41 protein-coding genes, 1 tRNA gene, 2 rRNA genes and 1 riboswitch (2 of these 45 cut by a window edge) are annotated in these 44,186 nt (G+C 56.2%); of the genes, 32 read left to right on the top strand and 12 right to left on the bottom strand.

Going from position 1 to position 44,186, the window contains the following annotated elements; genetic code table 11:
- The 4 genes from ACXAET_RS11650 to ACXAET_RS11635 all read left to right on the top strand — a co-directional run.
- Positions 1-2,209: ribosomal RNA gene (locus ACXAET_RS11650) — 23S ribosomal RNA — on the top strand; it begins 681 nt to the left of the window's first position.
- A 184-nt stretch (positions 2,210-2,393) separates the two neighbouring features.
- Positions 2,394-2,508 (top strand): 5S ribosomal RNA (rrf, locus tag ACXAET_RS11645).
- 88 nt (positions 2,509-2,596) lie between these two features.
- Positions 2,597-2,673 (top strand) — tRNA-Met (locus tag ACXAET_RS11640).
- 1,082 nt (positions 2,674-3,755) lie between these two features.
- Positions 3,756-5,429, top strand: a complete 1,674-nt coding sequence (locus ACXAET_RS11635; RefSeq protein WP_475184966.1) for a GNAT family N-acetyltransferase — start codon at positions 3,756-3,758, stop codon at positions 5,427-5,429.
- Positions 5,430-5,635: 206 nt separating this feature from the next.
- On the opposite strand, the gene ACXAET_RS11630 is transcribed toward ACXAET_RS11635, so the two are convergent.
- Positions 5,636-6,703 carry a GlxA family transcriptional regulator gene (locus ACXAET_RS11630; RefSeq protein ID WP_475184964.1) on the bottom strand — a complete coding sequence of 356 codons (1,068 nt, stop codon included), beginning with the start codon at positions 6,701-6,703 and terminating at the stop codon, positions 5,636-5,638.
- A 243-nt stretch (positions 6,704-6,946) separates the two neighbouring features.
- On the opposite strand from ACXAET_RS11630, the gene ACXAET_RS11625 reads away from it, so the two are divergent.
- The 10 genes from ACXAET_RS11625 to ACXAET_RS11580 all read left to right on the top strand — a co-directional run bounded on the left by ACXAET_RS11625 (position 6,947) and on the right by ACXAET_RS11580 (position 15,695).
- Positions 6,947-7,984: a DoxX family membrane protein gene (locus tag ACXAET_RS11625; protein WP_475184961.1), complete on the top strand. Its 1,038-nt coding sequence runs from the start codon at positions 6,947-6,949 to the stop codon at positions 7,982-7,984.
- Positions 7,981-8,472 carry a hypothetical protein gene (locus ACXAET_RS11620; protein WP_475184959.1) on the top strand — a complete coding sequence of 164 codons (492 nt, stop codon included), beginning with the start codon at positions 7,981-7,983 and terminating at the stop codon, positions 8,470-8,472. The genes ACXAET_RS11625 and ACXAET_RS11620 overlap by 4 nt, the downstream gene beginning before the upstream one ends.
- A gap of 188 nt (positions 8,473-8,660) precedes the next feature.
- The gene (hisI, locus tag ACXAET_RS11615; protein ID WP_475184958.1) at positions 8,661-9,134 is read left to right on the top strand and encodes a phosphoribosyl-AMP cyclohydrolase; all 474 of its coding nucleotides are present in this window, start codon (positions 8,661-8,663) and stop codon (positions 9,132-9,134) included.
- Positions 9,135-9,140: 6 nt separating this feature from the next.
- On the top strand, positions 9,141-9,458 hold the full coding sequence (locus ACXAET_RS11610; protein WP_475187197.1) for a bifunctional diaminohydroxyphosphoribosylaminopyrimidine deaminase/5-amino-6-(5-phosphoribosylamino)uracil reductase RibD: 318 nt from the start codon (positions 9,141-9,143) through the stop codon (positions 9,456-9,458).
- Positions 9,459-9,767: 309 nt separating this feature from the next.
- Positions 9,768-10,421 (top strand): GntR family transcriptional regulator, encoded by a 654-nt coding sequence (locus ACXAET_RS11605; protein ID WP_475184956.1) that lies wholly within the window; start codon positions 9,768-9,770, stop codon positions 10,419-10,421.
- 185 nt (positions 10,422-10,606) lie between these two features.
- A complete protein-coding gene (locus ACXAET_RS11600; protein WP_475184953.1) occupies positions 10,607-11,620 on the top strand; it encodes an amino acid ABC transporter substrate-binding protein in 1,014 nt (337 codons plus the stop codon).
- A gap of 57 nt (positions 11,621-11,677) precedes the next feature.
- Positions 11,678-12,817 carry an amino acid ABC transporter permease gene (locus ACXAET_RS11595; RefSeq protein WP_475184950.1) on the top strand — a complete coding sequence of 380 codons (1,140 nt, stop codon included), beginning with the start codon at positions 11,678-11,680 and terminating at the stop codon, positions 12,815-12,817.
- 3 nt (positions 12,818-12,820) lie between these two features.
- Positions 12,821-13,927 carry an amino acid ABC transporter permease gene (locus tag ACXAET_RS11590; protein WP_475184948.1) on the top strand — a complete coding sequence of 369 codons (1,107 nt, stop codon included), beginning with the start codon at positions 12,821-12,823 and terminating at the stop codon, positions 13,925-13,927.
- Positions 13,928-13,948: 21 nt separating this feature from the next.
- Positions 13,949-14,695, top strand: coding sequence for an amino acid ABC transporter ATP-binding protein (locus ACXAET_RS11585; RefSeq protein ID WP_475184947.1), 747 nt, complete (start codon positions 13,949-13,951; stop codon positions 14,693-14,695).
- A gap of 82 nt (positions 14,696-14,777) precedes the next feature.
- Positions 14,778-15,695: an isoaspartyl peptidase/L-asparaginase family protein gene (locus tag ACXAET_RS11580; RefSeq protein WP_475184945.1), complete on the top strand. Its 918-nt coding sequence runs from the start codon at positions 14,778-14,780 to the stop codon at positions 15,693-15,695.
- Positions 15,696-15,842: 147 nt separating this feature from the next.
- Here ACXAET_RS11580 and ACXAET_RS11575 read toward each other — a convergent pair whose 3' ends face one another.
- Positions 15,843-16,277: a hypothetical protein gene (locus ACXAET_RS11575; RefSeq protein ID WP_475184943.1), complete on the bottom strand. Its 435-nt coding sequence runs from the start codon at positions 16,275-16,277 to the stop codon at positions 15,843-15,845.
- Positions 16,278-16,503: 226 nt separating this feature from the next.
- On the opposite strand from ACXAET_RS11575, the gene ACXAET_RS11570 reads away from it, so the two are divergent.
- Positions 16,504-16,887, top strand: coding sequence for a carboxymuconolactone decarboxylase family protein (locus ACXAET_RS11570; RefSeq protein WP_475184941.1), 384 nt, complete (start codon positions 16,504-16,506; stop codon positions 16,885-16,887).
- Between the two features lie 52 nt (positions 16,888-16,939).
- Here the strand turns inward: ACXAET_RS11570 and ACXAET_RS11565 are convergent, their stop codons facing one another.
- The 6 genes from ACXAET_RS11565 to ACXAET_RS11540 all read right to left on the bottom strand — a co-directional run bounded on the left by ACXAET_RS11565 (position 16,940) and on the right by ACXAET_RS11540 (position 22,527).
- Entirely contained in the window at positions 16,940-17,956 is a 1,017-nt protein-coding gene (locus ACXAET_RS11565) for a FecCD family ABC transporter permease (protein ID WP_475184939.1), read from the bottom strand.
- 1 nt (position 17,957) lies between these two features.
- Positions 17,958-18,905, bottom strand: coding sequence for an ABC transporter substrate-binding protein (locus tag ACXAET_RS11560; RefSeq protein ID WP_475184937.1), 948 nt, complete (start codon positions 18,903-18,905; stop codon positions 17,958-17,960).
- Positions 18,906-18,922: 17 nt separating this feature from the next.
- Positions 18,923-19,708, bottom strand: coding sequence for an ABC transporter ATP-binding protein (locus ACXAET_RS11555; protein WP_475184935.1), 786 nt, complete (start codon positions 19,706-19,708; stop codon positions 18,923-18,925).
- Positions 19,705-20,061, bottom strand: coding sequence for a DUF1636 family protein (locus ACXAET_RS11550; protein WP_475187196.1), 357 nt, complete (start codon positions 20,059-20,061; stop codon positions 19,705-19,707). Before ACXAET_RS11550 ends, ACXAET_RS11555 begins: the two co-directional genes overlap by 4 nt.
- Positions 20,062-20,162: 101 nt before the next feature.
- A riboswitch (cobalamin riboswitch) is annotated at positions 20,163-20,370 on the bottom strand.
- A 184-nt stretch (positions 20,371-20,554) separates the two neighbouring features.
- Positions 20,555-21,643, bottom strand: a complete 1,089-nt coding sequence (locus tag ACXAET_RS11545; RefSeq protein WP_475184933.1) for an aromatic ring-hydroxylating oxygenase subunit alpha — start codon at positions 21,641-21,643, stop codon at positions 20,555-20,557.
- Positions 21,640-22,527 carry a MurR/RpiR family transcriptional regulator gene (locus tag ACXAET_RS11540; protein WP_475184930.1) on the bottom strand — a complete coding sequence of 296 codons (888 nt, stop codon included), beginning with the start codon at positions 22,525-22,527 and terminating at the stop codon, positions 21,640-21,642. The genes ACXAET_RS11545 and ACXAET_RS11540 overlap by 4 nt, the downstream gene beginning before the upstream one ends.
- Positions 22,528-22,595: 68 nt before the next feature.
- Between ACXAET_RS11540 and ACXAET_RS11535 the strand changes: the two genes are divergently transcribed.
- Genes ACXAET_RS11535 through ACXAET_RS11505 form a run of 7 tightly spaced genes read left to right on the top strand, consistent with a single transcriptional unit; the run spans position 22,596 to position 31,291 of the window.
- Positions 22,596-25,049, top strand: coding sequence for an FAD-dependent oxidoreductase (locus tag ACXAET_RS11535; protein WP_475184928.1), 2,454 nt, complete (start codon positions 22,596-22,598; stop codon positions 25,047-25,049).
- Entirely contained in the window at positions 25,049-26,131 is a 1,083-nt protein-coding gene (locus ACXAET_RS11530; protein ID WP_475184926.1) for an alcohol dehydrogenase family protein, read from the top strand. The genes ACXAET_RS11535 and ACXAET_RS11530 overlap by 1 nt, the downstream gene beginning before the upstream one ends.
- Complete coding sequence (locus tag ACXAET_RS11525) at positions 26,128-26,706, top strand: dimethylsulfonioproprionate lyase family protein (protein WP_475184924.1); 579 nt, start codon at positions 26,128-26,130, stop codon at positions 26,704-26,706. The genes ACXAET_RS11530 and ACXAET_RS11525 overlap by 4 nt, the downstream gene beginning before the upstream one ends.
- Positions 26,703-27,809, top strand: a complete 1,107-nt coding sequence (locus ACXAET_RS11520) for a mandelate racemase/muconate lactonizing enzyme family protein (RefSeq protein WP_475184922.1) — start codon at positions 26,703-26,705, stop codon at positions 27,807-27,809. The genes ACXAET_RS11525 and ACXAET_RS11520 overlap by 4 nt, the downstream gene beginning before the upstream one ends.
- Positions 27,806-28,912: a mandelate racemase/muconate lactonizing enzyme family protein gene (locus tag ACXAET_RS11515; protein WP_475184921.1), complete on the top strand. Its 1,107-nt coding sequence runs from the start codon at positions 27,806-27,808 to the stop codon at positions 28,910-28,912. Before ACXAET_RS11520 ends, ACXAET_RS11515 begins: the two co-directional genes overlap by 4 nt.
- A complete protein-coding gene (locus ACXAET_RS11510) occupies positions 28,909-30,012 on the top strand; it encodes a mandelate racemase/muconate lactonizing enzyme family protein (protein WP_475184919.1) in 1,104 nt (367 codons plus the stop codon). The genes ACXAET_RS11515 and ACXAET_RS11510 overlap by 4 nt, the downstream gene beginning before the upstream one ends.
- Before the next feature lies 1 nt (position 30,013).
- On the top strand, positions 30,014-31,291 hold the full coding sequence (locus ACXAET_RS11505) for an aspartate aminotransferase family protein (protein WP_475184917.1): 1,278 nt from the start codon (positions 30,014-30,016) through the stop codon (positions 31,289-31,291).
- Positions 31,292-31,513: 222 nt separating this feature from the next.
- On the opposite strand, the gene hemC is transcribed toward ACXAET_RS11505, so the two are convergent.
- Positions 31,514-32,473 (bottom strand): hydroxymethylbilane synthase, encoded by a 960-nt coding sequence (hemC, locus tag ACXAET_RS11500; protein ID WP_475184915.1) that lies wholly within the window; start codon positions 32,471-32,473, stop codon positions 31,514-31,516.
- A gap of 107 nt (positions 32,474-32,580) precedes the next feature.
- On the opposite strand from hemC, the gene hemE reads away from it, so the two are divergent.
- Positions 32,581-33,615, top strand: a complete 1,035-nt coding sequence (gene hemE, locus ACXAET_RS11495; protein WP_475184912.1) for a uroporphyrinogen decarboxylase — start codon at positions 32,581-32,583, stop codon at positions 33,613-33,615.
- Positions 33,616-33,676: 61 nt separating this feature from the next.
- Here the strand turns inward: hemE and ACXAET_RS11490 are convergent, their stop codons facing one another.
- Positions 33,677-34,786 (bottom strand): CaiB/BaiF CoA transferase family protein, encoded by a 1,110-nt coding sequence (locus tag ACXAET_RS11490; protein ID WP_475184911.1) that lies wholly within the window; start codon positions 34,784-34,786, stop codon positions 33,677-33,679.
- Positions 34,787-34,957: 171 nt separating this feature from the next.
- Between ACXAET_RS11490 and ACXAET_RS11485 the strand changes: the two genes are divergently transcribed.
- The 6 genes from ACXAET_RS11485 (at position 34,958) to uvrC (ending at position 41,652) form a co-directional block, all read left to right on the top strand.
- On the top strand, positions 34,958-35,887 hold the full coding sequence (locus ACXAET_RS11485) for an ABC transporter ATP-binding protein (protein WP_068337933.1): 930 nt from the start codon (positions 34,958-34,960) through the stop codon (positions 35,885-35,887).
- Entirely contained in the window at positions 35,884-36,645 is a 762-nt protein-coding gene (locus ACXAET_RS11480) for an ABC transporter permease (protein WP_224891430.1), read from the top strand. The genes ACXAET_RS11485 and ACXAET_RS11480 overlap by 4 nt, the downstream gene beginning before the upstream one ends.
- Before the next feature lie 114 nt (positions 36,646-36,759).
- Positions 36,760-37,557 carry a S49 family peptidase gene (locus ACXAET_RS11475; protein ID WP_475184905.1) on the top strand — a complete coding sequence of 266 codons (798 nt, stop codon included), beginning with the start codon at positions 36,760-36,762 and terminating at the stop codon, positions 37,555-37,557.
- Between the two features lie 168 nt (positions 37,558-37,725).
- Positions 37,726-38,688 carry a calcium/sodium antiporter gene (locus ACXAET_RS11470; RefSeq protein WP_475184901.1) on the top strand — a complete coding sequence of 321 codons (963 nt, stop codon included), beginning with the start codon at positions 37,726-37,728 and terminating at the stop codon, positions 38,686-38,688.
- 19 nt (positions 38,689-38,707) lie between these two features.
- Positions 38,708-39,487 carry an SDR family oxidoreductase gene (locus tag ACXAET_RS11465; protein WP_475184897.1) on the top strand — a complete coding sequence of 260 codons (780 nt, stop codon included), beginning with the start codon at positions 38,708-38,710 and terminating at the stop codon, positions 39,485-39,487.
- A gap of 290 nt (positions 39,488-39,777) precedes the next feature.
- A complete protein-coding gene (gene uvrC / locus ACXAET_RS11460) occupies positions 39,778-41,652 on the top strand; it encodes an excinuclease ABC subunit UvrC (RefSeq protein ID WP_475184892.1) in 1,875 nt (624 codons plus the stop codon).
- Here the strand turns inward: uvrC and ACXAET_RS11455 are convergent.
- On the bottom strand, positions 41,649-42,533 hold the full coding sequence (locus ACXAET_RS11455; RefSeq protein ID WP_475184889.1) for a DMT family transporter: 885 nt from the start codon (positions 42,531-42,533) through the stop codon (positions 41,649-41,651). The genes uvrC and ACXAET_RS11455 overlap by 4 nt on opposite strands.
- 181 nt (positions 42,534-42,714) lie before the next feature.
- Between ACXAET_RS11455 and pgsA the strand changes: the two genes are divergently transcribed.
- From pgsA to ACXAET_RS11440, 3 genes are read left to right on the top strand one after another with little or no spacing between them, the layout of a single operon-like run.
- A complete protein-coding gene (pgsA, locus tag ACXAET_RS11450) occupies positions 42,715-43,383 on the top strand; it encodes a CDP-diacylglycerol--glycerol-3-phosphate 3-phosphatidyltransferase (protein ID WP_475184887.1) in 669 nt (222 codons plus the stop codon).
- A gap of 3 nt (positions 43,384-43,386) precedes the next feature.
- Entirely contained in the window at positions 43,387-43,632 is a 246-nt protein-coding gene (moaD, locus tag ACXAET_RS11445) for a molybdopterin converting factor subunit 1 (protein ID WP_058278869.1), read from the top strand.
- Between the two features lies 1 nt (position 43,633).
- On the top strand, positions 43,634-44,077 hold the full coding sequence (locus ACXAET_RS11440; protein ID WP_475184881.1) for a molybdenum cofactor biosynthesis protein MoaE: 444 nt from the start codon (positions 43,634-43,636) through the stop codon (positions 44,075-44,077).
- 3 nt (positions 44,078-44,080) lie between these two features.
- On the opposite strand, the gene ACXAET_RS11435 is transcribed toward ACXAET_RS11440, so the two are convergent.
- Positions 44,081-44,186, bottom strand: partial view of a hypothetical protein gene (locus ACXAET_RS11435; RefSeq protein WP_475184877.1) — the final stretch only. Its footprint extends 215 nt past the window's final position; 106 of the gene's 321 nt are visible here — the last part of the coding sequence; the start codon falls outside the window, past its right edge; its stop codon occupies positions 44,081-44,083.

Genomic DNA, 44,186 nt, shown 5'->3' with positions numbered 1-44,186 from the left:
TTAGGTGTAGGCGTAGCGAAAGCGAGTCTTAATAGGGCGTTGAGTTCGTGGGATCAGACCCGAAACCGAGTGATCTAGGCATGGCCAGGTTGAAGGTAAGGTAACACTTACTGGAGGACCGAACCCACATCCGTTGAAAAGGATCGGGATGAGCTGTGCCTAGGGGTGAAAGGCCAATCAAACTCGGAGATAGCTGGTTCTCTGCGAAATCTATTTAGGTAGAGCGTCATCCGAATACCCCGGGGGGTAGAGCACTGGATGGGTAATGGGGCCCCACAGGCTTACTGATCCTAACCAAACTCCGAATACCCGGGAGTACTAGATGGCAGACACACTGCGGATGCTAACGTCCGTAGTGGAGAGGGAAACAACCCTGACCTACGACTAAGGCCCCCAATTCATGGCTAAGTGGGAAAGCAGGTGGGACGACCAAAACAACCAGGAGGTTGGCTTAGAAGCAGCCATCCTTTAAAGATAGCGTAACAGCTCACTGGTCTAAATAAGTTGTCCTGCGGCGAAGATGTAACGGGGCTCAAGCCATGAGCCGAAGTCTAGGGATGCGTAAGCATCGGTAGCAGAGCGTAGTGTGACATAGAACTCATCCGTATTTGCATCTGTGTTGTGTAAGCAGCTGGATGTAATGACGGATCGAGTTCTTTCGATGAAGCCGGGGCGTGAGCCATCCGGTGGAGAGATCACTAGTGAGAATGATGACATGAGTAGCGACAAAGAGTGTGAGAGACACTCTCGCCGAAAGTCCAAGGGTTCCTGCTTAAAGCTAATCTGAGCAGGGTAAGCCGGCCCCTAAGCCGAGGCCGAAAGGCGTAGGCGATGGGAACTAGGTTAATATTCCTAGGCCAGGAGGATGTGACGGATTGCAGATGTAGTTCAGCCTTATCGGATTGGTTGGGCTGCTGAGCAGTTCCTGGAAATAGCCCTCCATCAGACCGTACCCTAAACCGACACAGGTGGACTGGTAGAGCATACCAAGGCGCTTGAGAGAACGATGTTGAAGGAACTCGGCAAAATACCTCCGTAAGTTCGCGAGAAGGAGGCCCGGTTCCTAGGCAACTAGGGGCTGGGGGCACAAACCAGGGGGTGGCGACTGTTTATTAAAAACACAGGGCTCTGCGAAGTCGCAAGACGACGTATAGGGTCTGACGCCTGCCCGGTGCCTGAAGGTTAAAAGGAGAGGTGAGAGCCTTGAATTGAAGCCCAGGTAAACGGCGGCCGTAACTATAACGGTCCTAAGGTAGCGAAATTCCTTGTCGGGTAAGTTCCGACCTGCACGAATGGCGTAACGACTTCCCCGCTGTCTCCAACATCGACTCAGCGAAATTGAATTGCCTGTCAAGATGCAGGCTTCCCGCGGTTAGACGGAAAGACCCCGTGCACCTTTACTACAGCTTCGCACTGGCATCAGGATTGTGATGTGCAGGATAGGTGGTAGGCTTTGAAACCGTGACGCCAGTCGCGGTGGAGCCTCCCTTGAGATACCACCCTTCGCACTCTTGATGTCTAACCGCGGTCCGTTACCCGGATCCGGGACCCTGCGTGGCGGGTAGTTTGACTGGGGCGGTCGCCTCCTAAAGCGTAACGGAGGCGCGCGAAGGTTGGCTCAGAGCGGTCGGAAATCGCTCGTTGAGTGCAATGGCAGAAGCCAGCCTGACTGCAAGACTGACAAGTCGAGCAGAGTCGAAAGACGGCCATAGTGATCCGGTGGTCCCGAGTGGAAGGGCCATCGCTCAACGGATAAAAGGTACGCCGGGGATAACAGGCTGATACTGCCCAAGAGTCCATATCGACGGCAGTGTTTGGCACCTCGATGTCGGCTCATCTCATCCTGGGGCTGGAGCAGGTCCCAAGGGTACGGCTGTTCGCCGTTTAAAGAGGTACGTGAGCTGGGTTTAGAACGTCGTGAGACAGTTCGGTCCCTATCTGCCGTGGGTGTAGGAGACTTGAGAGGAGTTGCCCCTAGTACGAGAGGACCGGGGTGAACGATCCACTGGTGGACCAGTTGTCGTGCCAACGGCAGTGCTGGGTAGCTATGATCGGAAAGGATAACCGCTGAAGGCATCTAAGCGGGAAGCCCCCCTCAAAACAAGGTCTCCCTGAGGGCCGTGGAAGACCACCACGTCAATAGGCCGGAGATGTACGCGCAGTAATGCGTTCAGTTGACCGGTACTAATCGCCCGATAGGCTTGATTTGATCCAGTAACAGAAAGACAAATCAAAAACATACACCTCAGTAAACATGGATAACTTCGTCGCTTCAAACGACGATGTTGATTGACATAGCAACCGTGCAGGAACGCGCATCCGCTTCGCGAATACGCTGCCTCCTGCGCGTCGCCTTTTTGCAAAGCAAAAAGAGCGACGGGGATTTTCCTCGGTTTGGTGGTCATAGCGCAAGTGAAACACCCGGTCCCATCCCGAACCCGGAAGTTAAGCACTGCCGCGCCAATGGTACTTGGGCTTAAGCCCCGGGAGAGTAGGTCACCGCCAAACCTAGAAAAATCCCCAATCTCTCAAAACGATGAAAAGAACACTACCCGGTCTCAAGTAGCCGAATAGGCGGTAGACCAACGCTAAGTGTCGCGGGATGGAGCAGCCCGGTAGCTCGTCAGGCTCATAACCTGAAGGTCGCAGGTTCAAATCCTGCTCCCGCAACCAAATCCCAACAGCCCGTTCGATCTATAAACAGTCCACCGGACTGTTTACTTTACGATCTCACCTCGTCAGGCGCATAAACCAAACCCAAAAACACGCACGGCGCAGAACCTCAAAACAGAACGTGAAGACGACAACGATCCAAGAAGTAAAGCGCCCAAGAATGCTGAAATCCAAACCCTAAATCACAAAACCCGCACACAAAACCCACAAATACCCATTCGCCTAAACACCGCCTCCAGGAACTTAAATCCTCAACGCCTCTTCATTTGAGGCAGGACGGACCACGGGATTGTAGCGGACCTCTCGCGACCGCTTCAAAACGCAGCCCGATAGGGCACACCTTCCAATCGCTCTAAACGGTTGCTAATTCTACGCGCCCAAAAATGTTCAAGCATCGTCTCCATCGGAACCGCGATCCGCAAAAAACACACGCGCATTCCCAACCTCTTCACATTCCCAAACGCAAAGCTCCCAAATACTTCCGAGGCAGAAAATCAATCATGGTTACGATTACGTTCGTGATTTTGCGCCCTTTCCAGTTACGCACAGCGAAGATGCTATGCTCAAAGAAAGCACTCTCGTCGTCCGGAATCAGATTTATTGAAACGCCGGTTTCATTCGCAGATATCAATTTGATTCTGAACACTAGCGGAGGGTGAACCCGTATTGTGGACGTTATTGCCTTAAAGGCAGCGTAGATATTACATCGTTTCGAATCCGTAAATTAATTCGGCTTTCTGTTGCCTTCTCCGCCACATTTTAGCCGTAAAGAAGGGCCCAAATTAACGTGTATGAATGTACATGTTTCAGACGCAGCTGCGTCTTTTGGGTAACGAGATGAAGCAACGGGTTGCGGGGAACACTACACCCGCCATCAGAGTTGAAGCTTTTGAACAGACCGACTGCAGAGGGAGATACCGTTTCACCGGCAATCGGCAAACCAATAAATTTGGCTTGCATCAGGCCCTTCCAGCTTGTTCTTTCGGGTTTAAGCCATTGGGGAAACTCCCTATCCTCAAGAGTTTTTCGAACGACCCTCACCGCCCTTCGTTGTTGCCTTTCCAAGCGATCGGAAGGACACAATGAAAGCAGAGGTAATCAAAAACTGGCAAGCCATTGTCGATCTGAAAACGCAATGGAACGCTGTATATAAGGCAGACCCGGAAGCCTCGTATTTCCTGTCACATGATTGGCTGTTTGGAACTAAAGACAATATCGGGCGCGGTGGCTTTGTTATCGGCGTCCGAGAATCCGACGACGAGTCCGATTATGTCGCGTTTCTACCGGTTCGACTGTATACCAAGCATGATGAAAACGGGTTCTACAATGAGGTGGACCTGATCGGAGCCGGAGTTTCGGATTATCACGGGTTCATTTGCATTCCAGAGTTTGAGAAGAAAGCCATTGTGGCACTTGCAGACATACTGAACAGGATGAATTGGCGGCGGTTTCGACTTCGCTATACCCCAGCTTCTAAACGCAGGTTGCAAATTTTCCTGAATGCCTTTTCCGGTGAGATTCTTGAGCTTAAGTCACATCGGATGCTGGATGAAAACGGCATCGACCTTGGAATTTGTCCGTACACGATGCTCCCGGATGATTGGGATGAATATCTATCGAAGAACCTCAGTTCAAATACCCGACACAAGATCAGGCGATATCTACGCTTAGTGGAGGGTTCAGAGAGCTTTCATTTCACACATACGACTGCTGAAACGCTGGAGCGAGATATCGAAATATTGAACCGGCTATGGACCGAAAGGTGGGGAGAAAGCAAAGGCGATCAACTGCCTGGAATCCAAGCCACAACGCGCCGGATACTCCGTTCAGCTTATTTTACAAACACGCTTTTCTTTCCGATCCTCTGGCAAGATGATCTCCCGCTTTGCGCGCTTGGCATTTTTGTGGACCACGAGAAAAAGACCTACAACTTCCATATTGGCGCTCGTGACACTTCGTTCAAAGGCCCGCCCTCTCCGGGTCTTGTGACGCACGCCTATGCCATCCGGCACGCAATTTCCCAGGGTATGCTGCAATATGATTTCCTGCGCGGGAACGAGGCATACAAGTACTCCTTTTGCTCAGAAGAGCGGCATCTACGGTCGCTGGTATTGGACACCAAATCCGGTCTCAACCTGGGGGACAAGCTGGAACGAGACTGCCTACGGTACGTCTGGCAGAACACTCTCAGGCTTTACCGGGAAGGTGATCTTGCTGCCGCAAAGCGCGGCTGTTCCCAAATCCTGAAAACCGATCCGAACCAACCCGCCGTGATGTATCTATACGGGTACACGCTTGCGCAGTTGGGACACCACGGCATCGCGTCTCGCGTATTCTTAAAAGTGTTGCAGCGCAATCCGGAGTCGCCAAAGCTTTGGCTTCGTTTGGGACGGTCTTTGATTACGCGACAAGCAGATACAAATGAACCGGCACGACAGATCAGCGGGGGGAAGGACTGCCCGCAGGACGTGTCGGCCCTTTTGCGAAATATTGCGCGGATACTGTCCAAGCTCAAACTAAACGATCAGGCCGTGGCTGTTTCGAAAGCTGCATTACGGCTTGATCCTGAAGATAGCGATCTTTCGGTGGCCCTTTCCAAGGCGCTGCTCGGGCGGAAAAGTCGCGCGATAAACAAAAGACCCAGTAAACACTCAAACGAGAAAAGGGCTTTGACCCGTCGTCGCGACGAGTATCCACAGCCGTCAGCGATACGACCAGATAGGAACAAAGAAGTCCAAGGTTCGCCAAGGCTTTGACCTTTAAAGTTCTAGGCGAAGTTCTGTTCGCTGATACAGATCGGCAAGGCGCGGAAATCACGCTGGAAAGTCGGATGATTTTTTGTCACCGAAGGTGTTGCGCTACTATATGACCGATCAATTCGGCAGTTCTTCCGGCCACGTTTCCGGAGTGTTCGACGACCGACCGTCAGACTAGAGTGGGTTGTCAAAGAGATATCTTAGGTTCACGGTTTGTAGTTTTTGCAGCGGTAACCGGGCTTGTCGTGGATCAGATCGGCAGTGTGTCGCACGCCGCCGAAACGGGCACGATAATCCGACGCGGACACGCCAAGATGGCGTTGGAATGCGCGGCGCATGCGCTCTGCGTTCTGGAAACCCGCTTCATACGCAATCTGCTCTACCCCATGAGCGGTGGTCTCCAGCGCCACTCGTGCCGCCTGCACCCGCGCGGTTTCGACATAAGCCGCAGGCGTCATTCCGGTTTCATCCTTGAAACGGCGCGCGAATGTACGCTCCGACAGGTGTGCGCGCGCCGCGAGCGCTGTGACAGTTAGCGGATCGCCCGGTGTGGCAAGTACGTATTCCAGCGTCTCGCTGATGGCTGGGTCTTCGGCCCGCTGCGCGATCAGTTGCGCGCTAAACTGGGACTGGCCGCCGGGGCGCATCATGTACATCACGCTGAAGCGTGCGACCTGCAGCGCAATCTCGTGGCCCCAATCCATCTCTACAAGTGCAAGCGCCAGATCCATGCCGGATGTCACGCCCGCCGAGGTCCAAACCTCGCCGTCACGGACGTAGATTGCATCGCGATCGACTTGCACTTTGGGATAGTCCTTTTCCAACGTGCCGCACCAAAACCAGTGTGTGCTTGCGCGCTTGCCGTCAAGCAAGCCTGCCTCGGCCAGGATCAGTGCGCCCGTGCAGATCGAGGCGACCCTTTGCGCACGCGGAGCAACGCGGCGGATGAAGCTCAGAAGGTCCGGGTTCTTCATTTGTGCCGAATTGCCATGCCCGCCGGCCACCATCAGGGTATCGATAGGTCCCGTGTCGCGCTCAATGTCAGCAAAGGACTTTGTAGCGGGGATAGTAAGTCCAGAGCTGGCCTCTACCAGACCCGCATCAGCAGCAATGATCTCGACCTCGTAAGGTTCTGGTTCACCGGACACAAAGAACTTGGTCGTCGCAAGAATTTCGAGCGGGCCAACCACATCAAGGTTATGCACGCCGGGGTAGGCGATCATCAAGACCCGGCGGCTTCGCGATGTCGTCGAAGTATCAATTGTCTTTGTCATAGTCAGACATTTAGCAAATTCGTGCAGATTCCGTTACGACAAAGACCCCTCGTTTTCCGCCAAATGCCGCAGTCTGGCTAAGTTGGCAGATTTGGTGGGGTCTTTGTCCTAACTGACAGGCAAGGATTCGGCGTAGCGTCCGACCATTATCGCCACGCCCGATGTCCGACACGCGTTTCTGTGAGCCAACTGTCGACGCCGCAGCAAAGCGGACGACCAACGGGCGCAATGTGGGAGATCGAAATGATACACAGATCACAGTTTTTCACAGCATCTGTTGCGCTTAGTACCGCGTTGGCAGTGGTACCAACACATGTTCTGGGCCATGTGCGCTGGTTCGTGGACGAGGGTCGGGACATCTCTGACTTTGAGCCTTACACGATCTTTGAACCTGCGGTTCTGATCTGGATCGCAATTGCGCTTGCCTTGGTTGGCGTCGCAATTGTCCTCGACATGAAGCTGCCGACCCTTTCGGTGCCAGACAGCAAGATTCGCCACGACGTTATGGAGCTTATGCGCATCCTCACCGGCATGTCGTTGCTCTTAACCGCCTACGAAGGTGGGCTGGTCGCGCCGCATTTTCAGGCATTTGGGTCGATGGGTAAAAGCATGCTTTTCCTGCAGGCCGGGATCGGGCTTCTTCTGCTAAGCAACCACTTCTTGCATCACGCTGCGCTTCTTCTTCTGCTAATGTTTCTTGGGATGATGGTCCAGTTCGGTGTTCGCGCGCTTGAATACGTGAATGTCGTAGGCATCGCGCTGTTTATCCTGTTCAATGCCTTTCCTGATGCACAAATGCGGCACCGGCTAAAACCCTATTCTGTCGATGTGCTGCGGATCGGAACCGGCCTTTCTCTGATCATGCTGGGCTTTTTTGAGAAGCTTCACCCAGCTGCCTTGGGGCAGGCGTTTGTTGCCGATCACAGCTGGAACTTCATGCCGTATCTTGGCTTTCACAGCTATGATGACCGGCTTTTTGTTCTGTCTGCAGGTGTGATGGAGATCGTCTTTGGCGTGATTCTGGTCCTCGGTGTGGTGACCCGGCTCAACATCCTTGCCGTCGCCTGCCTGATGCTTACTTCCAACGTCGTCTTCCTGCTTCAGGATCAAAATGACGCGGCGCTTGTCGAGCTGATTGGACATCTGCCCATAATTGCCACAGCCCTGATCCTTTTGGTCCTGGGCTATGGCCAGCGTTTGAAGATCACGTCCAAGCAACAGCCGCGGTTTCGCCTTTGGCCAATCGCTTCGTTGACACCCGCAAAAGGACTACGCTCATGATGATGCGTCGTACGTTTCGGCTGAAACCGTTTTACCTTGCGTATTGGACCGTTGCTGCAGTTCTGATCGGGGCTTTGCTCGCCCCGGCACTCACTGAGGTGCCGCAGCAGACTGCATCAGCAGATCACCACGGTCCGGCCCATACACATAAAACGATGGAGGTCGATCCAGCCCATGTACCAGCGTTGACAGTCAGCGTTGAGGAAGACTTGCTAAACGGCTGGAACGTTTTCATCTCGGTCGAACGCTTCACTTTCGCCCCCGACATGGTGAATCAGGGAAACCTTCCCAACCACGGGCACGCGCACCTTTATCTGAATGGAAGGAAAGTAACGCGGCTTTATGGGCCGGCATTTCACCTGTCAGAGGTGCCATCGGGTCGTAACACTGTTACCGTCACACTCAACGCCAATGATCATTCCGACCTTGTGAGCAATGGAGAGCCTATCATGGCGCAGGCTGTTTTTGACAATGGCTCCAACGAGTAAAGGTAATGGATTGGGCCAAGATCTGAATGTCGGGAGTCGCGTCGTTTTGAGGATCGCTGGATATCTGGTCTGCACCTGCACCAAGATCTCGAATACGTCGAAGTTGATGATCGCGCGGCCCTTTACAATGCCGCCATCCTACGCAAGAAGGGTGTTAGTTATAACATAACGTCAAGCGTGAGTAGACCATGAGCCAAGTCGAATTCCACACCCGAAACTCGGTCGTGCAGGTCGAGGAAGGCCACGATCTTTCGCCAAAATTTGGCGACGACGGTTTGATGCCTTGTATCACCACGGATGCCGGGACTGGTGAGGTCTTGATGCTGGGTTGGATGAACGCCGAAGCGCTCAGGCTGACGATCCAAAGCGGCGAGGCCCATTACTACAGCCGTGCGCGACAGGTTCTGTGGCGCAAGGGGGCCACTTCCGGTCTTGTTCAGAACGTCGTCGAAGCCCGGATCGACGATGACCAGGACGCGATCTGGCTGCGAGTGGAAGTCGCCGGCTCGGGCGCGTCCTGCCATGTGGGGTATCGGTCCTGCTTTTACCGTGCAGTGCCGGTTGGACGCGATGCCGGGCGCCCTCTGGTGTTTCTGGAAGACCAGAAAACCTTCGACCCGGACGAAGTTTATGGCGATGCACCAAACCCGACCCAGCTCTGATCAGCGCTGCAGCTGGCCCGACGTGAAGCTAAAGGCGCCACTCTATACGTTACGTTGGAACCCTGCTGCCATTGGGGTCATACGCCGCCCTGTGCCGACGCGATCATAGAGGCGGGTGTGAGGCGGGTTGTCTGCTCCATTCAGGACCCCGATCCACGCGTGAATGGCGGTGGCTTTGCCCGCCTTCGCAATGCCGTTGTTGAAGTGACTATCGGCATTTGCGCGGACGAGGCGCGGCAGGTGATGTCGGGCTTTTTACACCGGGTTCAGACGGGTGTACAGGAACTGGTGATCATTGACGAGGAAACACCTGCAATCCCCTAAGGGATCGACGCGATGATCCTGTAATCGCAAGGCGAAAAAAGTTTTTTTGAAGATGTGGGGCAGGTCACACCAAAACTGACATCAGTGGAATACCTGAGCACCACCTGCTGAGTCACCTTGCAGAAATCGGTCTGACTTCGGTCGCGATTTCGCGCAGAGATTCTGTTGCGCACCGACTTTTGGATTAAATGCCCACTCCTGCATCCAAAAGGTAGATAGTTATGCCAAAAAAGTATACTTTCTGAATAAAAGAGTACACGGTAAGTGCTTTTTCTGTCCTAACTCGGCAAATTCACGCAGGATGAAATTATGACATCTGAGAAAAAGAAAAGCCAAACCGGTCAGACGGTCGAGCGTCTTCGTGAGCTGGTGCTCAGCAACAGGTATGCCCATGGACAGCCTCTTCGGCAGACGGAAATAGCTGAGTTTCTGGGTGTCAGCAGGACACCGGTGCGCGAAGCCTTGAAAGAGCTCGCGGTCGAAGGGTTGGTTGAAATCACGCCAACCGGTCGGACGCTTGTGGCCAGTATCGACCCCGCATTGATCAAAGAATATTACGAAATCCGGTGCCAGTTAGAGCTTTGGATGCTTGGGCTCGCCATCCCGGTCATGACATCAGAGCAGTTAGAGCAAGCCGCAGAAATTAATGAGAAAATGTCCAGTTGTGGCGAAGATGAATGGGAAGCATTGAACCATAGATTTCACCGCACGCTGTGTGCTCCGGCCAATAAGCCGCATACTTTGGCCTTGATTGAGGATTTAAGCGCAGGTTCCATGGCCAGACTGCGCTCGCTTACGAAATCGCTTCGCAATCGTGAAAGGTCCTTACGGGACCATCGTGAGATTATCGATGCGTGTCGTAAAGGCGATGTGCAGTGTGCGCGCGACCGATTGGAAAGCCACATCCTGCTGAATTCTCATGCGTTGATTGAACGTTTGGCGGCCGTCCAGGCGAATAAGTAGTTCGAATCACCGTTTAAGGACGTCTGGCTGAGTATTCAGCGTCACCCTGTCCGCAGGGACAAAATTTCATGCTAAATTTCAGGCGGATAGAGAGTTTTTAGGTCGATATGTTCGGCGTTCCAAAAAGATGTATACAAAAATGCATCTTTCTACTAACAAATGCGTACACTACTTGTGAGGAGCGCATGACTTACCGTACATTTTCCGCCGTCCTGGCCGCCGCCGCGATTTTCACTGGCCCAGCCTTCGCTGATAAGCTTGATGAAGTTAAAGAACGCGGCATTCTGAAATGTGGCATTCATCCGGGTAAGGCCGGTTTTGCCACTCCGGATGAAAACGGTGTCTGGCAGGGCTTTGACGTAGACTATTGCCGCGCTCTGGCCGCAGCTGTTTTGGGTGATGCCAGCAAGGTCGAATTCTCGACTATGAGTTCAAAGAACCGTCTGACTGCACTGGTGTCGAACGAGATCGACGTTCTTTCCCGTACAACCACCTTCACCGCGACGCGCGATATGCGCAACGGTGTCGATGTCACCACCCCCTGGTTCTATGACGGTCAAGGCTTTTTGGTGAAGAAGGCTCTGGGCGTGACAAGCGCTGCTGATCTTGATGGTGCAGTCATCTGCACGTATCCCGGCACCACAAGCGAGCGTAACGTCAACGATTACTTCGAAGTCAACGGTATGTCCTACAAGGCGTTGATCATCGAAAGCACGGCCGAAGCGAAATCTGCCTATCTGGCCGATCGTTGTGACGTGATTACCAATGACCGTTCGGCGCTGGCTGCGAACCGGGTTGGCATGCCGAACCCCGACGAACATATGCTCATGCCCGAGGTTATCTCGAAAGAGCCGCTTGGTCCCTACGTTAAGGCTGGGGAAGGCCGCTGGCGTGATGTTGCGACCTGGACCGCGATGGCGCTGATCTCGGCGGAAGAGATGGGTGTGACCCAAGCAAATACTGCAGAGATGGCTGAGACGGGCGGACCCGCAATCAAGCGATTGCTTGGCACCGAAGGCAGCGTCGGTGAAGGTTTGGGGTTAGAACCCGGCTGGGCGCGCGCCGCAATCGAAGCGGTAGGTAACTACGGAGAACTGTACGACCGCCACCTTGGACAAGATACTCCGCTCGCGTTTGAGCGTGGCCTGAACGCACAGTGGAGCCAAGGCGGTCTGCTTTACGCGTACCCGATCCGTTGACGATACGGGCGGAGCGGTCTCGGCTGCTTCGCCCCTTTTTCTGCCGAAGAGCTCTCTATGTTGAAACTTTGGAATAACAGGCAGCTGCGCAGTCTGACACTGCAAGCGCTGGCTCTGGCAGGTGTGGCATTGCTGATCGCATCAGCCGGGTTGAATGCGGCACGAAACCTGACAAGCTCTGGCGTTACCAGTGGGTTTGGTTTCCTTACGGAACGTGCCGGATACGATATCAACTTTTCGCTTATCGACTATTCTCCGAAGACTGCCAGCCATGCGTACGCCTGGTGGGTCGGAACACTCAACACCATCTTTTTTGCGGTCATTACCATCGTGACGGCAACTCTTCTGGGCCTGATGCTGGCAATGGCAAGATTGTCGCCGAACTGGCTGCTTTCCAAAACCTCGCGCGTTGTTCTGGAATATCTGCGAAATGTCCCGGTGATCGTGCATATTTTCTTTTGGTATGGCCTATTTCTGGCTCTGCCTGCGGCGCGCCAGGCCATTCCGCTGTTTGACATGGGCTTTGTCTCGAACCGCGGTGTCATCTTCCCTGCCTTTGATTGGCAATACGAAACCACGGGGCTGGTGGTCTTTCTGGTTTTCTGCGCTTGCGGTGCCGTTGCTGCCTGGGTCCGACTGCATCACCTCTCGCGCGTGATCCGGCTGGGTGCAGCGCTGGCGGTGGTTGGCGCGGTCACGCTGATTGCAACACTGATTGCAGGGGTTCCTGCGCATGTGGAATACCCCGTCAAGAAAGGGTTCGGTTTCGAGGGCGGGATGGTTCTTTCGCCCGAATTCATGACCTTGTGGGTTGCTGTGACTGTCTACTTTTCCACCCACTGCGCAGAGGTTATCCGCGGCGCCGTTATGGCCGTTCCCAAGGGGCAAGCCGAGGCCGCTCAGGCCCTTGGTGCGCCACGTAAGCTGGTCATGCTCGAAGTGGTGATCCCTCAGGCCCTGCGTGCGATCGTACCGCCGATGGCCTCAAATTATATCAACATCCTAAAGGCTGCGGCACTGGGAACAGCAATTGGGTTCCTTGATGTGATGGGGACAACGGGTGGCAGCACGCTGAACATCACCGGACAGGCTATCGAGTGTATCGCGATTGTGATGCTGACCTACATGGTCCTCAACCTTGCTCTGTCCGCGATCATGGGCCGGATCAACAAAGCCGTGCAAATCAAGGAAAGATAGCCAATGTTTGTTGAGAAAATCACTGGCGCGCCGGTTGCTGCGCGTGCCCAACCAAGGGTCGCATGGTCGCTTGGGGGATGTCTCAAATGGGCTCAGTCCAACCTTTTCCAAAACGCCCTCAGCACAGTGATCACAATCGTTATTGCAGTTTTTCTGGTGTGGCAGGTCCCGGCTGCGCTGGATTGGCTGTTGTTTTCTGCGGTGTTCACCGGTGAAGGCCGTTCGGCTTGCACCGAAGACGCGGCTTGCTGGATTCCCATTGCCGACTTTTTCAACGTCTTTGTCTATGGACCATACCCGGCCGAACAGCACTGGCGTGTGAACGCAGCATTCCTTTTGGGCGTACTGGCCTTTCCGCTGTTGTTTTCGCGAAAACTGCCACGCCAGGTCATGCTGGCCTATATTGCCCTGCTTCCGGTTGCGCTTTGGTTGCTTCTTAAAGGCGGCGGTATCTTGGAAAAAATGCCATCGACCGTTTTTGGCGGTCTGATGTTGACGTTCTTCCTTGGTGCAATTGCGATGTGTCTTTCGCTGCCAGTTTCGATCCTGCTGGCCCTTGGTCGTCAATCCACTTTGCCGGTCATCCGCTGGATTTGTGTTGCCTATATCGAGTTTGTACGCGCCGTACCGCTTTTGACCTTTCTGTTCATGGCTTCGCTGATGCTGCAGATCTTTTTGCCAGGTGGAATGGAGATTGACCGCTTGCTGCGTGTCTTGGTGGTGATGATCTTCGTATCAGCCGCCTATAAGGCCGAGATTTTGCGCGGCGCAATTCAGGCCTTGCCCAGGGGCCAGACCGAGGCCTCATACGCAATGGGATGTGGCTATTGGAAAACGGTCATATACATCGTCATGCCGCAGGCTCTGCGAAATTCCGTACCGGCGCTGATCAATAACTTCATTGGCCTGTTCAAGGAAACCACGCTGGTGATGATCGTTGGGCTGCTGGAACTTGTCGGCACCGTGCGGGCGGTGTTTCAGGACCCCGAATGGATCGGCCTACATGTCGAAGGCTTGCTGCTGGTGTCCTTTTTCTTTTTCGTCATCTGTTTCTCGATAGCGCAATATGGCGCCCATCTTGAGCGCGGCATCGAAGCGTCACGGCGCTGATCCGCTACAAGGAAAATCCTCATGACTACTCAATCTCCGATCATTGCCTTGAATGGCGTCAACAAATGGTATGATGACTATCACGCGCTGCGTGATGTGTCGCTTGATGTCATGCAGGGCCAAAAACTTGTCATTTGCGGGCCGTCTGGGTCAGGCAAGTCAACTTTGATCCGTTGCATTAACAATCTTGAGCAACATAACGCCGGCCATATTACCGTGGATGGTGTCGAGTTGGCCGAAGACCTGAAAGACATCGAAGCCATTCGTCGGAAGGTCGGGATGGTGTTCCAACAATTCAACCTGTTCCCCCATATGACCGTTTTGGACAACTGCACATTTGGCCTGCGCCGGGTGCTGGGTGTTTCACGTGCGAATGCCGAGGAAAAAGCGCTGTCGCTGCTGTCGCGCGTTCACATCGCGGAGCAGGCGCAGAAATTCCCCGGACAATTGTCCGGTGGCCAGCAGCAGCGCGTGGCAATTGCCCGAGCGTTGACGATGGACCCCAAGGTGATGCTGTTTGACGAACCAACATCAGCGCTTGATCCAGAAATGATCTCAGAGGTGCTGGACGTAATGATAGAGCTCGCGCGCGACGGCATGACAATGATCTGCGTCACGCATGAAATGGGGTTTGCGCGCGAAGTTGCGGATCAGGTTGTCTTTATGGAGGAAGGCAGCGTGATCGAAGCCAATGACCCCGTTGCCTTTTTCGAACGCCCCCAGACCGATCGCGCCAAGCGCTTTCTAAGCCAGATTCTTCAGCATTAATCTTAAACTTAAGGCAGGGAAGAGAGGCTGAGATAGTCTTTGCGCTCGCCGTTCGAACCAAATTTGATAACGGAGAAATCTGATGTACGCACTCGCCATTCACGGCGGCGCCGGGGTGCCCCCAAGCGAGGAAATGACCCGCGAAACCGAAAACACCATTCTTTCCGCGCTGCATTCATGTCTTGAGGCGGGCGAGATCGTGCTCAGGAACAATGGAACGGCTTTGGATGCCGTGACTGAAGCCGTTTGCGCCTTGGAAGACGATCCACTGTTCAATGCGGGAAAGGGTGCGGTCTTTAACGCCGAAGGCAATCAGGAAATGGATGCGGCCGTAATGGTCGGCCAGAACCGCCGCGCCGGGGCTGTCGCGGGAATATTCGGGCCGCGCAATCCGGTGCGGGTTGCCCGCGCGGTTATGGAACAAACGGACCAGGTGTTCCTGATTGGACAAAACGCGCTGCGCCTTGCAGAGACTGCGGGAGTCCCGATCCAGGAACGTGAGTATTTCTTTACGCAGAAACGCTGGGATATGCTGCAGGACACGTTGCACCTTCGCGCACATGGGCAGGAGGCTGACGATCCGGCACGTCGGCATGGTACGGTGGGTGCAGTTGCCCTGGATATCCACGGCAACCTTGCGGCAGCGACGTCCACCGGCGGTATGACGGCCAAAGCGCCGGGGCGGGTTGGCGACACGCCTTGCATCGGCGCGGGCACCTTTGCTGACAATGGTACCTGCGCGGTCTCTGCAACGGGATATGGTGAAGTGTTTTTGCAACGCTGCGCCGCCCATGAGATCGCGTCGCGAATGAAATATGCGAAAGAGGATATTCATACTGCCGCGAACTGGGTTGTGCTGACCGATCTGGCAGAACATGGCGGCAGCGGCGGTGTCATTTCAGTAGATCGTCGGGGCAATATCGCCATGCCTTTTAACTGCAACGGCATGTATCGGGGCGCAGTCCGCAAAGGTGAAAACCCTATCGCCCAAGTGTATTAAGTGTTCGCTGACGCGTGACACACGTTAAAAAGGTTCAAAGTTCATAGGGTTTGAACCGACGTGCCAGTTCCCTTTTTGTGGTGAAAGCCGTCATCCGAAAGTTTCGGTGTCACTAAGGTTGTCTGATTAAGGGACGGTGTGACTGCCTTAGTGGGTTATGCGATTGCATTTCCGCGCGGCGAAAAAACCTAAAACTGAGCTATCGAAACCGGTTATTCGCTTGCTGGTCACGTATATCGTCAACTGAGAAGCACTCAGTGTTCCGGCCATTCCGATTGCAATGCCTAACTCGTCGTAGAAAAACGCCCCCAAACCAATGGCCGGAACGGACAAGCCCAGAAATGCGACAGAGATTTTCGCGTTCAGGGCTTCGTGGCCAGTCATGTTCAGCAGCATTCCGCACGGTCCTGTGACGCCATTCAGAAAATGACCCGCAGCAAGAATGCATAGAACTGGATAGGCGACGACAAAGCTGTGATCAGCGAAGGACAAGATTGATCCGCCGACGGCCAGCAGAATGCCAAAGCCAAGCGTTGCTGACAAGACTGACAAGAAGGCGGCAGATCTCAGGTCGCTGCGCAAGCCTGCTCTATCCTGTGAGAAATGTGCAGCAGATCCTAGCGACCAGACAACCCGACGTGCGTTGCGCCCAATGCAAAGTCGGGCGTGGGGGTTTCACGGCACTGATGGACAACCTTCGGAACGTATTGCCGGTTGAATTGCGAAAAGACGCTTTCGGTAAAGCCTTGCGCCTGCGTCATAAAGTTGCATTGGTTTGAACAACGAACAGAAAAACCGGAGACCTCACATGGCCGATATTTTCGACGAAGACCTTTTCCTGAAAGGTTTAGAACAACGCAAGGGCACCTTGGGTGCGGAATATGTGGAAAAGAACCTGTCTGCTGCCGATGACTTCACCCGCCCGTTTCAAGAAGCAATGACAGCCTGGTGCTGGGGGTTCGGCTGGGGCGATGACGTGATTGACCCCAAGACCCGGTCAATGATGAACCTCGCAATGATCGGTGCCTTGGGTAAAATGCACGAATGGGAAATTCATTGTAAAGGCGCGATTAACAACGGTGTTTCAAAAGAGGAAATCAGGGCCATTATTCATGTTGTCGGAATTTATTGCGGTGTGCCGCAAGCGCTGGAGTGTTTTCGCGTTGCCCGTAAAGTCTTGGATGCCGGTTAAGTTCTAAAGGCTTAGACAAAAGCGTGTATCATACTGTAAACGCGCAGGTTCGTCACGAACGGCTTGCGCGCGCCATGCGAAACAGCAGCAGGAACACGAAAACCGAACCGATTGAGGTCGTGACTATTCCGACAGGCAGTTCCTGAGGTGCCAGCAAAAGCCTGCTGACGATATCTGATCCCGTTAACAACGCCGCACCCACTAATGCGGCTGTTGGTAAAAGCTGCCGGTGTAAGGGGCCGACAATACCTCGGGCGATATGTGGCACCATTAAGCCGACAAACCCAATCACTCCCGCGACCGAGACGAAAACCGCGGTAGCGAGGGCCGCAGCAAAAAACATGCTAAATCGCAGCGCTTGCACCGGTACGCCGAGGGTTGAGGCCGTAAGATCCCCGGTCAGAAGGGCGTCCAACCAGCGACTGCGGTACAGCGAATAGGTTAAGATTAGCAGCAATCCGACGCAGACCAACGGGAAGGTTTCCCACCGGGCAAGACCCAGCCCGCCCAGCATCCAGAAAATCACTGAATGCGCCGCGCGGCTGTCGCCTGCAAAAATCAGATAGTTAGTGATGGCCGAAAACAGGAATGACACCGCCAGACCTGCAAGGATCAGTTTTTCCGGCGCGCTGGTTCGCAGTGCATGAACCAGCGCCAGCACGATACCAGATGCTATCAGCCCACCGAAAAATGCCGCAAGTGGCAAGGTCCAGAACCCCAGAAGATCTCCGGTCACAGTGATGACAAACACCGCTCCTGCCGCTGCGCCCGAGGACAGACCAAACAGGAAAGGGTCGGCCAGATCGTTGCGCGTTGTGGTTTGCAGAACAACGCCGACAATGCCCAGGCCTGCGCCAATTACGGCTGCGAACAATGCTCGGGGTAAACGCAGGTCAAAGACGATGCGATGCGTTGGACCCATGTCACCTTCGACTATGCCAGTCCCTATCAACACCGCGTTAACAGAATCCATGACAGGGATGGGCGTTGTCCCATACACGGTTGAGATAAGCAAAAGGGCGATCAGAGTGACCGCCCCCAGCAAGAATATCAGACCTGTTCGGCCCATATTAATTCAGACCCGGATGCATCGCCCGAGCCATTTTCGAGATCGCTTCGATATTCGCTGGCCCCGGAGTCATTTCTTCATACCGCAGCCCGATCCAGCGCTCGTTTTTCACAGCATCGGTTTCAGACATCACCGGGTGATCTTGCAGGAACTTAAAGGTATCCTCGGCGCCGTTGCCGGTTTGATAATCCAGCAAAATCAGGAATTCCGGGTTCGCGGCTGCGACGGCCTCCCACGAGGTTCGACCCCAACTGGTATCCATGTCGTGCGTAACGTTTTCACCGCCCGCAGCAGCGATCATTGCATCAGGAATGGCAAACTTGCCTGCGGTAAAAGGCGCGTCCGCCGGACCGTCCAACAGGAACACCCGTGGTTTGGGTAGTTCTGCGGTCTGTGCTTCAATAGCGGCCAGTTCTTCTTTCCAGCCGTTTACAAGCCCTTCTGCTTTGTCTTCGACATGCATGACCTTGCCCAGGCGCAAGACATCATCGAACAGAAGGTCCATGCTGGCGGCCGGGCGATCTTTGTCCAAATGCACACAGCTTTCGGTCAGGATCATAGTCTTTATCCCAAAAGGCTCCAGTGTGTCCGGTGTCACATCGCCGCCGGGCTTCATACCGTAATACCAGCCAGCAAAGAACAGATCAGGCTCGACCGCGACAAGGTTTTCGACGGTTGGGTATTTCGGTGCGATCTCGGGGATGTCACCACGCAGTTGGTCAAATTCGGGGCTGGTCTTGTACCAGCCTGTGATGCCGGTCAGGCCGACAATCTTGTCTTGAAGTCCCAATGCAAAAGCCATGTCGGTCATGTTCATGTCATGCACCACAAGGCGCTCGGGTTTGGTGTCGAAAACCAGCGGTTCGCCGCAATTGTCAATGGTCACTTCGTGCGCGGACGCGCCACCTGCGATCAGCATGGCCAGCGCCACAGACCAAAATTTTCTCATGAGAAGCACTCCCTTTTTTAGGTTGAAACAGTTGTTTTTCTTATATCCAGCGCCGGGATTACGCGGCCTTCGTGATGAAAGCACAGGTAATCGACACCAAACGTGTCGCGCACGTGCTCGGGCGTCAGCACCTTGGCCACGGGGCCAAAACTGGTGATCCGGGTAGATTTCATCAGCGCGACATGAGTGGCAAATTCGGGGATCATAACCAGATCGTGCACGATCATCACCACCGTGATGCCAAGGTCGGCGACCAATGACAGCATCCTGCCCTTGGCGTCAGGATCAAGATGATTTGTCGGCTCGTCCAGAAACAGTAACGAGGGATTTTGCGCCAGGGCACGGGCGATATGGGCGCGCTGACGCTCACCGCCGGACAGGACCGCCATCTTTTTTTCTGCCAGACCATCCAGTCCGGTCAGGTTAATGATCCGGTCCAGATCCTTGGCGTGCTCCTCGGTAGATCGGTCCGAAAGGATCGGAATCTGACCCAATGCAACATAGTCCCGCAAACCAAGCCGGCCATCCGGCAATTCCTGCTGACTGACCACGGCCATCATTCTGGCCCTTTCCGCAGCGGACATCTGTTTCAGGCTTTGGCCTTTGATCCAAACATCGCCCAAAACAAGCTCTGCCGCCCCGCACAGCAGGTTCAGCAGTGTCGTCTTTCCCGCGCCGTTCGGTCCGGCGATGGCGAGGATGGCCCCCTCTTCCAGCTCAAATGATGCGTGCTGCAGAAGCACGTCGCCGTTGAGGGCGTAGTATTCAAGATCACGCGCAACCAAAAAAGAAGGGCAGGTCATCCGGACGTCTCCACTTCGATTCGGGGCATTCGGGATAAAGTCTTGCGAAACAATGCGCGCGGTCTTTCCGTGGCATTGGTCCAGCCGTCTGAACTGTTTTGATATTGATGTGCAAACTCTGCCAGCGCCTGAATATCCTGCTCGGTTTGAATATCACCGAACAGATATTGGGCTTTGCCATGGGCTTGAAACCCAACGGTTGTCGGTCTTTCGCACCCTGCCATGCAAGCAATAGCGCGAACCAAGAAGCCGGTCGGCAACTTGTCGGTCAGCGACTGGCTTAATGCTTCTGCAGACATACCCTCTTTGCAGCTCGAACATATCAGCAGGAAATGATCACGTGTCGCTGGCATACTGCGCTCCGCTTGATGCAAAGCGCAAAAAGAAGGTGCCAAGTGTCAGAACACGCATATGACGTGTCATCAAAGCCTCCTTCCAGGACGCCCCGCCCCGGGTTGGTTTATACTTGATGGCAGGTCTCCTGACTTGCGGGTCATCGCTTGGCCATCCTTCCCGACCTTTCGGCCAGTGGATTCTTGGCGTCGCTCACCGCTTACAGTTGCGGGGGCAGTCACGGATTTGGCGCCACGCGGCAGTCCTCACCGTATTCCCTTTTCATCCATGGGCGCATGTCCCAGGGAACCATCGTGTTTAACGAGTGCCTGACTTCGCTGCATGCGTCAATACAGGAATACGCGACCCACCATAAAATCAGGTCGCCGGTTGAGGATATTCGGAAAGCCGCGTCGGCAAACAGACTGCGGTTGGCTTGAGCTAGGGCTTACAGTCCGGGAATCGCGCAGGGCAATCTACTGCTAGCAGCAACGGGGCAGACGCTATGACGCGTCAGTCAACGCCCTCGCGCATCCACTGCTGCAGCCGGGCGATTGAGTGTTCGGACATCACCCCGCATCCGGGATCCAGCACCAGCGGGCCGGGTCGATACCCCCGGGATTTCAAGCCGCGGTGGACGCTTTCAACAAGCCTGATGTCCTCCTCGACCGTGGTTTCCCGATCCTGAACGGCCAGTTGCCGGATCACTGCGCTTTCTGAACCGCCTTCGGTGTACCACCCACGGAAAACGGTACAGTGGTCAGCATCATTGGCACGCCAGTGATATGTGTTCAGCACGTTGCCCGGGTAGCATTGAAACGAAAACATCGGCCACAGGAACCACGACTGATAGTCCCCGGCATGGGGCACCGACAAGTCGATCGGATAGGTCATCTTGTCGAGGCTCTGACACTCGGTTGTATGACGCAGGACGTACCCGCCGTTCGCATCGGGCTGGATGTCATATGTTTCGGGTTTCACCACACCCTCGGCGAAGGTCGGGTGATTGGTCGGGCAGTGATAGCATTCCGAGTAATTCTCGACACTAACCTTCCAGTTGCAGTTCTCTGGTATCTCGACCCATTCCAGTGGTTCGAGATCGTCAATCTGAGGCACAAAAGCGCGGATTTCTTCGCGTACGCCGGGGTACCACTCATCCATTGGGGCGGCTTCGTCATCCAGGTTGACGAAGATGAAACCATTGAACACCTCAGTCCGGACCGAGGTCAGGCAGATCGCGCTGCGGTCAAAGCCGGGGACGGACTTGATATTTGGTCCGGCCCGCAGTTGGCCGGACAGCTCATACGTCCAAGCATGATAAGGGCAGACGACGACGCGGGTGTTTCCCGCACCCGTCACCATTTCATGCGCACGGTGCTGGCAGACATTGTAAAAAGTGCGGATTTCGCCATCGCGCCCGCGGATGCAGAACAGGTTTTGCCCGGCGATTTCGAACGCAAAGTAGTCGCCTGTTTCCCGCACCTGCGCCACATGGCCGGCAAACTGCCACGTTCGCGCAAGAAGTCCCTGCATCTCACGCTCGAAAATTGCAGCGTCGGTATAGTACCGAGCGTCCAGAGAGTGGGTCAGCGGTGCGTTCATTCGGGCTCCTCCGCGTAGAGGCCTAGTTGGTGTCTGCGTTGGTGAAATCTTGCCACGCGCTCGACAATCTCATCGCTGGAGCCGGCGATCACGAAGGACAGTAGCGTTTCCAGCAAAGCGATGGTCGAAACGGATGACGGGAAGAATTGCGGTGTGTCGGCGGCCACGACAAACCCGTGCTGCGCGTTCAGTATGACCGGACTGGCAGGGCTGTCTGAAATGCCGATGACAGTTAAACCTTGTTGCCGCGCCAGTTTGATCGCCTCAATTACCTCGGTGCGGTAGGGATGGCATGTAATGGCAATCAGCACGTCCTGTTCATCAGCCCAGGCCAGATCGTCCACCGGTGTGGAGCCGGGTCTGGGGATGGCATGGAATTGCTTCATCCCCGTTGAGGCAAGATACGTGAAATTCCGCGCGTTCGAATTGTTGACGCCGACGCCCAGAGTAAACACCTGTCGTGAAGTCCAGATCGTTTCGGCGGCTTTCTCAAGGCGCTGAGCATCAATCCCTGCAAAGGTTTCTTCGATATTGCGGATCGCGGCACCGATCATATCGGCATAGAGCCCACCCATCTCACCGGACTTGCCGATGTCCTGCAGCCAACGGGCGCGGTCGGGAAACGAGACCGTGCCTTTACGAATCGCATCGCGGAAGGGTGCGCGGAAATCCTCGTAGCCTTCGAACCCCACCTGTCGGGCCATGCGCACGAAAGTGTTCGGCTTGACGTTGGCGGCCTCGGCGATCTCGCGCACTGTTGAAACCCCAACATCCGTTGGGTTTTCCAGCACGTAACGCGCGGCTTTCTGGGCCTCGGGCGTCAGGGCGTCCCATTCCTGGCTCAGTCGGTTTAGAACGATTGATGATACATTTGTGTCATTCATGATTGACGATGGTACAAACGTGGAATTAGCGTGTCGAGCAGAAACGCGACTCGGGAAGAGGAAAAATCATGTCCGAGAAACATTTGCCGTCACATGCCCGCGTCGTCATCGTGGGCGGCGGTGTCATGGGGGTCGGTCTTGCCTATCACCTCGCGCATGAAGGGTGGGGCGGTGATACTGTTCTTCTGGAAAAGGCTGAGCTGACCAGCGGCAGTACGTGGCACGCGGCGGGCCAGATCACGCATTCGACCTCAAGCTTTGGGCTGGGCAAATGTGTGGATTACAATATCGGGCTGTATTCGGGCGCGTTAGAGGCTGAAACGGGTCAACCGGTAACGTGGCATGGCTGCGGGTCGTTCCGTCTGGCCTATACCGAGGATGAGATGGACTGGCTGCGCCACACCTTGTCGGTGGGCCGGTCGCTGGGCTTCAATATCGAACTTGTCGGCCCTGAAAAGGTGGCCGAGCTGCACCCGTTCTACAATCTCGAAGGCGTTCTGGGTGCGCTGTACACGCCCGATGACGGGCATGTCGATCCGACCAACGTGACCATGGCGATGGCAGCCGGGGCACGTCAGAAGGGCGTGCGCATTGTCCGCAACTGCCGCGCCACCAACATCACGCAGGCCGAGAATGGGGAGTGGGTGGTCGAAACCGAGATGGGCACCATCACCTGCGAGCATGTGGTGAACGCAGGCGGCACCTATGCCCGTCAGATGGGCGAATGGTCGGGGCTGCAATTGCCGATGACCTCGATGACGCACCATTACTTTGTGACCGAGCCGGTGCCCGAGTTCCAGAATCTGGACAAAGAACTGCCGGTGATCCGCGATGATCGCAAGGTCTCGGGCTATATCCGAATGGAGCAGCAGCGCGGGCTGATCGGGATCTATGAAAAAGAGAACCCGAACTCGGTCTGGCATGACCATTGCCCTTGGGAATATGAAAACTGGCTTTTCGATGCGGATTATGACCGGGTGATGCCGTGGCTTGAAGAAAGCCTGAACCGCATGCCGATCTTTGCCGAGTTGGGTATTCAACGCGATGTGCATGGGGCGATTTCACATCCGCCGGATGGCAACCCTCTGATCGGGCCTGCGCCGGGTGTGCGGAACTACTGGTGCTGCTGCGGCACGCAGATCGGGATCGGTTGGGGTCCGGGCCTGACCCGCGAATTGGCGCGCTGGATGGTGCATGGGGCCGCCGATATCTCGATGCGCGAATTCGACCCGCGGCGCTTTGGCAGCTATGCCAACAAGGAGTGGCAGGTGATCAAGGCCGAGGAAGATTACTGCCTGCGCCACGAAATCCCCTTCCCGCATTTCAATCGGCTTGCGGGGCGTCCAATCAAGCCGTCGCCACTGTATGAACTGCTGAAATCCAAGGGCGCGGTGCATGAAGAGGTCTACGGTTTTGAACGCCCCCGCTGGTTTGCACGGGACGGGGTCGAGCAGCGCGATCATTATTCTTTCCGTCGCACGCCCGCTGACGACATGGTCGCGGCCGAGGTCAAGGCGGTGCGTGAGCGCGTCGGGATCATGGATGTCACCGCCTTCACCAAGGTCGAGGTTTCGGGGCCGGACGCTTACGCTTTGCTGGATCGCCTGACCGCCAACCGGATGCCGCAAAAGGTCGGCTCGATCACCCTGACCCACATGCTGAACCGGCGTGGCCGGATCGAGTTGGAGACCACTATCGTTCGCATGGCCGAGGATCGGTTCTATCTGGTCTGTGCCGCCTTTTTCGAACAACGTCTGCTGGATCATCTGGCGCAACATCGCGCAGATGAGGATGTGCAGATTACGGCTCTGTCCTCTGATTGGTCTGCCCTGTCGCTGAACGGCCCTCGGTCGCGCGATGTGCTGGCGCGCTGCACCGATGCTGACCTAACCAATGCCGGGTTCCGCTGGCTGTCCGCGCAAGAGATCACCGTTGCAGGCCACAAGGTCTGGGCCTTCCGCATGTCCTACGCTGGTGAGTTGGGGTGGGAGCTGCATATGCCCAACGCTGCGTGCTTTGACGTCTACTCCGCGCTTTGGGCCGCAGGTGAGCCGCATGGCATCGCCGATTATGGCAGCTTTGCCATGAACGTGATGCGGATGGAGAAAGGCTTCAAAGGCGCTGGCGAATTGACCAATGAGGTCACTCTGGCCGAGGCTGAGGTGCTGCGCTTTGCCCGCACCGACAAGGAGTATCTTGGCAAGGACAAGACCCTGAACACCGATCTTCCCTGGGTCTGCGCGTATCTTGAGATCGAACCGGATGGCGAGATCGACGGGCATGGCGGTGAAGCCGTCATGCTGGATGGCCGTGTCGTAGGCTCGACCGCTTCGGTTGCCTACGGCCACACGGTCGGCAAAATCCTGGCATTTGCCTATCTCAAGCCCGAGGCCGCAAAAGCCGGGACAGCGTTAGAAGTCGTGATCCACGGCTCACCCCGCGCGGCCCGTGTTCTGGGCGAACCAGCCTACGACCCGCAAAGCCTGCTGCCGCGCACCGACGCCGCATTCGAGTCCGCCTGATGGCCTTGCCAAATACAATGAAGGCCATGGTCACCATGGGCCATGGCGGGTTAGAGCAAATGGTGCTGCACACCGACTGGCCGCGCCCTGAACCCGCGGCGGGCGAGGTGCTGATCAGGGTCGCCGCCTGTGGTCTGAACAATACCGACGTTAATACGCGCTCGGGCTGGTATTCCAAGACCGTTACAGACGCGACAACCGGCGGCGCGTTTGAAAAGGTGGGTGAGGACGACCCGACTTGGGGCGGCAATCCGATCACTTTTCCACGCATTCAGGGGGCTGATATCTGCGGAGAAATCGTAGCTGTCGGTGCAGGTGTCGACAGCGCCCGCATCGGTCAGCGCGTCATCACCGATGGCTGGTTACGCGACCCGGATGATCCGGAAAACATGGACAAGACCGGCTACTATGGCTCAGAACGCGATGGTGGTTTTGCCGAATACGCGACAACGCTTGCGGTAAACGCACTTCCAATCAAATCCAACCTGTCAGATGCCGAACTGGCGACGTTTTCCTGTTCCTACTCAACTGCCGAGGGCATGCTGACCCGCGCCAATGTAACGGACAGGGATACGGTACTGGTGCCCGGCGCCTCGGGCGGTGTTGGCGGTGCGCTGGTCCAGCTTGCCAAACGGCGCGGTGCGCGGGTGATTGCGATGGCGTCCGAGGCAAAGCATCCCGACGTTGCGAAGCTGGGGCCAGACCGCATCTTGCCCCGAGCGCCAGAGAATCTGCGCGCGGCCCTTGGTGAAGAAAAGGTAACCGTGGTTGCCGATGTGGTTGGTGGGCCATACTGGCCGAATATGATCGACATTCTGGAACGCGGCGGGCGCTATACCTGTTCCGGCGCAATTGCCGGTCCGATGGTCGAGTTCGACCTGCGCACATTCTACCTGCGCGACCTGACCTTTACCGGCTCGACCGTGATCGACCCGCAGGTAATGCAGAACATCGTGAAATACATTGAAAGCGGTCAGATCAAGCCCGCCCTTGCCGCGACCTATCCGTTAGAGGACCTGCGCGACGCTCAGGCTGCTTTCATCGCAAAACAGCATACCGGCAACATAGTGGTGATCCCATGACACTAGATGACGTTCTACAAGCCGCGCAGCGGTTGCATCAGGTGCACTCCGATCTTTCCGGGTTCGGGCCGTGGCCCGATGATCTAAGCCCGACAGGGCTGCAGCCTTGCCCGGTGCCGGCAACGGATCTGGTGCGCAACTTCGATCTCGACGGTGGCGCGCAAACATATGATCTGATCGACGCGATCAAGGCCACCGCACATCTGGCGCATTGGAAACACACATACACCGAAGAACAGGTGGGCGCAGATTTCCTGAACCGTTACGGCTATTACGAGCTATTTGGTCCGACAGGTCATTTTCACTCGTCTCAGCTGCGTGCGTACGTTGCTTATTGGGGGGCTGGTTTGAATTATGACTGGCACAGCCACCAGGCCGAAGAGATTTATCTGGCACTGGCCGGTGGGGCGCTGTTCAAAGTAGACAAGAGCGAAGTACTCCTTGGACCTGGCCAAACCTGTGTCCACAGCAGTTGGCAGAGCCACGCATTGGTGACCATGGATCAACCGATCCTGACCTACGTCCTGTGGCGCGGTGAAGGCCTTGGCGATCTGCCTCAGATGGATGTCGCATGAAAATCACCCGTATCCGCATCTATCAGACCGGGCTGCCTTATGTAGGTGGTGCCTATGTCTGGGGTGCGGGCAATGCGATCGAAACGGCCATCGCCTCGGTCGTGGTAATCGACACCGATGCCGGATTGCAGGGATGTGGTGAGTTCACACCTTGCGGCGAGAACTACATGGTCGCGCACTCCCAAGGTGTCGCATCGCTGGCGCGTCTGGTGGCTCCGAAACTGCTGGGAGAGGATCCTCGGCACGTAGGTCGGATTGAGCAACTGATGGACCATCTGGCGCAGGGCCACGGCTATGCCAAGGCGCCGTTTGACGCGGCCTGTTGGGATATTCTAGGGCAAGCTTGCGATCAACCAGTCTGGATGCTGCTGGGCGGCAAACTGACCGATGGCGCACCGATGTACCGGGTCGCGCCGCAGAAAGCGGTGGATGAAACTGTTGCCGAAATGAACGCCTATCGCGATCAGGGTTACAGGCAGTTTCAAATCAAGGTCGGGGGCGACTGGGCCAGCGACATTGACAGGATACGCGCCACCGTTCCTTTGCTGAAACCAGGCGAAAAGGCGATGGCCGATGCCAATCAGGGCTGGCGCGTGGACAACGCCATTCGGGTGGCACGGGCCACGCGTGATCTGGACTTTATTCTGGAGCAGCCCTGCCGCACCTACGAGGAATGCCAGCAAGTCCGCCGTGTGGCCGAACAGCCGATGAAGCTGGATGAATGTATTACCGACATCCAGATGGCCCAGCGGATCGTTGCGGATCGCGGGGCCGAGATTTGCTGTCTGAAAATTTCGAACCTCGGCGGGCTCAGTAAGGCGCGGCGGGTGCGGGACTTTCTGATTGATAACCGAATTCCCGTGGTCAGCGAGGATACATGGGGCGGAGAGATCGCAACCTCGGTCGTGGCGCATTTTGCGGCTTCTACCCCGCCCGAATATCTGCAAAACACAACCGATCTGATGAACTACAATACGCGATCCACCGGAATTGGCGGAGCAACGTCGCAGGATGGCAAGCTTTATGCCCCGGATGCGCCCGGACTTGGTGTGAAGCCTGATTTCGAAAGCCTGGGTGCGCCGGTGGCGGAATATGTGTCATGAAGATAAAATCGATCACCGTATACCATGTCGACCTGCCTTTGGAGCATCCTTATTGGTTGTCCGGCGGACGGCTGAAGTTCGAAACACTCGACGCAACGATTGTAAAGATTGAAACTGATGCAGGGCTTGTCGGCTGGGGTGAAGGTACCCCTTGGGGGCATACTTACGTGCCCGCGCATGGTCCGGGCATCCGTGCCGGCCTTCAGACGATGGCCCCGTTCATTCTGGGCCTTGATCCGCGCAAGCTGCTGGTGGTTGAGCGCGCGATGGATACCGCCTTGCCCGGCCACCTCTATGCCAAAAGCCCAATCGATATGGCCTGCTGGGATATTGCTGGGCAGGCAGCGGGGTTGCCAATTGCTGACCTGATGGGAGGGGGGTCGCGCACGCCGCGCCCGATTGCGTCGTCGGTGGGGGCGAAAACCATCGAAGAAACCCGCACGGTGATCGATCGGTATCGCAGTCGGGGGTATGTCGCACACTCGGTAAAGATCGGCGGCGATGTCGAACGCGATATCGCCCGCGTTCGCGATGTCGAGAGCATCCGTAAACCGGGTGAGATCGTCCTCTATGATGTCAACCGGGGTTGGACCCGGCAACAGGCCCTGCGGGTGATGAGCGCCTGTGAGGACCTGAACGTCATGTTCGAACAGCCGTGTGAAACGCTGGACGATTTCGCGGCGATATCGGGCCGTCATGCCTCGCCCGTTTCGGTGGATGAAAGCCTTGTCACCTTGCAAGATGCCGCCCGTATTGCACGCGACGGTTTGGCTGAGGTCTTTGGGATCAAGCTAAACCGCGTTGGCGGGCTAACCAAGGCCGCGCGGATGCGGGATATCGCGCTGGCGCATGGCATCGACATGTTCGTGATGGCCACCGGCGGCTCGGTTTTGGCCGATACCGAGGCGCTGCACCTGGCCGCGACCATTCCCGACGAAAACTGCCACGCCGTCTGGGCCTGTCAGGACATGATCACAGTGGACATTGCCGGTGGACGCGGTCCTCGCAATACCGACGGTCACTTGCACCTGCCCGAGGTTCCCGGACTTGGCGTGTATCCCGACGAAGACGCGTTGGGCGAACCGGTTGGAATATATAAATGAAAATCAAAAAGATAACGCTATGGTCTGTCGATCTGACGAGCCACGAGACCTATCACATGGCCGAGGGTAAGACCTGCGCGACAGTGACCTCTCATATCTTGTGTCTTGAGACGGATACGGGTTTGAAAGGCTGGGGCGAGGTTTGCCCGATCCCCCATTACCTGCCTGCATTTGCCGGTGGAGTACCGGCTGCTGTTGCGGAAATGGGGCCGGAAATCCTTGGAATGTCCCCGTTTGGTGTGGATGCGCCGATGCGCAAGCTGGACGGATTTCTTCCGGGTCACCAATATGCAAAATCCATCGTCGATATCGCCCTTTGGGACCTGTTCGGGCAGGCCACGGGTCAGCCGATTTATGCTCTGATGGGGGGACGGACGCGGAAGGACATGCCGCTTTACCACTCGATCACCTGCATTGCGCCGGATGACATGGCCCGGATCGCTAAGGCAGCTTACCAGTCTGGCATTCGCCAGTTTCAGGTCAAGCTGGGTGTCGAAGGCGACTGGCAGGCCGATGCCGAACGTCTGATCAAGGTGCGTGAGGCCGTGGGGCAGGGACCGCTGGTTTATGGCGATTGGAATTGCGGGGCGTCGCGGCTGCAAGCAACGCGCACGGGACGGGCGGTTGCCCACCTGGACATTATGCTGGAGCAGCCCTGCAAAACGCTTGAAGACTGTGCTGCTGTTCGGCATGCAACCGGATTGCCGATGAAGATTGACGAGAACGCATATGATCTGGCCTCGCTTTTGCGCGCGCATGAGTTGGGTTGTCTGGACGCGGTGGCGCTGAAATTATCAAAGTTCGGCGGGCTTTCAGCCATGCGGCGCGCGCGTGACCTGACCGTCCATCTGGGGGCTGAGATCTGTGCTGAATGCACTTGGGGGTCAGATATCGTGACGGCGGCGTCATTGCACTTTGCGGCGTCGACTCCACACGGATCTTTGTTGAACACCTGTGATCTCTCGTCTTATGTTGCGCCGCGCATCTGCCCGGATGCACCAAACCGTGTGAATGGCAGGATTGCCCCGCCGGACGGGCCGGGGTTAGGTGTTGCGCCAGACCCGGATATCCTAGGTTCCCCTGTATCGGAGATCGTGTGAAATGCTGAAAATCAATACTCAAGCCGAATGGATCGACCGAGCGAACGCCGTCTTGCCCGCCGGGGGATTTGGCAATTTCGACCCCGGTATCATCATTGCACGTGGCGAAGGCAGCCATGTTTGGGACGAAGATGGAAACGAATTCATCGACTATCTGATTGGCTCGGGTCCGATGCTGCTGGGTCATGGCCACCCCGAAGTGATTGAGGCCGTGCTGGAACAACTGCCCAAAGGCATGACATTCTTTGCCAACAACGCCAAAGGCATTGAGCTGGCCGAGGCGATCATTGACGCGGTTCCGTGCTGTGAACAAATCCGCTTTGTCGCGTCGGGTGGAGAGGCGGACATGTACGCAATCCGTCTGGCCCGCGCCTATACCGGCCGCGACAAGATACTGAAATTTGAAGGCGGGTACCACGGGATGAGCGCGGAGGCGCAGATGAGCCTTGCCCCAAGTCGCCAGGTCAACTTTCCGCAGGCCGTACCCGATAGCGCCGGTATCCCCGAAGGTGTGGCCGAACAAATGCTGATCGCGCCCTTCAACGATCTGGATGCCGTGTCGGCCCTGCTGGATGAACATGACGATGTCGCCGCGATCATGGTCGAGCCGTTGCAGCGGATCATTCCACCTTTGCCAGGGTATCTACAGGGGCTGCGGGATCTGTGCGACAAGCATAATGTTCTGCTGATCTTTGATGAGATCGTCACCGGTTTCCGTCTGGCCTATGGCGGTGCGCAGGAAAAATACGGCGTCACGCCCGATATCTGCACCCTCGGTAAGATTACCGGCGGTGGTTTCCCTCTGGCCGCTTTGGGCGCCAGTGTCGATATCATGAAGCATTTCGACAAGGCGCAAGTGGGTGAGGAAGGCTGGCTGATGCAGTTGGGGACCTTGTCCGGCAATCCGGTGGCGTCGGTCGCGGGTCTCAAGACCATGGAGATTCTTCGGCGCGACGGTGTTTACGACCAATTGCGCGCGACCGGTGCGGCATTGCAGCAGATGCAGGTGCATGCGCTGACAAAGGCTGGCATTCCGCATCAGGTTTGCGGCGATGAGACTCTGTTTGATATCTGTTTTACCGATGCTGCCTGTCGGGACTACCGAAGTGCAAAACATGACGATCCACACCGCAACACCCTCTACAACGATACGTTGCGCGCGCACGGTATCTTCAAATCCCCCGGCAAACTTTATCCGTCCTTGGCAGTCACCGAGGCTGATTTGGAACAAACCCGCGCAGCCGTTGAAAAGGCAGTAGACGCAATCAGCGCAGCGTGACGCACCTCAGAGAAAAGAAATGGGCCGCTGTCGAAATATGACAGCGGCCCTAACCGATCAGCAGTTTGGTGCAATCTCGCCCCCTCGAATACCACTTAAGCGAATATACTGAAAAAACTTTCGACTTTTTTGAGACAGCCCCCTGATCTCATCGGTATGCAACCTTGATGCCAGATTGGCAGGGAGTCTACAGTGAAGTAATTCACATTACTCAAATTTTTCTCAATTTCTCCAATCAAAGAACCCGGGCCCCGCTTTTCTCAGAAGCGACTCTGCCATTTTGCGCCCCATTTCCGCTGCATCGGCGATGGTGCCAGAGATGTCTTCGGAAATCGCCTCGGAACCATCCGGGCGCAGCACTTCACCGCGCAGGCGCAGGGTGCCGCCCTGTATCTCGGCCAGACCGGCGATGGGTGTTTCACAAGACCCATCTAACGCCGCCAGCAAGGCGCGTTCAGCGATCAGGCGTTGACCGGTTTCGGTATCGTGGATTGCCTCAAGCATACCCGCTGCGCGGGAATCATCGTTGCGGCGTTCGATACCGATTGTGCCCTGTGCAATGGCCGGTAACATCTGTTCAGGCGCGATCGCCGTGGCGGGCACGTCTTCCATATTCAGGCGGCGTATGCCTGCCATGGCCAGAAAGGTACAATCGGCCACACCATCCGCCAGTTTCTTCAGTCTGGTCTGCACGTTGCCACGAAATTCAACCACTTTCAGGTCGGGCCGCCGGTTCAGCAGCTGTGCCCGGCGGCGCAGTGATGAGGTGCCGACCACCGCACCCTGTGGAAGATCGCGGATCGAATTGAGCTTGGGTGAGATAAATGCATCGCGCACATCCTCACGCGGTAGAAATGTGTCCAACACCAGCCCCTCGGGCTGTTGCACCGGCATGTCCTTGGTGGAATGCACCGCGATGTCGATTGCGCCGCGCAACATCGCTTCTTCGATTTCCTTGGTGAACAGACCCTTGTTGCCGATCTCTTTCAAAGGTCGGTCTGCATCGATCATGGCCCGGTTGTCGCCCGTGGTTTTGATCACCACGATTTCGAACGCATCGTCTGGCAGGTCAAAGGCCGCACCCAGCCTTTGCCGGGTCTCATAGGCTTGCGCCAGGGCCAGTGGCGAACCACGTGTGCCGATTTTCAGCGGTGAGTCGGGATTGGGCAGGGTCAGTGTCATATGCCAAGCTTTAGTCGCGTCACGTTGCCCTGACAATGGGGGCAGCGCTTGACAAATTGCCGCCGAAGACGGACCCGTTCCGTTGACCGACACGATTGGGGGCAAATATGGCCGAGACAAAGAAACTGCTGCGGGCGCTGGCGGGTGAGGTGCAGGATGTGCCGCCGATCTGGATGATGCGTCAGGCCGGGCGGTATCTGCCCGAATATCGCGCAACCCGCGCGCAAGCCGGCGATTTTCTGTCGCTGTGCTACAACCCCGAGCTTGCGGCCGAGGTCACGCTGCAACCCATCCGACGTTATGGCTTCGACGCGGCCATCCTGTTTGCAGACATTTTGTTGGTGCCACAGGCGCTGGGCGCTGAGTTGTGGTTCGTGACCGGAGAAGGCCCGCGCTTGTCGACCATCACGCAGCAATCGGACTTTGACGCGCTGAAACCGGTTGAGACGATCCATGAGACTTTGTCACCGGTCTATGAAACGGTGCGCATCCTTTCGAGGGAATTGCCGTCCGAGACAACGCTGATCGGGTTCGCCGGCGCGCCCTGGACGGTGGCAACCTATATGATCGCAGGGCGCGGCACACCGGATCAGGGACCGGCCCATGCGCTGCGCGAGGGAAACACCGCCTTGTTCGAGGCGCTGATGGATCGGATTACGCTGGCCACGATCGAGTATCTTTCGGCCCAGATCGACGCTGGGGCCGAGGTGGTCAAGATCTTTGACAGCTGGGCCGGATCGCTGAAGGGTGATGCATTCCAGAAATACGCGGTCGAGCCTTGCCGGGTGATTACGCAAGCCATCAAGGCACGCCATCCTGGTATCCCGGTGATCGGCTTCCCCCGTGAAGCCGGGGATGGTTATATCGGTTTCGCCAAGGCAACCGGTGTGGATTGCGTTGCGCTGGACAATTCGGTGTCCCCGGAATGGGGGGCGGAGCATGTGCAGGTCGACGGTTGCGTTCAGGGCAATCTGGCCTCGTCCCATATGGTGACCGGCGGGCAGGCATTGGTGGATGAGACGCGGCGGATCGTCCAGGCATTCTCGAATGGTCCGCATATCTTCAACCTCGGTCATGGGATTACACCGGATGCTGACCCAGAGAATGTTCAGTTGATGATCGACACAGTTCGCGGGCGATAGGCAAGGGAAGGGGTGCCAGCCCCCTTCTTGGCCTGCGGCCAATTCATCCCCCGAGATATTTTTAGCCAGATGAAGAGGGGGATACCTGTTGTGCGTCAAACTCGTTCAGGATGTCCTGACGGTGTTCTCCGCGTCTGGGGCTGGGTTTGGGGCGCCATTCATTAGTTGAAAATCTGGGGGCGGCGGCGGCTTGAAGGGTGCCATCTGTACTGCGCCATGTTTGGCGGGCAGTGTTCATCGGGTGGGCATGTGCTTCGGTCGGGCTAAGCACGGGCGCGACGCAGGCATCGGTGCCGTCGAAAAGATCTGCCCAATGATCACGCGGTTGGCTGGCAAAGATTTCGGTCAGGCGTTGTGTGAGGGCAGGCCAGCTTGCGCGATTGTATTGTTGCTGGAAATCAGGGTCTTCGGACAAGCCCAGTTTTTGCAGAAACAGGGCGTAGAATTTGGGTTCCAGACACTGCACCGTTACGAACCCGCCATCGACGCAGGTGTAGGTCCGGCTCCAATGAGGGCCATCCAGCAGGCTCTGCCCGCGCGATTCCGACAAGTTGCCCGTCTGGCCAAGGCTCATCAGCAGGTTCATCATATGGGCCGACCCGTCATAGATTGCGGCGTCGACCACCGTTCCTTCACCCGTTTTTTGCGCATTCAGAAGCCCGGCCAGAAGGCCCGTAACAAGATACAAAGCCCCACCGCCGATATCACCAACAAGCGTTGCCGGGGTTTGCGGGGGCTGACCCGGTTGAGACGCATACCAAAGCGCACCGGACAGGGCGATATAGTTCAGATCGTGCCCGGCAGCGTCTGAAAGGGGGCTGTCCTGCCCCCAGCCGGTCATCCGGCCATAGACCAGCTTTGGGTTCAACGCATGACATTTTTGGGGGCTTAGGCCGAGTTTTTCCATCACGCCGGGGCGAAATCCTTCGATCAGCCCATCGGCCCATGCGATCAGGCGTTTCGCAATCTCAAGATCGCCTGCGTCTTTTAGATCCAGATCAATCGACCGTTTACCACGGTCGAGCACCGAACGCTCCGGCATCCCGGGCGTTACCGCTTGTCCTTTTCGGTGAACGGTTATGACGTCTGCGCCCATATCCGCCAATAACATCGCCGCGAAAGGAGCCGGGCCCAGCCCCTCGAACTCTAGGATCCTGTAACCGTTCAGCATGGTGCCCCTTTCATTTTGGCGCAGGGTTTCGGGATCGTCCGCGAATTGCAAGACCCCAGTTGTGAGCTAAGCAAGCTCCTTCAATTCAAAAAAGCGCAGGATGATGTGCGGAATTGACCTGTTCTGTGCACGACGAGCGGGTTAGGGTCGCCGCCAGAATAAGGAACCTGTATGACGACCATTCTATCTATCAAGGACCTGCGCAAATCCTACGCCGACGGGTTTGAGGCGTTGAAAGGTGTCTCGTTGGAGATCGAGCAGGGGGAAATTCTGGCGCTGCTGGGGCCAAACGGGGCGGGCAAGACGACGCTTATTTCGACGATCTGTGGCATCACCACGCCGACCTCGGGTGCAGTGACGGTAGGTGGCCACGATATTCAAACTGATTTTCGCGCCGCGCGTCGAATGATTGGATTGGTGCCGCAAGAAATTGCCCTTGAGCCGTTCGAGAAGGTCTGGAACACGGTGCGCCTGTCGCGCGGCCTGTTCGGGCTGAGCCGAAACGACGAGAGGATCGAAGACATCCTGCGCAAACTGTCCCTTTGGGAAAAGCGAAAGAACGCGATCAAAGAGCTGTCCGGAGGTATGAAACGTCGGGTGATGATTGCCAAAGCGCTTTCGCATGAACCGCGGGTGCTGTTTCTGGACGAACCAACCGCAGGTGTGGATGTCGAACTGCGCAAGGACATGTGGGAGATTGTGGCCGAATTGAAAAGGTCCGGCGTCACCATCATCCTAACTACACATTACATAGAAGAGGCCGAAGCGATTGCTGATCGCGTTGGCGTCATCGACAAGGGTGAATTGCTGCTGGTGCAGGACAAAGACACTCTGATGGCGCAGATGGGCAAAAAACACCTTGAGGTGATGTTGACCGAGCCGATCCAGTCTATTCCGGACAGTCTGGCAGCCCATAACCTAGAGCTCAACGGCAGTGGCGATGCGCTTGTCTACACATATGACACCAACGCAGACCGTACCGGGATAACCGCCTTGTTGAACGACGTGGCGCAGGCTGGTCTGGTTTTGCGTGATGTGCAAACCCGGCAGTCAAGCCTTGAAGAGATTTTTGTCAATCTGGTGTCGGGAGAGCCCGCATGAACTGGTCCGCCATTGCCGCCATATACCGCTTTGAAATGGCCCGGTTCTTTCGCACCTTGGCGCAGAGCTTCCTGTCTCCGGTCCTTTCGACATCGCTGTACTTCGTGGTGTTCGGCACTGCTATCGGCAGCCGCATCCAAGAGGTCGAAGGGGTTTCTTATGGCGCTTTCATCGTGCCGGGGCTGATCATGTTGTCAGTCGTGCTGCTTGCGATATCGAACGCGTCCTTTGGTATCTACTTTCCCAAATTTCTGGGCACGATTTACGAACTGCTTTCAGCGCCTGTTAACTTTATCGAGATCGTGATCGGCTATGTCGGCGCGGCGGCAACAAAAGCGTTGTTTGTTGGTGTGGTCATTCTTGTGACAGCCTCGTTCTTTGTGGACTTGCGTATCCAGCACCCGATTGCGATGGCCGCGTTCCTGATCCTGACCTGCCTAAGCTTTTCGTTGCTGGGCTTTATTATCGGCATCTGGGCCAGCAATTTCGAGCAGATGTCTTTGGTACCTCAACTTGTTGTGACGCCGCTGATTTTTCTAGGCGGCACGTTCTACTCGATCTCGATGCTGCCGCCGGTTTGGCAGACAGTCACCCTGTTCAACCCCGTAGTTTACCTGATTTCGGGGTTTCGATGGTCTTTTTATGGAATGGCGGATGTGCCAATCGGGCTTAGCCTTCTGGCTATTCTTCTTTTTACCGGCCTGTGCCTTGGCATCATTGGCTGGATATTCAAAACCGGCTGGCGCATCCGCAGCTAACCCGCAGACAGGAGTTGTATTTTTGTCCTCTGACCTAACGAAATCTACTCATGTCGCCCATTCCGCAACGGCGGTCCCTTGTTTACCGGTTGGGCGCACTCTACATCGGCACCCATGAAACTCAGCCTGCCCTTTATGAAGAAACACCCTGTTGTGGCCGTTGTGCGCCTGTCTGGCGCGATCGGGATGGCCGGGCGTGGGTCAATGTCCGACACCACGCTGGCCCCCGTGCTTGAGAAAGCCTTTCGCAAGGGTAAGCCAGCCGCCGTCGCGCTTGAGATTAACTCGCCCGGTGGGTCGCCCGTGCAAAGCTCTTTGATCGGGTCGCGGATCCGGCGATTGTCGGATGAGCTTGACGTTCCCGTCATCGCGTTTGTCGAGGATGTGGCGGCATCGGGGGGCTATTGGTTGGCCGCCGCTGCGGATGAGATTTACGCTGATGACAGCTCGGTTCTGGGTTCGATTGGGGTCATTTCATCGGGCTTCGGCGCGCATATCCTGTTGAAACGGCAAGGGATTGAACGGCGTGTGCATACCGCTGGGCAGTCGAAATCCATGCTCGACCCGTTCTCGCCAGAAAAGAAAGAGGATGTCGCGCGTCTCGAAGGGTTGCTGGCCGATATCCATGAAAACTTCATCGCTCATGTCAAGAATCGGCGCGGGTCCAAGCTGGATCACAGTCAGGACCTTTTTACAGGTGAGATCTGGCTGGCACGGCGCGCGCAGGAGTTGGGCCTGATTGATGGTATCGCCCATCTGAAGCCCAAAATGCAGGAACGCTTTGGCGACAAGGTTAAGTTCCGCCGGTATGGGCTGCGCAAGCCGTTATGGACCCGGTTCGGTGCGTCTCTGGCGCAGGATGCCATCGCAGGCCTGGAAGAGCGTGCCGCCTACGCGCGGTTTGGTCTGTAACGTGATCGTCAAGATTGTCACCCTTTTCCTGATCGCCATGGGCGTCCTGGCGATGTTCGGAAAGCTGCGTTTTCCAGGGCAGAAGCGGCTGCAATCTGCAAGATGTCCGCGCTGCGGACGGTTCAGGATCGGTAAAGGCCCCTGCGCCTGCGAAAAAGGAGGCCGCATATGACGGCATGGCTGTTATCCGGCCTTGGTTTGCTGATTTTGCTGCTGGCGGGGGATGCCTTGGTTCGCGGCGCCGTGAACCTGAGCCTGCGCCTGGGCGTACCCGCGCTGATCGTTAGTTTGACGATTGTGGCGTTTGGTACTTCGGCGCCTGAATTGTTGATTGCCATCAGTGCGATCAAGGAAAACGCGCCCGGAATTGCGCTGGGCAATGTTGTCGGGTCGAATACCGCGAATATCCTTTTGGTTCTGGGCGTACCGGCGTTGCTGGCAACATTGCATACCAGCGAATGCGACAGCCGAAAGAACTACATTTTCATGCTACTGGCTTCGGCCATGTTCATCGGGCTGGCCTTCTTTGGTGTGTTCACATTGCTGAGCGGGGCGATACTGCTTGCCGCCCTTGGTATCATACTGTGGATTGCCTTCCGCGAGGCCAATAACCATCGAAAATCCTGTGGTCAGGCCTTTCCCAGTTCCGACGACCTTGAAGGCCTGGAAGAAGCTGACCCCAGCATGCCGTATTGGAAAGTATCGGTCTACCTGGTTCTTGGCCTCATCGGCTTGCCGATGGGTGCGCATCTTCTTGTTGAAAACGCGACCTTGATTGCCCGCACCTATGGCGTCAGCGAAACAGTTATCGGCCTGACACTGGTTGCGGTCGGAACCTCTTTGCCTGAACTGGCGACGACGGTAATGGCGGCACTAAGACGGCAAGCGGATGTAGCATTGGGCAACGTCATCGGTTCGAACATGTTCAACCTGCTGGCCATCGTCGGGATTGCAACATTTGTTGGCCCCATTCCGGTGGATCCGGAATTTCTTCGCTTTGACCTGTGGGTCATGCTTGGTGCATCCTTGCTGCTGATCCCGTTTGTCTTTTTCAAACAGGATATCACCCGCATCTGGGGCGTCTTGTTGACACTTTTGTACGCGGCCTATGTGATCTCTCTGCTAGTGTGATTGGACGGAAAGGGCCTACATGACCCGAGCTTTAGTAACCGGTGCGGGAAAACGTCTTGGCAGAGCAATGGCGTTGTACCTGGCGCAGCGCGGCTATGACATCGCCGTTCATTTTGCCACCTCAGAGCAAGCCGCACAGGAAACTGTAGCCGAAATTCAATCCTTGGGTCGTATGGCAATCGCATTGCAGGCCGACCTGCTGGATGAAGCTCAGGTCAGCATCCTGCTGTCCCGCGCAGCCGCGGCGTTGGGTGGCCCTATCACCTGCCTCGTCAACAACGCCTCGATCTTTGAATATGACAATATCAACACGACCACGCGGGAAAGCTGGGATCGGCATCTGGAAAGCAATCTGCGGGCGCCTTTCGTGCTGACACAGGCCATGGCTGAACAGGGCTTGAAACCCGAAACTGATGAGGCGGGCGAACCCGTTGCCACCGGGCTGATCGTCAATATGGTGGATATGCGGGTGCGCAAACTGACGCCCGAGTTCATGTCCTACACGATTGCGAAAATGGGTCTGTGGGCCTTGACACGTACGGCCGCTCAGGCCTTGACGCCTGCAATACGGGTAAACGCCATTGGGCCGGGTCCGACCATGCAGGGCCACCGTCAGACCGAGGATCACTTTAAGACGCAGCGCGCCAACACTGTTCTCGAACGTGGTGCGAACCTTTCGGATATCACGGCCGCGCTGGGCTATTTTCTTGATGCGCACGCGGTTACCGGACAGCTTCTTTGCGTGGACGGTGGACAGCATTTGGGCTGGCAAACACCGGATGTTTTGGGTGTTGAATAAGTAATTCCGCCGCAAGTTTTGCACCGCTCGCGTTTCCGTTACCGGATTGTTACAAAAATGTCTTTTTTTTCATGTACTTGCCCTGTGTATGAAAAAGTTTCATTTAAAAACAGTATCTTATATATACGCCTATTTTTTAGGCAAATTAATCAATCCTTAATGAATCAAGGGAATTTCGCGGTGCTGGGAAACTTATCTTCATACTTATCCACAGAAACCGTGGATTTGTTTTCCCTTGAACTGCACCGCCTAAGATTGCAGCCATAGTCAGAGAATCATATCTCAGGCCCATGACAATCCAGAACGACTCGACACCCGAAATGCAGCCCTCCGGCTATGCCTGCATCCAGCGTTATGTAAAAACGCTGGACAGTTCGCCGGGCGTTTACCGGATGCTGGATGCAGACAGCCGGGTTTTGTATGTGGGCAAGGCACGAAACCTGAAGGCGCGCGTATCGAATTATGCGCGCCCCGGCCATTCCGGGCGGATCGAGCGTATGATTGCATCGACTGCCTCGATGATGTTCCTGACAACCCGGACCGAGACCGAAGCGCTGCTGCTTGAGCAAAATCTGATCAAGCAGCTCAAGCCAAAATACAATGTGCTCCTGCGCGACGATAAGAGCTTTCCGAATATCCTGGTCGCCAAAGATCACGCATACCCACAGATCAAAAAACATCGCGGGGCGAAGAAAGAGAAGGGTGCATATTTTGGCCCCTTCGCCAGTGCGGGTGCGGTAAACCGAACACTCAACCAACTGCAAAAGGCGTTCCTGCTGCGCAACTGCTCGGACTCCATGTTCGACAGCCGGACCCGACCTTGCTTGCTGTATCAGATCAAGCGGTGTTCCGGGCCTTGTGTCGATTTGATCTCGCAGGAGGATTACAGGGAGAGCGTTAAAGATGCCGAGCGGTTCCTGTCTGGCCGCTCGACCAAGGTGCAAGAGGATTTGGCCGAACAGATGATGGCGGCTTCTGAAGCAATGGAATTCGAACGCGCCGCCGGTCTGCGGGATCGAATCCGGGCGCTGACGCAGGTGCAGACCTCTCAGGGGATCAATCCGCGTGGTGTGGCCGAAGCGGATGTGATTGGCCTCTACATGGACAGCGGTCAGGCCTGCGTTCAGGTGTTCTTTATTCGTGCGAACCAGAACTGGGGTAACAAGGATTTCTATCCCCGGGTTGGCGCCGATGTGTCAGCCGCCGAAGTGATGGAGGCGTTCATCGGTCAGTTCTACGACAACAAGGAACCGCCGCGGCAATTGATCCTGTCAGACGCGATCGAGAACGCCGATCTCATGCAAGAGGCGCTGTCTGAGAAGGCAGGTCGCAAGGTTGAAATCCTGGTTCCGCAGCGCGGTGAGAAACAGGAACTCGTTGCCGGTGCCCTGCGCAATGCACGCGAGTCTCTGGCCCGGCGGATGTCAGAAAGTGCCACGCAGGCCAAGTTGCTGCGCGGTGTGGCCGAAGCGTTTGATCTGGACGCGCCACCAACGCGGATTGAGGTCTATGACAACTCTCATATTCAGGGCACCAATGCAGTCGGTGGAATGATTGTTGCGGGACCAGAGGGGTTCATGAAAAACGCTTATCGCAAGTTCAACATCCGTGGGGATGATCTGACCCCCGGCGATGACTTCGGAATGATGAAAGAGGTACTGACTCGCCGCTTTACCCGTCTGCAAAAAGAGGACCCCGATCGCGACAAAGGGATGTGGCCCGATCTTCTGTTAATTGATGGCGGGGCTGGGCAGGTGAGTGCCGTGCATGAGATCATGCAAACGCATGGGGTGGAAGACATACCGATGGTCGGCGTCGCCAAGGGTATTGATCGGGACCATGGCAAGGAAGAGTTCCATCGCATCGGACAACGCCCCTTTGCCCTGAAACGAAATGATCCGGTTTTGTACTTCGTCCAGCGCCTGCGGGATGAGGCGCACAGGTTTGCCATCGGCACCCATCGCGCAAAACGGGCCAAGGCTGTGGGTGCAACTCCGCTGGATGACATTCCCGGCGTCGGCGCAGCCCGAAAACGCGCATTGCTGGCGCATTTCGGCAGCGCCAAGGCCGTCAGCCGGGCCAATCTGGCCGATCTGAAGGCGGTTGACGGCATCTCAGCCGGGTTGGCGCAGAAAGTTTATGACTTCTTTCACGAAAAAGGTTAGACCTGCCGTCCGCGCCAAAGGATGTAAAGCCCCGAGGCGACGATTAGCGCGGTGCCTATCCACATGGTCCCGTCCAGACGCTCGCCAAAGGCGACCACGCCCAATGCGACGCCAAAAAGCAGGCGCGAATAGCGGAACGGGGCGACGGATGAAACCTCTCCGGTCCGCATCGCCTTCATCAGCAGTGCATAGGCCAAGGTGCCGATCACAATCGCGCCGCTGACATACAGGCCGGTTTGCAGGTCCAGCGCCGCAATGGGCGTACCCTCCCAAAGCCTGAAAGCCAGCCCGGCAACCACGATGCAAAGAAAACCGTAAAAGCCCAGCACCTCGGTCCCCAGCGTTGCCGGGGCGGCACGGCTGGCCAGGTCACGCCCGGCAAAGCCCAGCATGCCAAGCACGGCAAGGATTGAGAGCGCCGAGAACCCCTCACCAGTCGGCTGGATGATCACCACGACGCCGATCAGGCCGGTCACAATCGCGCTCCAGCGTCGCCAGCCAACCGTTTCACCAAAGAACAGCGCGGCACCCGCAACCACGAACAACGGGGTCGCTTGCAGGATCACGGTGGCGACAGAAAGCGGAGTCAGCGCAATCGCAAGAACAAAGAACAGCCGCCCAAGTATTTCGAACAAAACCCGCACCTTCATCGGGCGGGACAACACATCGATGTGGAAAAGCCGCGCTCCGCGCAGCAGTGCGGCTGCCGCAAAAACTGCTGAGCCACCCGCGCCGAACAGCACGAGTATTTGCCAGATCGGCAGTGTGGCAGAAGCCCCTTTGATCAGCGCATCCTCAAGCGCGAAAAGCGCCATCGCTGAAATCATCCAGACGCTGCCGATCAGATTGGATCGGGGATCAGTTTTTATGTGGGATATCATGTTTTCGCCGCTTTGGAATCGGGCGCCAACCTGACTGCAAAGCAAACGCGTGCCAAGGGGTATCTGGCGGAAAAACTGGCTTGCGACCGTTTGACCAACAGCATCGCAACTGCCTGTGATTGGGTCAGTTTTTTCCGGTGCTGTCTTTTATGTCTGCACTCGGCACTGTAATGTCCGAACCATGAAGTGGAACCTGCCCAATATCCTGACCGTGCTACGCTTGCTTGCGGCGCCCGGTCTGGCCGTAATGTTTCTGTATTTCACGCGTCCCTATGCAGATTGGTTTGCTTTGGTCCTGTTTTTGTCGGCCGCCATCACGGATTGGTTCGACGGCTATCTTGCGCGGACGTGGCAACAGGAAACCAAGATCGGCGCTATGATGGACCCGATTGCCGACAAGGCGATGGTGGTGATCGCGCTGATGATCCTTGTCGGTTATTCGACCGAAAGCTGGACACCATGGCTGGTCCTGCCCGCGACGGTGATCCTGTTTCGCGAGGTTTTTGTTTCTGGGCTGCGCGAATATCTGGGTGATGTGGCGGGTACACTCAAAGTCACGAAACTGGCCAAGTGGAAAACAACGGCGCAAATGGTGGCGATCGCTGTACTGTTTTCGCAAGGGATCTTTGAACATTACTTCGTGATGGGTTCTTTCGGTATGACCCCAGAGTTGATAGACGAAGTTTTGTCTGGGCAGGTCGACGACGTAAACCACCTGCGTTGGCATCTGGAAGGAATGTTCTGGTCGGGCCGCATCGGGCTGTGGTTGCTGTGGATCGCTGCGGCGCTGACATTGATCACCGGCTATGATTACCTACGTAAAGCTTTGCCCCATCTGAAGGAGAGCTGAGTGATGGACGTGCTGTATTTCGCCTGGGTGCGCGAACGGATCGGCCTGCCGAAAGAGCGGATCGAGACCGAGGCCGCAACGGTATCCGATCTGGTTGCCGAACTCAGTGCGCGCGAGGACCGATATGCGGCAGCCTTCGCGGATCTGTCTGCATTGCGGGTCGCGCTGGATCAGGAATTGTCGGATTTTGACGCCTCATTGTCCGGCGTGCGCGAGGTTGCATTTTTCCCACCGATGACCGGCGGTTGAAATGCGCATCGTCGTACAGGAACAGGAATTCGATCTGGGTGCCGAGGCCAACGCGTTTGCCGCGGGCGACAACGGCAACGGGGCAATTGTGACCTTTACCGGTGTTGTGCGTGATCTGGCATCCGGCAATCTGGATGTGATGGAGATCGAACATTATCCCGGCATGACCGAACGGGCGCTGACCAAGATCGCAGAAGATGCACAGGCCCGCTGGTCGTTGGGAGATGTGCTGGTGATCCACCGTTACGGGCGGCTTGCCCCCGGGGACCGGATTATGATGGTGGCCACGGCCGCTCCGCATCGTAAAGATGCGTTCGAGGCGGCGGAATACCTGATGGACTACCTGAAATCCCGCGCGCCGTTCTGGAAAAAAGAAATCACCTCGGGTGGTGCTGATTGGGTTGCCGCCAAGGACGAGGATGAAGACGCGCTAGCCCGCTGGTAGTGATCAGTCGGCGTTGTTTATCCGACCCCGCAGCTCTTCGGCCTCTTGCCGCGCCGCGCGCAAACCATCCATGGCCGCGTCCAGTTCCGCCTCGGCCTGCGTTAGCTGG

Source organism: Ruegeria sp. AWH4_226, assembly GCF_056159225.1.
This window is presented reverse-complemented; position numbering and strand designations above follow the sequence as displayed.

Coding starts and splice junctions, on each gene's coding strand:
- ACXAET_RS11455 (WP_475184889.1), bottom strand. CDS start 42,533: ATGATATCCCACATAAAAACTGATCCCCGATCCAATCTGATCGGCAGC.
- ACXAET_RS11620 (WP_475184959.1), top strand. CDS start 7,981: ATGATGATGCGTCGTACGTTTCGGCTGAAACCGTTTTACCTTGCGTAT.
- ACXAET_RS11510 (WP_475184919.1), top strand. CDS start 28,909: ATGAAAATCAAAAAGATAACGCTATGGTCTGTCGATCTGACGAGCCAC.
- ACXAET_RS11475 (WP_475184905.1), top strand. CDS start 36,760: ATGAAACTCAGCCTGCCCTTTATGAAGAAACACCCTGTTGTGGCCGTT.
- ACXAET_RS11490 (WP_475184911.1), bottom strand. CDS start 34,786: ATGCTGAACGGTTACAGGATCCTAGAGTTCGAGGGGCTGGGCCCGGCT.
- ACXAET_RS11605 (WP_475184956.1), top strand. CDS start 9,768: ATGACATCTGAGAAAAAGAAAAGCCAAACCGGTCAGACGGTCGAGCGT.
- ACXAET_RS11515 (WP_475184921.1), top strand. CDS start 27,806: ATGAAGATAAAATCGATCACCGTATACCATGTCGACCTGCCTTTGGAG.
- ACXAET_RS11530 (WP_475184926.1), top strand. CDS start 25,049: ATGGCCTTGCCAAATACAATGAAGGCCATGGTCACCATGGGCCATGGC.
- hemE (WP_475184912.1), top strand. CDS start 32,581: ATGGCCGAGACAAAGAAACTGCTGCGGGCGCTGGCGGGTGAGGTGCAG.
- ACXAET_RS11550 (WP_475187196.1), bottom strand. CDS start 20,061: ATGCCAGCGACACGTGATCATTTCCTGCTGATATGTTCGAGCTGCAAA.
- ACXAET_RS11595 (WP_475184950.1), top strand. CDS start 11,678: ATGTTGAAACTTTGGAATAACAGGCAGCTGCGCAGTCTGACACTGCAA.
- uvrC (WP_475184892.1), top strand. CDS start 39,778: ATGACAATCCAGAACGACTCGACACCCGAAATGCAGCCCTCCGGCTAT.
- ACXAET_RS11585 (WP_475184947.1), top strand. CDS start 13,949: ATGACTACTCAATCTCCGATCATTGCCTTGAATGGCGTCAACAAATGG.
- ACXAET_RS11635 (WP_475184966.1), top strand. CDS start 3,756: ATGAAAGCAGAGGTAATCAAAAACTGGCAAGCCATTGTCGATCTGAAA.
- ACXAET_RS11555 (WP_475184935.1), bottom strand. CDS start 19,708: ATGACCTGCCCTTCTTTTTTGGTTGCGCGTGATCTTGAATACTACGCC.
- moaD (WP_058278869.1), top strand. CDS start 43,387: ATGGACGTGCTGTATTTCGCCTGGGTGCGCGAACGGATCGGCCTGCCG.
- ACXAET_RS11580 (WP_475184945.1), top strand. CDS start 14,778: ATGTACGCACTCGCCATTCACGGCGGCGCCGGGGTGCCCCCAAGCGAG.
- ACXAET_RS11630 (WP_475184964.1), bottom strand. CDS start 6,703: ATGACAAAGACAATTGATACTTCGACGACATCGCGAAGCCGCCGGGTC.
- ACXAET_RS11470 (WP_475184901.1), top strand. CDS start 37,726: ATGACGGCATGGCTGTTATCCGGCCTTGGTTTGCTGATTTTGCTGCTG.
- ACXAET_RS11590 (WP_475184948.1), top strand. CDS start 12,821: ATGTTTGTTGAGAAAATCACTGGCGCGCCGGTTGCTGCGCGTGCCCAA.
- ACXAET_RS11545 (WP_475184933.1), bottom strand. CDS start 21,643: ATGAACGCACCGCTGACCCACTCTCTGGACGCTCGGTACTATACCGAC.
- ACXAET_RS11540 (WP_475184930.1), bottom strand. CDS start 22,527: ATGAATGACACAAATGTATCATCAATCGTTCTAAACCGACTGAGCCAG.
- ACXAET_RS11565 (WP_475184939.1), bottom strand. CDS start 17,956: ATGGGCCGAACAGGTCTGATATTCTTGCTGGGGGCGGTCACTCTGATC.
- ACXAET_RS11505 (WP_475184917.1), top strand. CDS start 30,014: ATGCTGAAAATCAATACTCAAGCCGAATGGATCGACCGAGCGAACGCC.
- ACXAET_RS11600 (WP_475184953.1), top strand. CDS start 10,607: ATGACTTACCGTACATTTTCCGCCGTCCTGGCCGCCGCCGCGATTTTC.
- ACXAET_RS11465 (WP_475184897.1), top strand. CDS start 38,708: ATGACCCGAGCTTTAGTAACCGGTGCGGGAAAACGTCTTGGCAGAGCA.
- ACXAET_RS11480 (WP_224891430.1), top strand. CDS start 35,884: ATGAACTGGTCCGCCATTGCCGCCATATACCGCTTTGAAATGGCCCGG.
- ACXAET_RS11525 (WP_475184924.1), top strand. CDS start 26,128: ATGACACTAGATGACGTTCTACAAGCCGCGCAGCGGTTGCATCAGGTG.
- hisI (WP_475184958.1), top strand. CDS start 8,661: ATGAGCCAAGTCGAATTCCACACCCGAAACTCGGTCGTGCAGGTCGAG.
- ACXAET_RS11535 (WP_475184928.1), top strand. CDS start 22,596: ATGTCCGAGAAACATTTGCCGTCACATGCCCGCGTCGTCATCGTGGGC.
- ACXAET_RS11485 (WP_068337933.1), top strand. CDS start 34,958: ATGACGACCATTCTATCTATCAAGGACCTGCGCAAATCCTACGCCGAC.
- ACXAET_RS11440 (WP_475184881.1), top strand. CDS start 43,634: ATGCGCATCGTCGTACAGGAACAGGAATTCGATCTGGGTGCCGAGGCC.
- ACXAET_RS11570 (WP_475184941.1), top strand. CDS start 16,504: ATGGCCGATATTTTCGACGAAGACCTTTTCCTGAAAGGTTTAGAACAA.
- hemC (WP_475184915.1), bottom strand. CDS start 32,473: ATGACACTGACCCTGCCCAATCCCGACTCACCGCTGAAAATCGGCACA.
- ACXAET_RS11520 (WP_475184922.1), top strand. CDS start 26,703: ATGAAAATCACCCGTATCCGCATCTATCAGACCGGGCTGCCTTATGTA.
- ACXAET_RS11560 (WP_475184937.1), bottom strand. CDS start 18,905: ATGAGAAAATTTTGGTCTGTGGCGCTGGCCATGCTGATCGCAGGTGGC.
- pgsA (WP_475184887.1), top strand. CDS start 42,715: ATGAAGTGGAACCTGCCCAATATCCTGACCGTGCTACGCTTGCTTGCG.
- ACXAET_RS11625 (WP_475184961.1), top strand. CDS start 6,947: ATGATACACAGATCACAGTTTTTCACAGCATCTGTTGCGCTTAGTACC.